We start from the raw sequence: 56639 nt of genomic DNA, 5'->3' as shown, positions 1-56639 counted from the left end.
CCGGCGCGGTGTACTCGGAGCAGACCCTGCTCGGCATGATCGAACTGGCCCGCCGGCACGGCCTGCTGATCTTCGCCGACGAGATCTACGACCGGATCGTCTATGACGGCGCCACCCACCACACGCTCGCGGCGCTCGCGCCGGACGTGCCGGTGGTCAGCATGGGCGGCCTGTCGAAGGTCTACCGGGCCGCCGGCTTCCGCTCCGGCTGGCTCGCCACCAGCGGATTCACCGGCACCGACACGGACTACGTGAACGGGCTGCAACTGCTGGCCAACCTCCGGGTCTGCCCGAACGTGCCGGCCCAGCACGCCATCCAGACCGCGCTCGGCGGCTACCAGAGCATCGACGAGCTGATCCGGCCCGGCGGGCGGCTGCTGGAACAGCGCGACCACGCCTGGCGCGAGCTCGTCGCGATCCCCGGCGTCGACTGCGTCAAGCCGGAGGGCGCGCTCTACCTCTTCGCCCGCCTCGACCCGGCCGTTCACAAGATCCACGACGACGAGAAGCTCGTGATCGACCTGCTGGAGCAGCAGCATCTGTTGATCTCGCACGGCACCGGCTTCAACATCGACACCCCCGACCACCTGCGCATGGTCTTCCTGGCCCCGACCGACGTCCTCGACGACGCGATCGGCCGCGTCCGCACCTTCCTGTCCACCTACCGGCAGTAGGAGGGAGCCGGCTACCAGCTCACGACCAGCCTGCTGAGGCCGTAGAAGACGTGCGACGGGCGGAACACCACCCCGTCCGGCTCGATCCGCAGGTCGGGGAAGCGACGCAGCAGCGCGGGCAGCCCGACCCGGAGTTCCATCCGGGCCAGCGGCGCGCCGATGCAGTGGTGCACGCCGTGACCGAACGCGAGATGCCCCACGGCGCCGCGCCCGATGTCCAGCTCGTCGGGGCGGTCGACGGCGGCCGGGTCCCGGTTCGCGGCCGGCAGCGACAGCAGCACCAGGTCACCGGCGGGGATACGCACGCCCCCGAACTCGGTGTCCGCGCGGACCAGCCGGGGCACCCCGGCCTGCACCACGCTCAGCCACCGCAGCAGCTCCTCCACGGCCGGCGTCACCGCCGCCGGGTCGTCGCGTACCCGGGCGAGTTGCGCCGGGTGGCACAACAGGGCCAGGGTGCCGAGGGCGAGCATGTTGGCGGTCGTCTCGTGGCCGGCGAGCAGCAGGAAGTTGGCCAGGCCGGCGAGTTCGGCGTGGGTGAGGTCGTGGCCGTGCTCGCGGATCAGCATGCCGATCATGTCGTCGCCGGGGGCGCGCCGGGCGCGCCGCACCAGATCCGACATGTAGTCACGCAGCCCGCGGCCCACCCGCAACCGCTCCCGGACCGGCACCGAGACGTCGATGAGGCGGTTCGTCTGCGCGTTGAAGTCGGCCCGGTCGGCGGCCGGCACGCCGAGCAGTTCGCAGATCACCAGGGAGGGCACCGGCAGGGCGTACCCGGCGACGAGATCCGCCGGTGACCCCCTGCCCGCCATCTCCGCCAGTTGCCGGTCGACGATGCGTCGCACCCGGGGCTCCAGGGCACGCATCCGCCGCAGGGTGAACTCCCCGGTCAGGGTCCGGCGGAGCCGGGTGTGCTCCGGCGGGTCCACGCCGAGCAGGTTGCCGAAGCGCAGCGGTGCGCGTTCGTCGTCGGTGAGGTCGTCCAACCCGGGCAGCGGCGGCATGGCCGACGGGTCGTTGCTGAACCGCGCCGAGTCGGCCAGCACCGTGCGCACGTCGTCGTGCCGGGTCAGCAACCAGGCGGTCAGGCCGAACGGGGTGGTGACCCGTTCGACGACCCCGGCGTCGCGGAGCCGGCCGAGGTCGGGTGCCGGGGTGAAGCCGGCGCGGCGCAGGTAGACGGGAACCTCCGGCGCGGCGGCGGTGCCGACGGTCATCAGCGGGTCCTCTGCAACACCGTGACCGCCATCTCCGCGAGGTGGCGTTTGGCCAGGTCGGTGGCGTCGCTGGCGGCGAGCACCGCCAGCGCGCGTTCCCCGCGCACCGATATCTGCTCCTCGACCCGGGCCACCGCGCCGACGTCGACGAGGATGGCCCGCACCCGGTCGAGTTCGTCGGCGGTGAGGTCGGTGCCGATCTTCGTCCGCAGGTAGTCCGCCGCCGCGGCGTCGCGGGCGTCGGCGAGGGTGAGGGCGGTGGCCAACAGCACCGTCCGCTTGCCCTCACGAAGGTCGTCACCTGACGGTTTGCCCGTCACCGTGGGATCGCCGAAGACCCCGAGGAGATCGTCGCGGAGCTGGAACGCGATGCCGATGTCGACGCCGTACGAGCCGTAGGCCGCGGAGAGTGCGGGATCGGCGTCCGCGATGGCCCCGCCGAACTGCAACGGTCGCTGCACCGTGTACGACGCCGTCTTGTACCGGTCGACCCGCAGCGCCGACTCGACGTCCTCGTCGTCGCCGGCCTGGGTGATCAGGTCGAGCAGTTGGCCGTACATCACCTCGGCGCGGGCCGCCGACCACACCGGCGCGACCCGGATCTGCGCGTCCGCCGGCAGCCCGGAGTCACCGACCAGCGCGTCGGCCCAGATCAGGGCCAGGTCCCCGACCACGATCGCGGTGCCCACGCCGAACGCGGCGGGGTCGCCGGAGAAGCGCCGGGCGCGGTGCCGCTCGGCGAACGCCACGTGCGCCGAGGGGTGGCCGCGACGCGTCAGGGAGGCGTCGATGATGTCGTCGTGGATCAGCCCGGCGGCGTGCAGCAGCTCGAACGCCGCGCCGGCCCGCAGCACCGCGTGTGCCCGTGGGCCACCCGGGTCGCCGCCGGCGCCCAGCCAGCCCAGCCAGACGAAGACCGGCCGGATCCGCTTGCCGCCGCGCAGCACGAAGCTCTCCAGTTCGGCGACGGTCGCCGCGAAGTCCGGACCGAACGCCTCGGCCTCGCCCCGGCGGCCGGCGAAGAAGTCGCCGAGGGCGGCGTCGATGGCGGCCACGTCCACGGCCCTGGTGGCCTGGGTGACGGTCATCCCCTGCTCCCCCGTTCCCCGTCGGACGCCCGGGAGGTGGGCGTCGTCATCGGGCGGGGTCCAGGGTCACCCGCAGGGATCGGGGGGCACGGGTGAGCATCCCCTCCTCGACGGGCACGAACCCGTCCCGGTAGCGGATCACGGGGAAGCGGCGCAGCACGGCGGGGATGCCGATCGCCGCCTCCGCGCGGGCCAGCATCGCCCCGACGCAGAAGTGCCGGCCGGCGCCGAACGAGAGGTGACTGCTTCCCGCGTTGAACGCCGTGTTCACGTCGATCTCGGTGCGGTGCAGGTCGAACCGCTCGGAGTCGACGAACTCGTCCTCGTCCCGGTTGGCCGCGCCGATCAGGCAGAACATCGTCGCCCCCGCAGGGACGTCGACCCCGGATATCTCGCGCGAGGTGAGCAGCCGACGCAGCAGGATGTGCGTGGGCGGGTTGAGGCGCAGGGACTCCGCGAAGGCCCGCAGCGCCAGCTCGGGGTCCGCCCGGACGTCGTCCATCTGGTCGGGGTGGTCCACCAGGTTCCGGAAGGTGGAGGCCAGGCCCCGTTCGGTGGTCTCGCCACCGGCGGCGAGCAGGAGGCTGCAGAAGTCCAGGATCTCGCGGTCGGTGAGCGTCGCGTCGTTGATGGTGGCCGTGCACATCGACGAGATCAGGTCGTCGCCCGGGGCCGCCCGCCGCTGGTCGATGACCTCCTGGAGATACTTGTCCAGCTCGCGCTTGGCCCGCAGTCCGGCCTCGGCGACGTCGGGGTCCTGGGTGTAGTTGCCGACGTAGTCCGCAGCCGCCCGGTACCACACCTGGAACATGGCGTAGTCCTGCCGGGGCAGGTCCATGATCCCCATGATCACCCGGATCGGGAGCAGGGCGCAGTAGTCCCGCACCAGGTCCGGGTCCGGCCGGGCGGCGAGTTCGTCGAGTAGCTCGTCGGCCGCCTCCGTGATGACCTCGCCGTACGAGGCCAGTGGCCGGCCCCGGAAAGACGGCGAGACCAGCCGGCGGTGCCGCCCGTGCTCGGCGCCGTCCATCTCCAGGATGCTGCGGCCCACGAGTTCCCGGACGGCGGCGTAGGTGGCGGTCGAGTAGTCCTCGTGGGTCAGGGCCTCCCGCACGTCGGCGGCGCGACTGATGATCCAGCCCAGCCTCGGGTCGTGGTGGATCGGGAAGTCGTTGCGCATCGTCCGGTAGATCGGGTACGGGTCCCTCGCGAACTCCGGTGACAGAAGATCGGGCGGAGCGGCGTTCACCATCGCGTCCATTCCTCCTTGCTGTGGCGGTCGGTGCCCCGGTCGGCTGGATTTCAGTTGTCGGCGTAGAACTGGCCGGCCCAGTGCCGGAACTTGCCGATCGGGCCGTCGCCCTTGACCAGTCGAGGGTGTTCCAGGTAGGTCTTCGTCGACCAGATCGGCACGTCGCGGGTCGCCTCGGGCGAGACGATGAGCAGCGCCGCACGCGTGAGCGCCCGGGACAGGGCCGCGGACGCCGGGCCGGTGACCGCCGGGCCCTGGCGGGTCCGCGCGGCGGAGATGCTGGTGGCGAAGCGGAACTCGATGCGCCACGGTGCTATCGGGGTGGCCATCGCCCACATCCGGGCGCGCAGGCCCAGCTGGGGGACCTCGGCGTTCACCAGGATGTAGCCGAGGCCCGAGACGCTGGTCTGGTACTCGACGCTCCTGGTGCCGATGACCGGGAACCGCTGCTTCCAGCGGTACCGGGCGTGGAAGTGCGGCCCCTCGAAGCTGATCGGTTCGGCGATCTCGATGCCGTAGAACTTGTGGAAGACCGAGAGGTGCCCGATGTCGACGGCGTTCTCCACGACGTCCTGTGGGTGTCCGGGCAGGACCTGGCACCGGATGGCGGTCAGCGGGAAGCCCTGCTGGTTGAGGTCCGGCGGTTCCCACGACGGCGGCAGCCCCTTCGGGGAGAACCAGACGAAGACCAGCCCTCCCCGCTCGCACACGGGCCACTGCGCCAGGCGGGCGGCGGGCGGCGTGTGGTCGGTGTAGCCGGTGCGGACGCACGCCCCGTCGGCACCGAACTCGAAGCCGTGGAAGCCGCAGACGAGCGCCTCCCCGGCCACCCGCCCGGCGGTCCCCAGATGGGCGCCCAGGTGCGGGCAGTAGGGGTCGGTGGCCCGCACGACGCCGCGTCGCGTGCGGTGGACGACGACGTCGCGGTCGGCGATCCGGCGGGTGACCACCGGGGTCCGGCGTAGCTGCGCGGCGGTGCCGACGCAGAACCAGCCCTCGGGATACGGCAGCGGCGCCCCGATCGCCTCGTCCGCCGGGGTCGGACCGCGCTTCACGTTACGGTCATCGATCATGGCACTTCGGGTCTCCTCGGGCCGTGGGCAGCCGTCGGTCCGCTGTCGCGCGACCGGTGGGCACGAAAACGCAGCAGGGTGCTGCCGCACCCGACGTCGGGGGGTGCCAGGTCGTCCAGGGTGGAGCACAGCCGGGCGCGCTGGGAGTCGCTCAGGCCGTGGAAGACCTCGGGGCCGTACCGCGACCACCACCGGCTGGGAGACATCCCGCCGTCCAGGGTCCGCTCGCGCCGCGAGGTCTGCGCCGAGGTGACGGTGAACCCCGTCTCGGCCAGGCCCGTCAGGTAGGTCTGCGGTGGTCGCAGCCGCCACCGGGTCGGCGTCGGCGGGCCGGGGATCCCCGCCTGCTCCCACGCCCGCAGCAGCAGTTCCCGAAGTTCCGCGAGGCTGCCCACGACCGGCACCTCGGCCACGAACCGCCCGCCCGGGGCGAGGGCCGCGGACACCGCGCCGAACACCCGGGTCGGCACCGCCATCCAGTGCAGGGCCGAGTTGCAGAACACCGCGTCGTACGGCGCGTCCGGCGTCAGCGCCTCGGCGTCGCCCAGGTCGAAACGGATGCCGGGATGCCGGCGGCGGGCCTCGGCGATCATCGACTCGGAGTTGTCGAGGCCGTGGACGGTCGCGCCACGGTCGGCGATCTGGGCGGTGACGGTCCCCGTCCCACACCCCAGGTCGAGGACGTGTTCCCCGGTGCGCGGGGCGAGGAGGTCGACGAGGCTCCCGCCGGAGCTGACGACGTGCCCGTACTCCGCGTCGTAGGTGCCGCCGCGCCAGTGGAAGGTCGCGGGCAGTTGATCCGCCGGTGTCACGGCTGGCCGGCCCTCTCCAGGAAGTTGGGTTGGTCCTCGCCGGTACGCAGGTGCTCGCTGCGGTACCGCTCGTTGCCGCGCGACCAGTCGATGTTTCCGCGGACCCAGGACTCCATCGCCGCGATGTAGCGCGACACCTGGTGGGCCTGCTCGGCGGTGTACCCGCCGGACGAGGCGAAGAACGCCACCGCCGACCTGCTGGCGGCGACGAAGTCGGCGCACCGTCCACGGAGCATGGCGGCCACCTCGTCGGCCGCCTCCCGCATGGACCCGCCGCGCGTCCGCTGGACCACCAGCACGATGTTGTTCACGTTGCCTTCGCGCTTCTCGGCCTCGACGGAGAAGACGTCGTTGGCCCACAGCACCAGGTCCGCCGTGTTGTCCAGCAGTTGCTGGATCCTCGGGTGGGCGTGGACGTCGTCGGTGAGTTCGATGCCCAGCCCGATCTCCGACAGGTCCATGCTCGGTCGCATGCCCCCGAACCGTCGCCGGGTCCGGATGTACGTCGGCAGGTCCGGGGCGATGCCGCGCCGTCGGTTGTGGGACTCCCAGTGGCATCCTTCGAGATAGTCGGTCAGGTGGCGGACGAAGCGTCGACGCCAGGTGAGCGAGCTGCGGGCGGTGAGCCGGTCCCAGATGTCACGGATGGCCAGCTCGATGGGGTTGCCCGACCGGGCCACGGCCCCGGGCGGGGTGAGCGGGAACCAGCTGACCGTCTCGTGGATCAGGGCGACGAAGCGCTCGTCGTCCTGGGCGTCGGGGATCCGCTCCAGGTAGTCGTCGAAGATCGCCCAGACCGCCATCCAGTCGGTGATGACGCACAGTTCCTCCAGCGGAGCGAACGGATAGGCGCGGGCGACCAGTTCCCCGAACCTGGTCCGGTCGTAATGGAACTTCGCTTCCTCCGACCGGAGCAGGCCGAACTCCCGCAGGTACTCGCGTACGTGCACCTCGGCCTCGTCCACGTGCGGGTTCTGCCGCTCGGGGAAGGGTACGGAAAGATCAGGAACGGTGAACGTCATGAACACGGCCTCCGGCGGGATCGGATTGCTGGCTGTGCCGGTTTCAACTCGTTGCTCCTGCCGGACATCGACCGGGCCCATCGCGCCCGATCGTCGGAATGAAGCACCCAGGCGGGATTCAGGAAATGGGGAGGGTGGGCCCGCACCGGCCCGATGAATACGCCCGACGCCGCAGCCCAGCCTAGGAGCGGCAGACGAAGGATGGCAAGACTGTTCTCAGCGGAAAGTCAACATCGGATCACTCAATGTCACCGGTCCAGCTCGGGTGCGACCGGCCCGAACCCGGATACCGCAGGTCGGGAAACCACCCCTTTGCCCTGGTCACGCACATACGGTGAACCACCTCCGCGAATCGCGTCCCAGCATGCGGGTGATCGCCGCGCGCCTGACCGCGTCGGCGGCGGCGACACCGACCCGCCCCCGGCGGGGGCACGCTGGAGGGTCGTCGCGCGCCGGCGGAAGCGTGTCGAATGCGCGACAAAGCCGGAAACGACACACCCGCCGCCGGGCTGGAATAGGGCGGTGCAGCCTCGGTCGAATATGTCCGGCCGCCGATACTCCGGGGCGACGAAAATGGATGCGGTCGGTTCGGTCACCTACCCGGCCACGGCCGGCACGAGATCCCGGCCCACGGGCGGAAAGCCCGCCGACCCAGCTCGCCGCACACGGACCGGCGACACCCGCGCTGGTCGACGGGCCTGCGCGCCGTTCCCGGACACGGCACCGGCGGCGCGGTCACCGATCACGCCCCCATGGGCGTGCCGACCACCGCTACCATCCTCTGTGGAAGATCGGGTTCGTCCGTAAAGTGATTTCCCTTGCCTCTTGCACGCTTATGCATAAAGAATGATGGTATGGCGGATAATGCGCAGCTTCGGCGGGAGCTCGGGCTGAGAGAAGCGGTCGCCCTCGGGGTCGGCGGCACCATCGGCGGCGGGATCTTCGTCCTGGTCGGCACCACCGTGGGTGAGGCCGGCCCGGCCGCGCCGCTCGCCTTCGTCCTCGCGTTCGCCGCCGCCGTGCTCATCGCGCTGCCCTACGCCGAACTGGCCAGCCGGTTCCCGCGCGCCGGCGGGGGCTACGCCTTCGTCCGGGCCGCCCTCGGCCCGCACCTGTCCTTCCTGATGGGCTGGGGGTTCTGGGGTTCCTACGTCTTCATGAGCGGCTTCATCACCCTCGGCTTCGGTGGCTACCTGCACAGCCTGACCGGCCTGCCGCAACCCATCGGCGCGCTGGTGGTGATCGCCGCGAGCACCGCCGTCAACGTCGCCGGCATGCGCCTGGCCGGGCTGGCCCAGAGCCTCGTGGTGGGACTGACCGCGGTCGCCCTGCTGGGTTTCGGCGCGGTCGGGCTCCCGCACGTCGACCTGGACCGGTTCACCCCGTTCGCCCCGCACGGCGTCGGCGGCGTGGTGACGGCGGCGTTGTTCGCCTTCCTCGCGTACGCGGGGTTCGACATGATCGCCGCGGCCGGTGAGGAGATCAAGGACCCGGAACGGACGCTGCCCAGGGCGATCCTGTTCACCCTGCTCGCCGTGCTCGGCGTGTACCTGCTGATCTCCGTCGTCTCGGTCGGGGTGGTCTCGGCCGGCACCCTGGGCCGCTCGGCCGCGCCCCTGGCCACCGCGGCCGAGGCGTTCGCGGGCCCGACCGGGCAGCGGCTGGTCGCCGTGGTGGCGGTCTTCACCACGGCGGCGACGAGCAACGCGGTGCTGGTGGTGATGTCCCGGATCGCCTTCGCGATGGCCCGCGACGGCCTGCTGCCCCGCCAGCTCAGCAAGGTCGGTGGCCGGACCGGCACCCCCTGGGCGGCCGTGCTGTTCAGCAGCGGGGTGCTCGCGGTGGTCGCCCTGGCCGTGTCGGTGCCGGTCGCCGCGGCGATCGGCGGCTTCCTCTACGTGGTGCACTTCATGCTGCCGCTGGTCGCGCTGGTGGTGCTGCGCCGCCGGACGCGCACCGTCCCCGGCTTCCGGACCCCGCTGGCCCCGGTGGTCATCCCGCTGGCCTTCCTCATCTGCGCGGTCTTCCTGGTCGCGAGCGGCCCCACCGGAATCCTCGGCGCGCTGGCCTGGCTGGCCGTCGGCTTCGCCGGATACCTGCTCGGCGGGCGGTCCCGCCGCCGCCGGTCCGCCCCGACCGTGCCGGCCGCCCCGACGCCCGCGGTCACCGCCGGCGGACCGGGCGGCGGTGGCACGGCGGGCTGACCGCACCCCAGGGCGTCCAGGGCCGTCACGAACCGTCCCCGCGCAGCTCCACCCGCTGGCCGACGCCGGCGGCCACCGCCCGCCGGTAGACCGCGAATCCGGTGACGACGTCCTGCGCCGCCAGGCCGAGCGACTTGAACAGGGTGATCTCCCCGGCGCTGGACCGGCCGGGGTGGTCCCCGCCGAGGACCTCACCGACCTCGGCCCGGACCGCCTCGATCCGGAAGTGACCCTCCCGCGCCGCGAGCAGCAGGTCACCGGCCTCGGCTCGGGCCGACTCGCGGCTGTCCACGAAGACCGCGCAGCGCCCCACCAGGTCACCGGCGAGTTCCCGGCGGTGGGCGAAGGAGGAGCCCACGGCGTTGATGTGCGTCCCGGCGGCCACCGGCGCGGCCGGCAGCACCGGTTCGGCGGCGGCGGTCACCGTGCAGATCACGTCGGCGTCGGCCACCGCCGCCGGCACGGTGCCGGCGACCGTCACGTCCAGGTCCAACTGGTCGCGGGCCCAGTCGGCGAGGGCGTGCGCCGACGCCGGGCGGTGGTTCCAGACCCGTACCTCCTTGACCGGGCGTACGACAGCGATCGCCCGCAGGTGGCTGCGGGCCTGCACCCCGGCACCGAGCACCGCCAGCACGGTGGCGTCGGGGCGGGCCAGGGCGTCGGTGGCCGCGGCGGACGCCGCCGCGGTACGGATCGCGGTCAGCGCGGCGGCGTCGATCAGCGCCGCCGGCAGCCCGGTGTCCGGGTCGAAGACCAGCACCAGACCCACGTGTACGGGCAGACCACGGTCGGCGTTGTCCGGTTTGATCAGCACGGTCTTCAGCCCGTACCCGGCGTGCGGCTGCGCCGTGCCGGGGTCGGGGGCGGCGACGTGCGCCGGCATCACCGCGAGCACCTCCCCGCCGGGGCTGCGCACCATGTGCCGCACGGGTTGCACCACCCGCCCGCCGCTGTACCGGCGGAACGTGTCCCGCATCAGGTCCACCGCGTCGGCCATCGGCAGCAGCCGACGCACCGTCCCGCCGTCGATCACGATCATCGGTTCGTTCCGCCCGTCGCCGTGGCCGCCGCCAGTTCCGTCGTCACCGCCGTCACCAGGTCCTCCGGCCGGTCCTGGAAGAAGAAGTGGCCGCCGTCGAAGAGCCGCAGGCCCCGGAAGTCGGCGCTGTGCTGCTTCCACTCGGCCAGCCCCTCGGGCGGGGTGACCCGGTCCTCGATCCCGCCGAAGGCCGCCACCGGGCACGGCAGCGGCCCGTCCGGCCGGTACCGGTAGGAGCGGCAGAGCTGGAAGTCGGCCCGCAGGATGGGCAGCGTCAACCGGAGCATCTGCGGATCGTCGAGCATCTCCGGCGGTACGCCGCCCAGGGTGCGCAGCGTGGCGCAGAAGTCCTCGTCGGAGTCCGCCGGGTCGGGCATGACCCCGGGTGCGGCGCCGGCCACCGGCCAGGAGGCCGCCGCGAACAGCGCCGGGGGCGGCAGCCCGGCACGCTGCCGCAGCCGGATCAGCAGGTAGCCGAGCATCGCGCCCATGCTGTGGCCGAAGATGGCGTACCCGCCCGGTGGTTCGGCGGCGAGCGGCCCGGCCAGTGCGTCCGCCAGCGCCTCGGCCCCCCGGTGGCAGTCGGTGAACGACGGTTCCCGGTGCCGCCCCTGCCGGCCCGGCAGGCGCACGGCGCGCAGCTCCACCCAGTCCGGCAGCAGGCCCGCCCAGCGGCGGAACATCGAGGCGCCGCCACCGGCGCAGGGCAGACAGTACAGCCGTACCGCCGCCGCCGGGCGGGGTTGGTAGGTCAGGTACCAGGTGGGGCCGGGCATGCCGGAAATCCCTTCCGCTCGGTACGGTCCGACGACGGGACGGTCAGCACAGCGAGTTGCCGATCATTTCCTTCATCACCTCGGTGGTGCCGCCGTAGATCGTCTGCACCCGGGTGTCGACGAACGCCCGCGCCACCGGGAACTCGGTGGTGAAGCCGTAACCGCCGTGCAGTTGCAGGCAGCGGTCCACCACCCGCTGGCACAGTTCGGTGTTCCACCACTTCGCCATGGCCGCCGACTCGGTGGTCAGCCGGCCGGCGGCGAACTCGGTGACGCACCGGTCGGTGAACGACCGCGCCACGGCCAGCGCGGTCGCCAGTTCGGCGAGCAGGAACCGGTTGTGCTGGTGCCGCCCGACGGACTGGCCGAAGACCTGCCGCTGCCGGGTGTAGCCCAGCGTCTCCTCGAACACCCGCTCGGCTGCGGCCAGCGCGGCCACCGCGATCCACATGCGTTCCTGACGCAGGTGGCGCAGCAGGTAGCCGGTGGCCCTGCCCTCCCGGCCGAGCAGGTTCGCCACCGGCACCGGCACGTCGTGGAAGTACAACTCCACGGTGTCCAGCGCCTTCATGCCGAGCTTGCCGATCCGGCGGCCCCGCTCGAAGCCCGGCATGTCCCGTTCCACCACCAGCATGCTGAGCCCGGCGTCGCCGGTGCGGGCCACGACCAGCAGCAGGTCGGCGAGGTGGCCGTTGGAGATGAACGTCTTCTGCCCGTTGAGCAGGTAGTGGTCACCCCGCCGGACGGCCGTGCTGCGGATGTTGCCCAGGTCGCTGCCGGCCTCCGGCTCGGTGATGGCGATCGCCCCGATCAGCTCGCCGGCGCAGAACCCGGGCAGCCAGCGCCGACGCTGCTCGGCCGAGGAGAGGGTCCGCAGGTACGGCCCGACGATCTCGTTGTGCAACGGCAGGGCGGGGGCGTGCACGCCGGCCCGCGCCAGTTCCTCGGAGAGCACCACGTGGAACCGGTAGTCGGGGTTGCCGCCGCCGCCGTACTCCGGGTCGACGTCGATGCCGAGCAGCCCGTGCCGGCCCGCGCGCAGCCACACCTCGCGGTCGGTCAGCCCGTCGGACTCCCAGCGCGGGTAGTTCGGCAGGATCTCCTTGTCGATGAAGGTACGGACCAGGTCGCGGTAGGCGCGGTGGTCGTCGTCGAAGATGTCCCGGGGCGGCGCCGAGGTGATCACGACGAGACCGCGGCGGCCGGTACGGTCCAGGCCGGCAGCAGGTCCCGCAGCCGGTTCATCATGGCCTGGCAGTACGCGGCGTTGTGGTCGATGCTGCGGTGCCGGGGGTACGGCATCTTGCGCCGTCCGACGTGGTCGACCCGCAGCCGTACCGGGTCGGCGTCGCCGGTGTCCAGCGCCAACCCGGCCGCCGCCCAGGCCGGCAGCTCCACGTCCAGGTGGTAGCGCCCCTGCCCGAGGATGCGCAGGTGCTCCAACGGCACCGAGGGTGCCACCACCGGCTCCCGGTAGACGTACGGACGGCCGACCAGGTCCAGCTCGAAGGCCGCCCGCAGGGTCGGCTCGTCGAGCCAGCCCTGCTCGCCGGCGAAGTCGGCGAGCAGCTCGTCCATCTCGGCGCGGTGTTCGTGCAGCACCAGGTGCAGCGCCTTGCCGATGTTGTTGATGTCGTAGTTGCCCAGCCCGGCCACCGACTCGGCGAAGAACGCGCAGACCGGGTTGTCGACGCGCCGCTGGTAGTAGGCGGCTGCGGCGGCGAGGAAGTCCCGGTAGCCGCACCGGCCGGTGCGGTCCAGCTCCCGGGCCAGGTGGAAGGCGACCCGGCCGTTGTAGAGGCTCACCACCGCGTAGTAGAACCAGGCGCCCTCACGGAACTCCTCCGGGGTCACCCACCGGGTGCCGACCACCACGTCGGCCTCGGCCACCTCGTCGTCCACCCGGACGGTGATGACGCCCAGCTCGTCGCGGCGCTGGTACATCGGGGTGTTGTGCAGCAGCAGCTGGGGGTACGTCACGATCGCGTCCGCGCCCGAGCGGCAGAGCCGGGCGATGCCGTCGCGGAAGGAGTCCAGCGTCTCCCCGGGCAACGGCCAGATCAGCTCGGTGTACGAGCTGATCCCCTTGTCGTGCAGCTTCTGCTGGAGTTCCACGTACGTGGACTCCTTGATGTTGGCCCGCTCCACGATCCGCAGCGTGTCCGGGCTGACGGTCTGCAACGAGACCGGCTGGCTGGCCAGCAGCCCGCCCTCGACCAGGATCTCGGTGATCTCGGTGACCCGGTCCGGCCGGTTCTTCGCCGCCTGCATCGAGATCATCAGCGGGTAGCCGTGCTCCTGCTTGCCCCGCACCAGGTGCCGGGTCAGCTCGACGTCGCGGGGCAGCGCGCCCCAGTTGGCGTCCGCGATGAAGATGCTCTCCACGCCGTTGCGGCTGACCCAGCTGAGGTCCCGCAGGACCCGGTCGAGGTCCCAGCGGTGCACCTTGTCGTTGGTGGCGGCGCCCCAGTAGCAGTAGGTGCACCGGAACGGGCAGCCCCGGTTCGTCTCCACCACCGCGAAGGTGTACTCGCCGCCGTCGAAGATCCCCGCGTCGTACGGCGAGGGGATCTCGTTGAGGTCGGTGAACCGGGGCGGCTTGTCGGTGGTGACCAGTTCGCCGTCCCGCCAGAAGCTGACCCCGGGCACGGCGTCGAAGTCGGGCCGGTCCCGCAGCAACTCCCGCAGGTAGGCGGCGAACGTCCGCTCCCCCTCCCCGTTGCAGACCAGCACGTTCTCCCGGTGCGGCGGCACGTACTCCGGGGCGTGGTTCATCACCTGGGGCCCACCGAGGATGTACTGCGCGTCGGGGCGTTCGGCCAGCAGCCGGTCGAGCAGGTCCCGCATCCGGCGCATGTTCCACAGGTAGCAGCTCAGCGCGTACACGTCGGCCCGCTGCGCCAGCAGGTCGGCGGCCAACTCGTCGAGGGGATCGGTGACCGGCCGGGCGTGGATGCGGAACGCGTAGCCGGCGGCGACCGTCGGGTCCTGCTGCGCGTACGCCTGCAGGTAGCCCGACGTCAGCGGCAGGCTGTTCGGGTAGAGCGGCAACTCCACCAGGGCCACCGTGCGTACCCCGGCCCGGGTCGGGACATCCGTCGTGGTCACACCGTTCGCGGTCACCGCGTCCTCCGGTCCGGTCCGCCGCGCTGCTGGAGCGCGTCCGCCAACTCGTGCAGGATCTCGTGTTCGAAAAGGTCCTCGGCCCCGAAGTGCAGGCCGCGTTCCCGGGCCCGCGCAGCGACCCGCATGGCCTGCAACGAGTCGCCACCCAGGTCGAAGAAGCTGTCCTCGCGGTCGACCGTGTCGATGTCGAGCGTCTCCCGCCACAGCTCGACCAGCAGCTGCTCCACCGGGCTGAGCCCGGCCGGGCCGGCCGGCGCGGTCCCGGGCGGGTCCGCCGCCGGGACGGGCAGCGGTCGCAGGCTCAGCTCCCCCCGGGCCACCTTGCCGTGCGGGGTCAGCGGGACGGCGTCGAGGCACCCGAACAGGTGCGGCACCATGAACGGCGGGAGGACCCGGCCGAGCTCCTCGCGGAGCCGGTCGGCCCGGGGCGGTCGCGTCGGATCGGCGGGTACGACGTACCCGATCAGCCGGTCGGCTGTGGCGTCCTGCGGCGAACCGGGCCGGACGACCACGGCGGCGTCGCGGACCTCGGGCAGCGCCCGCAGCGCCACCTCGATCTCACCCAGCTCGATCCGGAAGCCCCGCACCTTGACCTGGTCGTCGGCCCGCCCGACGAAGGCCAGGTCGCCGCCGGGCAGCCGGCGGACCAGGTCCCCGGTGGCGTACATCCGGCCCGGCGGCCCGGTGAACGGGTCGGGCCGGAACCGTTGCCCGGTCAGCTCCGGCCGACCGAGGTAGCCACGGGCCACGCCCGTGCCGCCCAGGTACAGCTCACCCACGGCACCGGCCGGCACGGGACGTTCCCGCTCGTCCAGCACGTACGCGCGGACGTTGGCCAGCGGACGGCCGATCGGCGGGGCGACGTCGTGCGGGTCGGCCGGGTCCATCTCCCCGCAGGTGGCGAGCATCGTGGTCTCGGTCGGGCCGTAGACGTTGTAGAGCCGGAACGGCAGCCCGGCCGGCGGGTAGCGGTGCAGCTTCTCGCCGCCGAGCAGCAGGTGCCGCAGCCGGGTCCGGTCGGCCGGCCAGGGGTAGGTGAACAGTTCCCGGGCCAGCACGGTGGTCAGGAAGCAGACCGTGATGCCCCGCTCCACCAGCCAGTCGCCGAACTCCGTCGGCGAGTCCAGCCGTCGGCGGTCCACCAGGTGCAGGGTGCCGCCGTTGGCGAGGCAGGGCCACACCTCCAGGCCCCAGCCGTCGAAGGAGGGCCGGGCCAGTTGCGGCATCCGGTCGCCGGGGCGGACCTCGAAGGTCTCCCGGTACCAGTCGACCAGGTTGGCCACCCCGTCGTGCGGCACCAGCACCGCCTTGGGCCGGCCGGTGGACCCGGAGGTGAAGGTGACGTAGCAGACGTCCTCGGCGGAGGCGACCGGTGGCGTCCCGGCCTCCGGGGTCGACGTGCCGGGATCGGCGGGCGGCGTCAGCAGCGTCTCGACGGTGACCACCCGGGTGGCCGGGGGGACGCCGTCGTCGGGTAGCGCCGCCCCGGGTCCGGTGACCAGCACCCGGCAGTCGGCGTCGGCCAGCATCGTGGCCAGCCGGGCGGTCGGTTCGTCCCGGTCCAGGCCGACGTACCCGCCGCCGGCGAGCAGCACCCCCAGCGCGCAGGTCACCAGTTCCGGCGACCGGTCCAGGAGCAGCCCCACCAGGTCGCCGCGCTCCACCCCGTACCCCCGCAGGGTGGCGGCGACCCGGGTGGCGGCGGCCAGCAACTCGGCGTAGCTCAGCCGGCGGTCACCGGCGACGACGGCCGGCTCGTCGGGCTGGCGGTCGGCCCACCGGCGGACCCGCTCGGCCACGGTGCTGCGGTCGGGACGGGACACCACGGTCCGGTTGGCGTCCTCGATGACCGCCAGCAGCTCGTCGGCGTCGAGGAGGGGCAGGTCGACCACCTGCCGGTCCGGCTCCACGGCAGCCTCCCGCAGGAGGGTGGCCAGGTGCCGGGCGAGTTGTCCGGCCGGCACCCGGGGCCACTGCGCGGGGACCAGCACGACCCGGGCCCCGACCGATCCACCCGGACCGGCGACGACCGCGACCGGTTCCGGGGCACCGGAGCCCGGCGGTCCCGCCGGGACCGGCCCGTCGGCCCCGGTGGAGCGTCTGGTCGACTCGATCGTCTTCACCAGCGCGCCGAACCGGTCCTGTGGGTCGACCGGGAACGTCACCGGGTGGGCCGACGTCGTGGCGGTGTCCGGTTCCCGCAGCGCCACCGTGACCCCGGTGCGGCGGGTGTACCGCATCAGCAGCGTGCCGACGGCCGCCACCAGCACGTCGGTCCCGCTGCCGCCGAGCCGTGCGGCCAGCGCCGCGATGTGCCGCTGCGGCTCGCCGTCCAGGTCCAGCGCTCTCGCCGGGGCGTCCACGTCGGCCGCTGCGCCCGTGTCGGCCGGGGTGTCCGTGTCCGCCGGGGCGTCCGGGTCGGCCATCGGCCCGGCAGGGGGTGGCGTCATGTCGTCTCCTCGTGTCCACAATGCGGGCAGCCTTGTGCCGGCTGTTCATGCAGATAGTGACGCGGCACCAGCAATTGCGGAGCGACCCAGCGGAATGCGGTGGGCGCACGCGCGCCGATATTGCGCGTCGAAACGTCCGAGCAATTGGAGATCGATACTTTCCCGGCCGCCGGAGGCTGCACGGATACCGCAGATGACGTTCCAGGCGATGGATCAGGCGACGATTATCCCAGGGTGATCGCCACGACTGTGGACGTCTGCCATGCCACTTACCACACGCCTGACGGCCTGACCGCATACGCGCAGGTCACCGCTCGGGAGGTTATCCCGCGGTCGCCGCCGACGATGGACCCTTATTGCCCCCCGTAACTGTGTCCCATCCTCGCTGCCTGCGCCGGTCGCGTCGTTGCGGTGGACGCACGTCTGACGTAACACCGGCCCTCACGGACCGTTTGGAATGTATAACAAAGCGCAGCGGGACCGCAAGCATCAACAGGGCGACAGGGAAAGCCTGGTCGAACGTCATACCAACCACCGGGACATATCTTGATCAATTGCCATTGATCAATCAATGCGATCTTCCTGAAACCCGCAATGAGCGGGGCAGACGCGGCTGATGACGGCCGCCGGACACGAAGCCGCCGATGGGGGTCGGCATTTCCGGGGCGGGCGCTCGACACGATCAAGGGCCGGGCGATCGCGGCCCGGCAGCGCCTACCCTGCATCCATGTCGATCACCGACTCCACCCTGGCCATCGATGGGGCGCAGGCCGGTGCCGCGATCGTCCGCTCTACCACGGTTCCGCGCTGACACGTTTCGACAAGGCCGGGGGCGATTTCGCCACCGCCGCCGACCTCGACGCCGAGCAGGCCATCATCGACGTCCTGCGTGCCGCGCGACCGGACGACGCCGTGCCGGGCGAGGAGAGCGGACGCACCGGCCCGGCGGACAACGGCCGCACCTGGCTCGTCGATCCCCTGTGCGGAACGCTGAACTTCGCCGTACGGAACATGCTGGTCGCGGTCAACGTGGCCCTGCGGGTGGGGACCGCCGTCACCGTGGCCGCCTCGGCGGACCCGTTCACCGGGGACGTGTTCTGGACCGACGGCGACGCCGCGTACCTGCGCAACGGCGGGGTGGACGAGCGACTCGTCCCGTCGGCGGAGTCCAGCCTGGTGGACGTCAATCTCGAGAGGTGGGACACCGCCGGGCCGGGCACCGACACCCTGGACTGCCGGGCGTCCGCGCACCGGACTTCCCGGCCCGCGAACCGACATCGACGGCACTCGAATGCGGACGTCGCGTGGTGGCCCCGGTGGTAGGCTCCGGCTCGGGTAGCTCACCATTTCACCCTGATCCCGGTAAGGAGAGTGGGATGCGCCGACAGTCCGGAGCACCAGACGGGACGGTCATGTCGGCTATCTACCCCAGGGTGGCATTCATCAATGGGCTCCCTCAATATCGGGATCGTCGCGCATGTTGACGCGGGAAAAACGAGCCTGACCGAACGGCTTCTTCATCACACCGGCGTCATCGACCAGGTCGGAAGCGTCGACGCCGGAAGCACCCAGACCGACTCCATGGAGATGGAGCGACGTCGTGGGATCACCATCCGGTCGGCGGTGGTGTCGTTCACCATCGACGGTCTCCAGGTCAATCTGATCGACACACCGGGGCACCCGGATTTCATCGCCGAGGTGGAACGGGCGTTGCGGGTGCTCGACGGGGCCGTTCTGGTGGTGTCGTCCGTCGAAGGGGTGCAGGCGCAGACCCGCATTCTCATGCGGACGCTGACCCGCCTGCGGATTCCCGTCCTCATCTTCGCCAACAAGATCGACCGCGGTGGTGCCCGCTACCACGAACTGCTGGACGACATCGGGCGGAAACTCACTCCCCGCCGGCTGGCGATGAGCACGGTGACCGGTTCCGGCACCGCGCAGGCGCGGTCGATACCCCTGCCGCTGTCCGAGGGGGAACGCGCCGCGTCGGTGGCCGACCTGCTGGCCGAAGTCAGCGACACCTTCCTCGAGTCGTACCTCAGTGACACCACGCAGCTCACCGACCGCGACTACCGCGCGGAGCTGGTGCGTCAGGTACGCCGGGCGCAGGTGGTACCGGTGTACTTCGGCTCGGCCGTGACCGGTGAGGGCGTGGACGACCTGCTCCGCGCCATCAGGGAACTCCTCCCGCCCTCGGCCGGCGACCCGTCGGCGCGGCTGCGGGCGAGCGTCTTCAAAATCGACTGGGCGCCCGGCGGGGAGAAGGTCGCCTACGCGCGGGTGCACTCCGGCCGGCTCGCCGCCCGGGAACCGGTCGACACCTACCGCCGCGCCCGCACCGGCGGGGTGGTCGAGGGAGTCGGCAAGGTGACGTCGGTACGGGTCTTCGCGCACGGCACCACCACCCGTGAGACGGCGGCCGGACCGGGCGACATCGCCACCGTGTACGGGCTGGCGCAGGTGCGGGTCGGCGACCAGCTCGGCTCACCCGACGGGCTCCCCAGCGGCGGCTTCTTCGCGCCACCCAGCCTGGAGACCGTCGTCCGGGCCGCCCGACCCGAACAGAACGCGCAGTTCTACCAGCACCTGCTCCGTCTGGCCGAGGAGGACCCGCTGATCAACGTGCGCCGCAACGAGACCGACCGGACCATCTCGGTGGCGCTCTACGGCGAGGTCCAACGCGAGGTCGTCAAGGGCCTGATGCTGGACCGGCACGGCATCGAGATGACCTTCGAGGAAACCACCACGGTGTACGTCGAGAAGGTCGAGGGCACCGGTCACGGATTGGAGGTGATCTGGCAGAACGAGTTCGCCGCCACCGTCGGCCTGCGGATCGAACCGGGCGCCCCCGGCACCGGGGTGCGGTACCGGATCGCCGTCGAACCCGGTGGACTGCCCGCCGCCTTCCACAAGGCGATCGAGGAGACCGTCCGCCGCACGTTGCGGCAGGGACTGTTCGGCTGGGAGGTCGTCGACTGCGTCGTCACGCTGACCGACACCGCGTACTCCAGCCCGATCACCTCCGCCGGGGACTTCCGCAGGCTCACCCCACTGGTGCTGATGGCCGCCCTACGCACGGCGGGGACCACGGTCCACGAGCCGGTGAACCGGTTCGAGCTGGAAGTACCCGACGACACCGTCCACGCGGTCACCTCCCGGCTCGTCGCCGCCCGCGCGGTCGTCGACCGGTGCGACACCCACGGACCGGTCAGCCACCTGCAGGGCACGATCCCCGCGAGCAACGTCCACGACATCGAACGGCAGCTACCGGGCCTGTCCCACGGGGAAGGTGTCTTCGTCTCCACCCTCACCGGCCACCGCCGCACCACCGGCACCCCACCCGTCCGACCACGCACCGACGGCAACCCCCTGAACCGCAGGGAATACCTGACCCACGTACTCGGACGGGGGTGACAGACGCGCGGACGCCGCGCCGACCCACGTGAGGCGACCGGTCGTGGGCGAGGATGGACCCATGACCGACGAGTTGACCGTAGGGGTGCTGGGCGCGGGCATCATGGGCGCCGCCATGGCCCGCAATCTCGTCCGGGCGGGACACGTCGTCCGCGTGTGGAACCGGTCCCCGGACAAGGCGGCGGCCACCGGTGCGACCGTGGCGGACACCCCGGCCGACGCCGTACGCGACGCCGACGTGATCATCACGATGCTGTACGACGGGGCGACCGTCCGCGACGTGATCGGGCGGGCCGCACCGGGGCTGAGGCCGGGCGCGGCCTGGTTGCAGACGACCACGGTGGGCCTGGCCGACACGGCCGGGCTCGCCGAGGTCGCCGCCGAGCACCGGGTGGCGTTCTACGACGCGCCGGTGCTCGGCACCCGGCAGCCCGCCGAGGCCGGCCAATTGACCGTGCTCGCCGCCGGGCCGCAGACCGGCCGGGAGAGGCTCACCGCGGTGTTCGACGCGATCGCGGCCCGGGTGGTGTGGCTGGGTGAGGACGGCGCGCGGGGCGACGGCACGCGGTTGAAGCTGGTGGCGAACAGTTGGGTCCTGACGGTGACGCACGGCGCGGTCGAGACGCTGGCGTTGGCCGGGGCGCTCGGCGTCGACCCGGACCGCTTCTTCGCGGTGATCGAGGGCGGCCCGCTGGACATGGGCTACCTGCACGCCAAGACCGACCTGGTGCGGCAGGGCCGGCTGTCGCCGGCGAGCTTCGCGGTGGAGACCGCCGAGAAGGACGCCCGGCTGATCGTCGCGGCCGGCGAGGACCACGGGGTACGCCTCGACGTCCTGGCCGCCGGTGCGGAGCGGTTCCGGCGCGCGGCCGCGCAGGGTCACGGCGACGAGGACATGGCGGCGTCCTATCACGCCAGCTTCGTCCCGTGACGCTGTTCCGACGGCCGACTACCGGTGGTGGCGGGTGAGGCGTCGCATGGCGGCGTGAGCGGGAGGACCCCAGGACGGTTTGCCGCCGCGACGGTGGTGGACACCGGCATCGCCGATCAGGATGCCACCGAGGGCGCGTGCCATGGCCCACCCCCGGGCACGACGGACGGTGGCGGTGTCGGGTGCCGGCTGGTAGGCCCCGAGGAAGTGGTCGATGCCGTGGTCGGGTAGCAGGAGCCATCCGGCGGCGAGGTCGTAGGCGGGATCGCCCGTGCCGAGGTCGCCGAAGTCGATCACGCCGCAGAGGGTGCCGTCGGTGGTGAGGACGTTGGCCGGGTGCAGGTCGGCATGCAGCCAGCGCAACGGGCCTGCCCAGGCAGGTGCGGTGACGGCGTCGTGCCAGACGGCGTGCACGGCGTCCGGGTCGGGGATCAGGCCCCGTCCGGTGGCGTCGGTGAGCGCTGCGGTGAATCCCTCGGTGTGGTCGGTCAACGGGCCGCCCCGACTGCCGCCGGTCGGAGCGCCGGTGGGGGCAGGCTGGTGCAGTGCGGTGAGGAAGGTGGCCAGGGAGTGCGCCGCGTCGGTGGCCCGGGTGACGGGGTGCCGGTCGGCGGGGACACCCGGCACCCAGGTGGTGACGAGCCAGAACCGGGGGAAGCGGTCGGACGGTGTGCCGATGCGCTGCGGTACCGGGACCGGCAGCGGAAGGTGCGGGGCCAGGGTGGGCAGCCAGGTGAACTCCTTGCGCAGCAGCGCGTCCGCGCAGTCGGTCGCCCAGGGGAGCCGGACAGCCAGCTCGTCGCCGAGCCGCCACATCTGGTTGTCCCACCCGCGTGCGCCCAGCCGGACGGGAAGACCGGCGAGGTCGGGGTGTTGGTCCCGAACCAGCTCCTGGACCAGTTCCGCGGTGATCTCCTCTTCCCGGTGGGTCATGCGGAACAACGGTAGTCCCGCAGAGGCGTCTCGCGGGCCTTCGTCACCGGCCGGTCGCGACGACGACGGCCGGGAACTCGCGGCCTGGTTCCCGCGACGGGAGCACGCGTGTTGCGCGTCAGTCGCAGTGGTGATTGTGGACAGTGCCTGGATCGGGCATGCTGACACCGCGGTCGGACCGTTCGGCTCATCGGGGTGCAGAGAGAGTGCCCGGACCGCGCCGGGCGGGCGGGGATGTGCCTGCTGTAGGCAACCGCACGTCACACCATCCGCGTCTCCCGATTTCTGCCGCGAGTCTGCTGTTTCCACATGCACGGAGGAGTGTCGGTGAATCACTTTCGTAGAGCTTTTCTCGCCGTGCTGTGCGGAGCCGTGCTGGTGGTCGGTCCGCAGACCCCCGCATCGGCGATCGCCGGCGGCACCACCACGTCGTCACTGCACGGGCAGGTGCAGATCTGGAACAACGGAGGGGCCGACTTCCGCTGTACCGGCTCGCTCATCCATGTGCGCTACGTGCTCACCGCGGCACACTGCCTCCACAGCAGCCGCCTCGTGGTCAAGGCGGGCGACAAGCGTCTCGGCAGCGGTCAGCGCATCATCGTCGACGGCACGGCGGCGGCGCCGAAGGGCTACGACATGGCGGTCCTGCATCTGGCGTCGAACGTCACCCAGAGCAATCTCGTCGTTCCCTACAGCCGAGACACGGCTCTGCTCAAGACCGGGGTCACCGTAGCCATCCGCGGCTGGGGGCAGACCGAGACGAACGGGCCACCGGCGTCGACCCTGCGGGTGTGCAACCTGCGGGTCGAGCGATCCATCGGGTCGGAGCTGGAGTTGGAGGGACTCAACGGGGTCCCCCTGGACGGCGACTCCGGGGCGGCGGTCTGGCAGAACAACCGCGTCCAGGCCGTGTTCACCCACTCCGACGACGCGCTGGGTGGACTGTCCGTCCCCACCGGTTTCCTGGCCGGCTGGATCAAGAGCGTCAGCGGGGTCGACGGAATCGACTGAACCCGGTCTGATCGCCCGGCGACCGGGACGGGTCGTCGTCAGGCGGCGTTGACGCTGGAGAGGACGGCGTCCCAGGCCAGTTCGGCGGCGACCGTGCCCAGCCGCAGCGACGGGGCGGGCATCGTCACCTCGTCGGTGGTCAGGGCGAACAGGGTGTCACCGTCGGCGATGGTGTGGAACGGCTGGATGGCCCGGTGCATGGAGCTGTGCACCTGGGTGGCGAACTGGGCGAGTTCGGTGTCGGTCATCCGGACGTTGGTGACCACGGCGGTCAGGGTGGTGTTCCCGCCGGTGGGCGCGGGGTCCGGGGTGGCCGCCGCGACCAACTCGGCGTAGTCCTCGGCCGGGTGGCGACGCCGGCCGGTCGCCGGGTCGAGGTTGCCCCGCACGATCCCGCCGTCGCGGTCGACGATCACCCCCATGGCGTTGACCACGGTCAGCACCAGCAGCCGGGCCGCGCCGACGCGGGCGAAGGCGGCACCCTGCCCGCCCCACTCGGCGCGGGCATTGTCGACCTTGCCGACAGTTGCGCCGACACCCGCGCCGACCCGCCCGACGGCCACCCGGTCGGCGCGTACCGCGCGCAGCCCGTCGGCACCGAGCCCGGCGTCGGGGTAGATGGCGTTGTCCCGGGGCGCGAAGTCGTAGACGACGGCCCCGGACACCACCGGCAGGCTGCCGAAGTCGGTGGCGTAGCCGGTGCGGCGGAGCAGTTCGTCGTAGACACCTGACGCCGCGGCGAGTCCGAAGCTCGACCCGCCGGCGAAGCACAACGCGTGGTGGTACGGGAAGCCGCCGCTGACCCCGACGGCCCCGCCCCGCTTGTCGACGGCGGTACGCGCGCCGCCAGGGATGCTGAGCACGGTGACGCCGGTCGGGCCGTCGGGGTACTCGGCGGTGCCGATCGCCACGCCGGGCAGGTCGAAGTCGACCCATCCGTCGCCCGCCGCACCGAGCACCGCGGGTCGCCGCCGGTGGTCGTTGCCGACGGGTGACGTCGTACGCGGCGGGGCCGGATGGTGCTCGGACATGAGGATCACCGTCTTCCGTGGGGGGTGTGGTGGTGGCGTGTCCCGACCGACGCCCGGTTACCTAGACTGGGCTGATGGCCCGTCCCGTCACGCTGCACGATGTCGCGCGCCGGGCGGGTGTCGGCAAGTCCACCGTTTCCAATGTGCTGTCGTGTTCCGGCAGGGTCTCCGAGGCGACCCGGGAGCGGGTCCGCGCGGCGATGGAGGAACTGGGTTACGTCCCCAACCGGGCGGCCCGGCAGTTGCGGGGCGGGCGCACCGGCGTCATCGGGGTCTACGTTCCGGGCGTGCCGTCCACGTCGGAGTTCTACATGCGGTTCGTCTTCGGCGTCATGGAACGTGCCGCCGCCCGCGACCGGGACGTCTCGATCCTGACCGCCTCGGAACGCCGGTCGCCCCGCGCGCTCGACGGGGTGATCGTGGCCGATCCGCACCGGGACGACGCGTTCGTGCCGGTCCTGATGCAGGGTGGCATGCCGGTCGTGTGTTTCGAACGGCCCCCGGTCGGGATGCACGCGGACGTCGTGCTCTGGGCGGACCACCACCGGGCGCTCACCGGGCTGCTGGACCGGATGGCCGGGGCCGGGGCCCGGCGTCCCGCCCTCGTGGTGCCACCGCAGACGGGTGACTGGGCGGCCCAGTTGGCGGCGGCGCACCGGGACTGGTGCGCCCGGCACGGCGTCGCCCCCGTGGTGGCGCACCATCCGTGGGTGCCGTCGCCGGCGGAGGTGTCCCGGGCGGTCGAGCAGGTGCTCGCCGCGCCGGGGGTGGACGCCCTGGTGTGCGCCTCGGTGGACACCGCGCCGACGGCCGTGCAGGTGCTGCACCGGCTCGGCCGTCGGGTCGGGCGGGACGTCCTGCTGGCCAGCGCCACCGAGTCGAGCGCGCTGCGGCTGGGCCAACCGCCGGTCACCGCGCTCGACCTGTCGCCGTTGGACGCCGGCCGTCGCTGCGCCGACCTGCTCGACGACGTGACCGGTGGCGGCCCGGGTGGGGTCTACGAGCATCCGGTCCACCTGTGGTGGCGGGAGTCGACCCGGGGGCCGGTCACCGGGTCATCCGTTCCAGCGCCTCCTCCATCCGGTCGCCCGCTTCCACCGGGTTGAGTCCGGCCGCGAGGCCGTCCTGGTAGACCTGGTCGAGGACGGGGCGGAAGCGGGCGTAGCGGCGTTCCCACTCGGCGGCGTCGGTGCGCCAGTAGCCCACGCAGACGGCGCGGTCGCGGGGCAGCCGGTGCACGGTGCGCAGCACGGACCGGGCCGTTCGGCACTCCCCGGCCTCGCCCGCGACCCACACGTAGCCGGGGCCGTCGGGCAGCGTGGTCTCCCGCAGCCGGTCGACGAGGCTGCCCGGGCCGTGGCCGTTGCCGACCCCGACCCGTACGTCGACGTGCACGGTGGGGTCGTCGCCGGCCGCAGCGAGCAGGTCCCGGGCGTCGGCCAGGTCCGGCAGGTCCACCAGCACCCGGACCGGGAGGCCGGGGGTGCGTTCCGCGACGGCACGGGTCGCGGCGGGCAGCCCGGACAGGTCGGCGGCGAGCACCAGCCAGCGGGTGTCCGCGGGGGGACGGAACCAGGCGCGGCACCGCCACAGCAGGAGACCGGCGCCGGTCTCGGCCTGCCGCGCCCAGGACGTGGCGGGGCCGTGATCGTGCAGGGCGAAGTCGATGGTCAGCCGCGCCCCGGCGGGGTCGACGGCGCGGACGGAGTAGTTGCGGCCGAGGGGCGGGTGCTGCTCGTCGTGGTAGCCCCACACCTCGCCGCGCAGGGTCATCGGCGGCGGGGCCGCCTCGCCGGGGCGGGGGAAGTAGAGCGTCACCGACTCGTCCGGTGCGCCCAGGCAGGGGAAGTGGGCGAGGTCGGGGCCGCCGAGGACGATCCGTTGCAGGTGCGGGGTCAGCCGCCGTACCTCGTGCACGGTGGCGGTCCAGAAGCCGGGTCGGGTGAGTGTGTCGGTCATGGCGCGCTGTACTCCGAACGGGTGGCCGGGTCGCCGTCGACCGCGAGGGCGAGCGCGGGGACGATCTTGTCCAGGACGTAGGGCAGGCTCAGCACGGAGGCGAACGCCAGCGCGCCGTTGGCCTCGGTGCCGAGGAAGACGTCCCGGCCTTGGGTGCGGACGTCCAGCCGGATGTAGAGCGGGTCGCCGAGCAGGGTGGTCACGCCCGGGTCGGTGGCCGCCTCGGACCAGACGGCGACGTCCACGTCCACCAGGTCGAACCGTTCGCGGCTGATGGTGGCGGACTGGTTGGCGTTCGCGGTGAGGGTGGTGACCTCGGGTGCCATGGTCAGCCCGAGGTCGAGCAGGACCTTCGAGGCGGTGGTCTCGGGGCTGAACAGGTAGTACTGGCCCTCGTAGGTGGAGGCGAACACGGTGCGTGCGCCCTTGAGGCGGGGATGGGCGCCGGCGACCGAGGCGATCCGCTGTTCCAGGTCGGTGACGAGTTTCTCGGCCTCGGCGCTGCGGCCGGTGATCTGTCCGGCGGCCCGGCTCATCTGCTGCCAGGTCACCGCCCAACTGCCGTCGCCGGCGGGCTGGGCGACGGTGGGGGCGATCTTGGTGAGCAGGTCGTACTCCTGCCGGGACATGCCGGAGGAGAGCCCGACGATGACGTCGGGGCGCAGCGCGGCGATCTGTTCGTAGTCGAGTTCGGCGCGGGCCAGCACCTCCGGCCTGGCCGTGCCGAGCCGCTCCCGGGCCCACGGCCAGGTCGCGTTCGGCATGTTGCCGTACCAGTCGCGGATCGCCACCGGCACCTCGCCGAGGGCGAGGAAGTAGTCCTGCTCCTTGAGGCCCACCACCACGATCCGTTCGGGCTTGGCGGTGAGGGTGGTCGCGCCGAAGGCGTGGGTGAGGGTGGTGGGGAACGCGGCGTCGGACGATCCGGACGCGGGCTCGGCGGGGCTCGCCCCGTCGGCGGCGCAACCGCCGGCCACCAGCACGGCGAGTATCAGTGCGGCGGCGGTCAGGACAGTGCTCAGCCGGCGTGGGCGGGAGTGTGACATGGCATTCGATCCTCAGGAGGGGCAGCGAGAACGACGTTCCCAGTGGCTTAGGGTAGGTTTACCTTAGCCAGTGATGGAACGTTCCACCATGAAGTGAGTCACAGTGTCGGTCGCCACCCCCGCCGGCTTACGCCGCCCCCGCCTGCTCGCCGCCGGGCTGCTCGCCTGCGCGCTCGCCCTGCTGGCCGCGATCGCCGCCAGCCTCGCCGTCGGCGCGCTGCCCCTGACGACCGGCACCGTGCTACGGGAACTCCTCGCCCACGGCGACAGCGAGGCGGGCCTGATCGTCTGGGAGGTCCGGCTGCCCCGTACGGCGATCGCGATCTGCGTCGGAGCGGCCCTGGCCCTGGCCGGCACCCTGATGCAGGCACTCACCCGCAACCCCCTCGCCGACCCCGGGCTGCTGGGCGTCAACGCCGGAGCCGCCGCCGCCGTGGTCGCCGGCATCCTCGCCGGGGTCACCGGCCAGCGCGGACACCTGCTGCTCGCCCTGCTCGGCGCGGGCCTCGCCGCCAGCCTGGTCACCGCCATCGGCGGCACCCGGGGCCCGGGCCGGGCCGAGGACGGCCGGCTGGTCCTGGCCGGCGCAGCCGTCGGCGCCTGCCTGACCGGGGCCGTCGCCGGCGTCACCCTGATCGACCAGACCGCATTCGACAGGTACCGCTTCTGGGCCGTCGGCAGCCTCGCCGACCAGCCGCCGTCCGCCCTGCTCACGGCAGCACCGGCGCTGCTCGCCGGCCTGCTCGTCACCGTCGGCGTGATCCGGCCGCTGGACGTGCTGCGCTTCGGCGACGAGGGCGGCACCGCGCTGGGCGTCAGCCCCGGCCGCACCCGGCTGCTCGCGCTGGTCGCCACCACCCTGCTCTGCGGCGGCGCGACCGCCGTGGCCGGCCCCATCGGCTTCCTCGGGCTCGCCGTCCCCCATGCCGCCCGGGCGATCTGCGGCCCCCGGCTCGGGTGGATCGTCGCCTACGCCTGCCTGCTCGGCCCGATCCTGCTGATCACCGCCGACGTGATCGGCCGGCTCCTGGCCCGCCCCGGCGAGATCGAGGTCGCGATCGTCATGGGCGCGATCGGCGCGCCCGTGTTCATCGCCCTGGTCCGCGCCCGGAGGATTCCCCGCCCATGACCACCGCCCCGACCAACGCTCCCGGTCGCCGTACCCGCCGTCGGCACACCCGCCGCGCCACCCTGGCCTGCCTCGTCGCGCTGGCCCTCGGCACCGGGCTGGCCGTCGTCGCCCTGGCCAGTGGCCGGTACGCCACCCCGCTGCACGACCTGTGGCCGGTGCTCACCGGGGGCGGCGATGCCGGCCTGCGGTTCGTCCTGTTCGAGCTGCGGCTCCCCCGGATCGGCACCGCGCTCGCCGTCGGGGCGGCCCTCGGCGCGGCCGGCGCCCTCTTCCAGAGCGCCAGCCGCAACCCCCTCGGCAGCCCCGACATCGTCGGCTTCACCGTCGGCGCCGCCACCGGCGCGCTCGTCGTCCTGCTGGTGCTCCACGACACCCGACTCACCCCTGCCGTGGGCGCGGTGCTCGGCGGTGCCGCCGTCGCCGGGGCGGCCCTGCTGCTCGGCGGGACCGGGCAGCGCCTCATCCTCGTCGGGATCGGCCTGTCCGCCCTGCTCACCTCCGTCAACGCGTACCTGCTGACCCGCGCCGAGGTGACCGACGCGCAGAACGCCGCCGTCTGGCTCGTCGGCAGCCTCAACGGCAGCGGTCCGCACCTGCCACTGCTGCTCGGCGCGCTCGCGGTGCTGCTGCCGCCCGCCGTCCTGACGGCCCGGGGGCTGCGGCTCATCGAGAACGGCGGGGACAAGGCACTCAGCCTCGGCGTCCCCGTACGCCGGCAACGGCTCACCGCGACGGCCCTGGCGGTCGCGCTGACCGCCGTCGGGGTCGCCGGCGCCGGGCCGGTCGGCTTCGTCGCCCTGGCCGCCCCCCACCTGGCCCGCCGGCTCACCCGCGTCGCCGCTCCCCTGGTGACCACGAGCGCGGTGTTCGGCGCCGTGCTGCTGCTCGCCGCCGACCAGCTCGCCCAACGACTCGTCCCCGGGCAGCAACTGCCCGTCGGCGCGGTCACCGGCGTCGTCGGCGGCGGCTACCTGGCTCTCGTCCTGGCCTGGACCTGGCGAGGCAGGCCCGGGTGAGCCGCCGCCCGTCCCGCACCGCACCGCCACCCCGGAGGCAACCATGACCGCCCCGCCCACGATCGAACTGGACTCGGTCACCGTCGGCTACGACCGCCGGACCGTCTGCCGGGACGTCTCCCTGCGGATCGCCGAGGGAAGCTTCACCGTCTTCATCGGACCCAACGGCTGCGGCAAGTCGACCCTGCTGCGCACCATCGCCCGGGTGTTGCGGCCGGGCGGGGGCCGGGTGGCCGTCCTCGGCCGCGACGTGCGCGGCTACAGCCGGCGGCAGTACGCCCGCACCGTGGGGCTGCTCCCCCAGGGCATCGAGGCACCGGCCGGGATGACCGTCACCGATCTGGTGCTGCGCGGGCGGCACCCGCACCGGTCGGCGCTGAGCCGCTGGACGTCGCAGGACGACCGGGCGGTCACCGCGGCGCTGGCCGCCACCGGGACCACCGACCTCGGCGACCGGGTGCTGACGGAACTCTCCGGAGGCCAACGGCAACGCGCCTGGCTGGCCATGCTGCTGGCGCAGGACACCCCGATCCTGCTGCTCGACGAACCGACCACCTACCTCGACATCGCCCACCAGTACGAGGTCCTCGACCTGCTCGCCGACCTGCACGCCGGTGGCCGGACCGTGGTGGCCGTCCTGCACGACCTCAACCAGGCGGCCCGCTACGCCACCGACCTGGTGGTGCTGCGCCACGGCCAGGTCACCACGACCGGTCACCCGTCGGCGGTGCTCACCCCGGACCTCGTCGCCGACGTGTTCGGGTTGCGCTGCCGGATCGTGCCCGATCCGGTGACGGGCACGCCTGCGGTGTTCCCCGAGTCGTCCCGCCCCCACCCGAGCAGCCCCGTGGTGGCGCCCGGTGGATGAGCGGACCACCCCCGCCGAGGGCGGGCCGCCGATGCGGCAGCCCGCCCGGTCGGCGGCGGAAGCCCCGGCCCTGGACATCGCTACCTACCAGTCATGACCGACGGGGGCTTCACCGCCGTGCGGCGCTAGCGCGGGCCCCGCCGGGGTCGGGGAACGATCTTCTCGGCGTCGACCACGGTGAACGAGGCGTACGGGTGGACGCCGCCGCTGACGACCGCCTCGGCCTGCCGGTCGCCCAGGAGCACCCAACGGAAGAACGCGGTGACGTATCCGGCGCTGACCTGGCGCTGTTCGGTCTCGGTCAGTTTGCGGGTCACGTGCGACCACTCGATCGGCGGTTCGGGGGTGCCGCTGTCCGGGTCCCAGTCCGGGGACGTCGGGGTGCCACACCAGCCCGGTGCCGGACCGAAGCCCTGGTCGTCGATGGCGCCGACCTGCCCGCTCCCGGGGGACCACTGGGTGTTGAGGAAGTTGTGGTTCGCGCCACGGACATGCCAGGTGTAGACCGGCTCACGCGTGTGACCGGTCGCCAGCTTCGCATAGTCGAGACCCTGCTCGCTGTCGCAGCCGCCGACCCAGACCGCGAGTGGTGCCGAGGTCACCCGGTAGAGCTTGGCATCCGGGGAACCGGGGTTGGTGGCGGTGCCCGAGCCGGCGGCGGCGAGGGCGAGGACGCCGGCCACGCGTACGCCTGCCGGAAGGTCGACGCGGTGGACGTCCGCGGCGTGCCAGGCCACCGCACGGCCGCCGCGTGAGTGGCCGAGTGTCCCCGTACGCGAGAAGTCGATCCTGCCTTTGACGTCCGGGGTCGGGCCGTTGAAGTGGCCGGCCAGGGCGCCACGGCCCGTGCGGGCCAGTTCGGTCCAGAGCGCGAGATGCTTGTTGATGAGCTTCGCGCGGGCGTTGTCGGCCTCGGTGCCGATCTGACCGGCGTTGATCCCGTTGGCGCTGATCGAGACGACGACCATTCCTTGGGCGGCGAGCTGCCGGGCGAGGTAGTCGTAGCCTCGGTAGCTGGGCAGTGCTGCGACACCGGGCGCGCAGGGCCACTGCCAGAGCCGGTGGATGGCGTCCAACCAGCGCGGGTCGTCGTAGTAGTCGGCTGGCGACTCCTTCTCGATACGAGCCGCCTCGGCGTCGGCAGCCCGGTCGGCGCAGGTGGACCAGTAGCCGTGCGAGAGCACCACCAGCGGAAACGGCCCGTTGCCGGCGGCCGGGTAGTGCACGTTGCCGGTCAGCTCGATCGGTGCCAGGGTCGACGAGTCCGGGCCGTCGGTGTGGAAACCGGCGACGGTGAACGCGCGGTCGCCGAGGGTGTAGTCGAGCGACCTGACCGGATAGGTGCGGTCCTTCGCCTGGGCGGGTGACGTGGGCACGAGGCCGGCGGCGACCAGGGCCACTGCGGCCAGGCCCTTCAGCAATGACAACCTTTTCTCCTTCACGGGGACCGGGGCTGGTACGTGCCACATCCTGGCGAACCCTTGTCAGGAACCTGTGGTGATCCGGTAGTGGTCCCGTTCTCTACCTGTTTCGATGTTCTGACGCCTCCTAGACTCGCCGCCGTGAACGCGAACGTGCTCGTCGCCGAGGACGACCCCAAACAGGCCGAACTGCTCCGGCGGTATCTGGAGCACGAGGGCCACCGGGTGTCGGTGGTCCACGACGGCCGGGCCGCGCTGGACGAGATCCGCCACCGCCCGCCGGACCTGCTGGTGCTGGACGTCATGATGCCGCGCGTCGACGGCCTCGACGTGTGCCGCATCCTGCGTCGGGACTCCGAGGTGCCGGTGCTGATGGTCACCGCCCGCAGCACCGAGGACGACCTTCTGCTGGGCCTGGACCTGGGCGCCGACGACTACCTGACGAAGCCGTACAGCCCGCGGGAACTGGCGGCGCGGGTGCGCACCCTGCTCCGCCGGACCCGGTCCGCGGCTGCGCGGCCCGTCGCGCCGCCCCTGCGGGTGGGCGACCTTCTCCTTGATCCGGTACGCCACGAGGTCACCGTCGCGGGCACCCCGGTGGTGTGCACCCCGGGCGAGTTCGCCCTGTTGAGCACGTTCGCTGCGGAGCCGGGTAGAGCGTTCAGCCGCGACCAACTGCTCCGCCGGCTGCACGGGCTCGACTCGTACGTCACCGCCCGCACGGTCGACGTGCACGTGATGAACCTGCGCCGGAAGATCGAGACGAATCCGCGACGCCCGGCACGGCTACTCACCGTGTACGGAATCGGATACAAACTCGCCGATGGCTGAGTGGTGCGGACGCGGCAGCCTCCTGGTCCGGCTGCTCGCCCTCAGCGTGGTCATCTCCGTACTCTCGATCTCGGCGACCGCCTGGCTCGCCGTACGCGACACGACCCGGGCCCTGCAACAGGAGCGCGGCCGGGCGCTCGCCGACGACGCGCGGATCTACGACGCCCTGCTCGGGCACGCCGCGACGCACCACGACTGGACGGGCGTGTCGCCACTGGTGCGGTCCCTCGCGGCGGACACCGAGCGACGGATCGTCCTGACCGACCGCAACCGCACCCCGCTCGCCGCGTCCGGTGCGGGAGCCCTGCCGCAACGGGCCTCCGCCACCGTCGACCCGCTCGACGTCGACACCGATCTGGCGGGCACGGCGGGAGCCGGCGGCATCGACGCGCGGGCCACCGGCCCGTACCAGCTACCGGACGCCGAACGGACCGCGCTACGCCGATTGGCGGTGAGGGCACTGGACTGTCTGCACGGTCCGGTCGACCTGGCCCCGCTGACCGCGGCGGAAGGGTTGTTTCCGGTCCGTACCGATGCGGAGATCGTCGTCGCCCCCAGCGGCCGGCCCCGCATCGCGTCCCGAGGCGCCACCGTCACCGGCGACGCGCGGTGCGCCGGGGAGTTCGACGCGTTGGCTGAGCCGACCACCACCGAGCGACGAGCGCTGGACCAGCTCGACGACCTGGTCAACACCTGCCTGGGCCGCCAGCGGATACCGGCGGTGCGGACCGACCTCGACGGACAGTGGACCCCGGCCGGGTCCGGCCCGATCACCACCGAACGACGCGACGACGTCGACGGTTGTGTCGCCGCGGCCCGACGCACCCAGATCGCCGACCACGTCGCGCCACCCGTGTTGCTGTTCGTCACCGACCCGGGTACCCCGGTGCCGGTCGGCGCCTTCGACCTCACCCCGGCCAACCGGTTGCGGATCTTCGGGGTGGCCGGGGTGGTGCTGCTCGTCGCGGTCGGCGTCACGGTGCTGGTGGGGGTACGCCTGGTCCGACCACTACACGCGTTGACCGCCGCGGCTGGGCGGATGCGCAACGGCGACACCACGGCACGGGTCCGGGTCGCCGGACGCGATGAGATCGCCCGGCTCGGCAACGCGTTCAACGAGATGGCCGAACAGCGGTGCCGGGTCGAGCAACTGCGCCGCGACATGGTCGGCGACATCGCCCACGAGATGCGTACGCCGGTGACGAACATCCGCGGCTGGTTGGAGGCAGCCGAGGACGGGGTGGTCGAACTCGATGTGGACCTGGTCAGCTCGCTGCTGGACGAGGCGCTGCTACTCCAGCACGTCATCGACGACCTTCAGGATCTCGCCGCAGCCGACGCGGGCGAGCTGACACTGCACCGGCGACAGGTCGAGGTGCCCAAACTGCTGCGCGAGGTCGCGGACGCCTTCGCTCCCGCCGCCGAGTCCGCCGGGGTCGCGCTGGTCGTCGATGCCGCACCCGGCACGGTCGACGCCGATCCGATCCGGCTCCGGCAGGCCATCGGCAACCTGGTCACCAACGCGATCCGGCACACCCCCGCCGACGGCCAGGTCACGCTCTCCGCCCGGCACCAGGCAGCGTACGCCGAGATCGTCGTGGCCGACACCGGGCCGGGGATTCCGGAGGAACAGCGTGACCTCGTCTTCGAACGGTTCTGGCGGGCCGAGAAGTCCCGCAACCGGCGAACGGGCGGCAGCGGTCTCGGGCTCGCCATCGTCCGCAAAATCGCCGAGTCACACGGCGGCACCGCAGGGGTCGCCGGCGCCGCCGGGACGGGAGCGGTGTTCACCCTTCGCCTTCCGGCCGCATCCGGGCAGGCCGACCCGCCGCACGGACCTGCCCCGCTCCCCGACCGACCCTGACCCCGCACCGCCGTGGGACTACCCCGGCCGGCGTCCCCATGCCGAGATGAGTGGCGCGAGGGTGAGGTCGAGCTCGCCGGCCCCGACGGCGGCCAGGTGCGCGTCGATCTCGGCGTCGGTGGCCAACCCCGCGGCGAGCAACTCGGCGCGGACCATCCGCACCGTCGCCGCCTCCAACCGGTCGCAGGCCACCCCGCCGACCGGGAAGCAGCCGGACGCGCCGACACCGACCAGACCGGCCGCCCGCAACGCCCCCGGCAGCGTACGGCCGAAGCGCAGGTCCGCGCCCCGGCGGGTCAACAACTCCCGGACCGCCCGGCGTAGCCGGTTGGCGCGCCGCTGTGCCGGGCCGACCTCGTCGAGGCAGGCCAGCGGCTGCAACTCGGTGTCGGCGTCCTCGACGAGAAGCCAGCCGCCGGGCCGCAACGCCGCCACCATCGTCGCCAACGCCCGGGCACGGTCGGGCACGTGGACGAGCACGAGCCGGGCGTGCACCAGGTCGAAGGTCCCCGGCTGCGGCGGCGGATCCGCGCCGATGTCGTGCCGGACCACCTCGTACCCACCTCGCGGGCCCAACCAGGCGGGATCGATGTCCGTGGCCAGCACGTGACCGGAGGGGCCGACGGCCGCCGCCAGCGCCTGCGGGATGCCGGGGCCACCGGCGCCGACCTCCCAGCAGCGCCAGCCCGCCCGTATTCCGAGCCGGTCGACGTGCCCCATGGTGACACCGTCGAACAGCTCAGCCAACCAGGTGAACCGCTCGCCAGCCTCCACCCGCGCGTTGTCGAGCAGATAGCGGCGATCCGGAGCAGACCCGCCGGGACGCGGTGATGGGAAGCCGGACTCCCCGCCCGCCGGGTCCACCCGCCCACCCACGGTCGGCTGCGGCCCGGACCCGGGGCCGGTGAGGGGCTTCGGTGAACTCACACCCCCATCCTCACGACCGACCGCCTCCGGTGCCAGTACGACGCCGGATGAAACCAGACACGGGACGAGCGGTCTCGTCGGACCGTGCACGACGAGTCGGCGGCTCGCGACCGGCGGCTGGCCCGGTCACGGGGACCCGTCAGTGGTTCACCGCACCTGGTACGCGCCGCCGCACGCCTCGGCGAGGGTCGACCCGAACAGCGCCGCCGGCGTGTACGCGCCCGGCTTCCCCTGACCGTCCAGCAGCCGCCGGACCACCTCGGCGGGCACCGTCGCCGTCCAGGACTGGGCCTCGCCGACCCGCAGCCAGCCCTCGCGGATGCTGCCGTCCGGCCATTCCACGACGGCGTGGCCCCAGGAGTGCTCGCGGGGCTTCGGGCGGGCCCTGGTCGGTACCGTGGCGAGCCGTCGCCGCAGGAGGGCGCGCACCGGGCCGATCGCGAGCAGGGCGGTCGCCACGGGCAGCACCGCGCGCATCACCGGGGAGGACGGGGCCTCGCTCGATGCGGCGAGCACGTCCGCTGCGCCGCTGGCCCGCTGGGCGGCCATCAGCTCGCCGAGCGGCATGCCGGCGGTGGTCACCGTGGACCCGTCGGGAAGGACCAGTTTCATCGGGTCGCCGGCGAGCGGGGCGGGGGTGAGTCGTCCGTCGCGGTACCGGCGGCCCTGGAACCGCCCACCGCCCTCGACTCCGGGGATGCCCTCCACGATCGTCGCGGCCAGGGCGTCGCCGACCACGCCGTCCTCGGTGGCCAACGAGGGCACCATGTCGACCCGGACCCGCCGGGGTGTCGGCCGCCCCTGGCAGAGCTTCACCACGACGCTCTCGGTGGCGGTCACGCCGAACCCGGCTCCCGTGACGGCCGTGCGCCCCGCTGCCGTCAACTCGCCGTGCCGGCCGAGGACCGCCGACACCGAGGCCAGATCGTTGGCGAGGTCGAGGTAGTGGCCGGTCGGGAGGCACGCGTCCAGCAGGGGCAGGGCCGTCTCGATGAACGGTCCGACGGTGTTGACCACCACGGCCGGCCGTTCCCGGCGGATCGCGGCCACGGTCTCGCGGACCGAACCGGCCACCATCGTCGGCAGCCCGCCGGCGGCGGCCTTGAGCCGTTCGGCGTCCCGGCCGACCAGCACCGGCTCGATGTTCCGTCGGCGCAGTTCGGCCGCGATAGCGCGCCCGCTGCGGCCGGTGCCGCCGAGGATCCACACGTCGGTCATGGCACAGCTCCGCCCTGGTGCGGCATCCGCCCCAGTGACGACACGCCGTGTCATCACCATACCGGCGACGACACGCGATGTCATCACGGCTACACTCGGATCATGGCAAGGTGGCGACCGGATGCCCGCGAGCGGCTGCGGCAGGCGGCGCTCGAACTCTTCGCCGAGCAGGGCTTCGCCGCGACCACGGTGCCGGCGATCACCGCGCGGGCCGGCCTGACGACGCGCACGTTCTTCCGGCACTTCGCCGACAAGCGCGAGGTGCTCTTCGCGGACGAGGCCGAGATCGGCGCCTTCGCCAAGCAGATCATGGCCACGGCGCCCGCCGACGAACCGCTGGCGTTCATCGTCGCGGGCCTGCGCACGCTCGCCGAGACGTACTTCGAAGGCCGCAAGGACGACCTGCGGCAGCGGCGCGCCATCGTGGCGTCCGACCCGGGGCTGCGCGAACGCGACCAGCACAAGCGCGCGATGCTGGCCCAGGTGATGCGGGACGGCTTCCGCGCCGGCGGCCTCGACCCGCTGCGGGCCGACCTGCTCGCCGAGACGGCGGGAACCCTGATGTACGTGTCCGTCGCCGCATGGCTCGACACCGACGACGGTCGCCGGCTCGCCGACATCATCGACACCGCACTAGCGACCTTGCGGACCGAGATGGAAGGGCTGCCCACCTCGAACGGTCAGGTCGCCCCGGAAGGGTGAGTCCGGCACGAGCGGGTCCGACCCTGTCCGGATGCCGCCCGTCGGGTCCGGGCGTCGCCGCGACCGTACGTCAGGCCGCAGCGACGCCGACGTCCACGGCTATCCCTTGACGGTGACCTGGTGCTCCGCACAGGCAGCGATCAACCTGGGGACTGCGGCGGCGAGGTTGACCTGCCGCAACTTCACCGTCTCCGGCGCATCGCGCGGATCCTGCGCCCGTTGCGCCCGCTGCACCGTGCCCACCGCGAAGACCCCCGCGGACCGCAGATCCTCGTGCGCGGAACGCTGGAACAACTCCCCCACCCGCCGCACCTCGTCATCAGGGGTGACCTCGCCCTGCGCGGCCCGCACCACGAACCCGGCCGACCGGCAGGCCGTCACCCCCGGATCCTCATCCTCCCGGTCAGCGAGCTGCCGGTACGCCACCGCACCACCGCCACCCAGGGCGAGCACCACGAGGGCCACCACCGACGGGATGACCCACCGACGTCGTCGCCGTGGCACCTCGACGGCGGACCCGGCCCCGGAGTGGTCGTCAGTCACCCGAACGTCCTTTCTCGACTGTCCCAGCACAGGGGCGGAAAACTACCACCTCGACTCGCCCCACTCCCCGACCGAGCCGAGTCGGCGCGGTAGCCGCCGCGCTCGGCGCGGTAGCCGGCGGTGACCGACGTCCGGTCGGATTGCGGCCGTCGACCGCCCACGGGACCGTCTGCGGATTAACCACCTGCGCAGTCGTCGGTGCCGGTGGTCGAGGGGGTTCAGGCGGTCCACGGGGTGGTAGGGGCTGGCGTGATGCCGTAGTCGGCGAGCCAGCCGAGCAGGTCCTCGCGGTGGGCATGGACGAGTGAGCCACCGGTGAACCGGAGGTCGTCGGTGACCTCGGCGACGATCTGCGGGGGTGGGAGGAACGAGCGTGCCGCCGCGTCGGAGGTGAACTCGGCCTCCGCCAGGATCAGACCGTGCAGGGGCGGATCGAAGATGTCGATGCCCAGCGGCGGGACGCTCAGACGGGTCTTGGACAGCGTCGCGGCGGGCAGGCGGGCGAGCAGTTCGTACTCGGCCGGGGACAGGTAGACGTTCGTGATGAGTCCCTGGATGTGGCCCGGCCGCGCGGCGGGCACCTTCTGGGTGAGCTTGCACTCGCGGGATCCGTCGGCGGGGCTTTCGGCACGCCTGAGGCGCAGCCGGGTGCCTGTCAGGTACCGGTCGGTGATGCGACGGCTGGCGGTGACCGATGCCGGCAGCGGCGGTCCGGCCAGCAGGAACCGCCGCTCCCGCTCGATGCGCGCGTACCTCCCCTCGCGGACCGGCTCGGCTGTCATCGGGCCCCATTCCAGCACCGTGCGGTGATCATGGCGAGCATGAGGGTCCGGCAGGCGCGGAGTAGCTGCGGCCGGAGCACGAGCCGGTCCGGCGCACGCGTGGGTGACGCGTACACCGGACGTGGGACGGCTCTACTGCCAGGGGCCGCTGCGGCAGATGAACTGGGTGGTGCCGCTGTACTGGGTGGTGCCGCCGTCGACGTAGCTGTAGCTGGCCCGCACGGGGTGGCCGAGGTTGCTGGCCGGGCAGGCGGCGAAGAGGGTCGACCCGGCGGTCGTGAAGGTGCCGACACTGCCGGAGTACCAGGTGATGCTCCAGGTCGTCGTGCCGGTGCTGCTGCCGTCGCAGTAGAACTGCGAAGCGCCGGACTCGCAGAAGGGCGCCGGTGCGGCGGCGAGGGCCGGCGTGGCCCCGGCGGCCACGAGGCCCAGGGCGGCAAGCGCGGATGTAGCCAGGGCCGTGACGGTGGTACGCATGGAACTCCTCCCAACGTAGCCGGGTAACGACTGAGCGCGACGTCAGCCTAACTGTTGCATCGACGTACCCGAATTAGCTGTTCGGTCGGTCAGGCACCCGTCGTAGCCAGCGGTCGTGGTGCACCGCCTCGGCGAGGGGCCGGCGTCGCCGCCACCCGCGCCGTTCCAGGTCGGGCACGGCCGCCAGGTGGGTGACCGGCCCGACGCAGAGCCAGGCCACCGGCCGGATGCCGGCCGGCACGCCCAGCAGTTCGGCGAGGAACGACTCCCGGTAGAAGGACACCCACCCGACGCCCAGCCCCTCGGCGGTGGCGGCGAGCCAGAGGTTCTGGATGGCCAGGCAGACGGAGTAGAGGCCCGCGTCGGCGATGGCGTGCCGCCCGAGCACCGCCGGGCCCCCGCGCCGCGGGTCGTACGTGACGACGACCGACAGCGTCGACTCCAGCACCCCGTCGATCTTGATGCGCGCGAACCGGTCGGCCGCGGCACCGTCCAGGGTGGCGGCGAACGTCGCCCGCTCGGCCTGCACGTGCCGGTGGAACCGGCGGCGGACGGCAGGGTCCCGGACCAGGACGAAATCCCACGGCTGCGAGTAGCCGACGCTGGGCGCGGCGTGCGCGGCGTCGAGAATCCGGTGCAGGGTGCCGGCCGGCACCGGCTCCCCGGTGAACTCGGCCCGGACGTCCCGGCGGCGGTGGATGGCGTCGTAGAGTTCCACAGGCAGGCTCCCGCTGCGCTCGGCCCACCCCGGACGGGTGGGCGGTCGACGCGAGGCCGGTCTTCGGACTCCCGGATCAACGCCGACCCGTCCGCCTTCCCAGCCGTACGGCCAGTGGCTGCGCTCCTCGCGCCTGGACGGTCGCTCCCCGGTCACCGCGGCGGGCCCGTGCCGGATTCACACCGGCTTCCCGATTCTCCCCGCACCACGCGGGGCACCTCGCACGTTCGTGCCGCCGCCGATGCTACCGGTGGATCACGTACCTCGTGCCCGAGGTGGTCGCCGGATACGGCCCGGCAGCCGGGTGACGGTGGGCCGCTGACGCCGGCCTCGGCGTTCACCGGCTGGCGGTCGTCCGGCGACGGTTCCCGGTCGGGTAGTGCCTGCGCAGGTCGGAGGTCGTCATCCGGTCGAGCGTCCGGTCGGGGAGGATACGGGAGGCCCGGATGAGGAAGGCAGCCGTCGCGCCGATGGTGTAGCGGGTGCGGGGCCTGCGGTCGGTCACCGCCGCGGCGATCCGTTTCGCGGCGACGGTGGAGGTCACCCCGGCCCTGGTGAACGCCGCCACGTGGGAGGGTATCGCCTGCATCAGGGCGCCGTAGCGTTCGTTCTGCTCGGGGGTCATCGTGTCGTCGAGGCGACCGAGGGCGGCGAGGCCGACGCGGGACATCTCGGTCTGGACGCCGCCCGGCTCGACCACCACCACCTGCACGCCGTGGGGGGCCAGTTCGTTGCGCAACGCGTCGCTCATCGCCTCCATCGCGAACTTGCTGGCGGCGTACGGCCCGTAGCCGGCCATGGAGATCCTGCCGTTGAGGGAGCTGATGTTGACGACGCGTCCCCTGCCGCGCAGCAGGGCGGGAAGCAGGGCCTGGGTGACGGCGACGTGGCCGAAGAGGTTCACCTCGAAGATGCGCCGCCATTCGTGCAGCGGCATCACCTCGACCGGGCCGGCGCCGGGGACGCCGGCGTTGTTGACCAGCGCCCGCAGCGGCAGCGGGTCCCGCCCGACCCGGGCGGCGAGCGCGGCGACGTGGTCGGGGTCGGTGATGTCGAGGATCACCGGCTCGATGCGGTCGGCCCGCAGGGCCGTGGCGTCGCTGTCGCGTCGTACGCCGGCGAGGACGTGGAAGCCGCGGCGGGCCAGTTCCCGCGCGGTGGCCGCACCCATGCCGGTCGAGGCGCCGGTCACGACCACGAGTTCCCGAGTTTCAGTTGACGTTGTCATCTCTCTAGTCTGCGCCATTGAGATGACAACGTCAACCGAAGGAAGTGACCTGGTCGTCACCAGCGGACTAGCATCGTCCGCGTGACCAGCCGCGCCGAATCAGCCGCCGCCACCCGCCGCGCGCTGCTCGAATCGGCCGCTGAGCTGCTCGATTCCGGTGGCCTCGACGCGGTGACGCTGCGCGCGGTGGGAGCACGCGCGGGAGTGACCCGCGGAGCGCCCTACCGGCACTTCCCCGACAAGGAGAGCCTGCTGATCGCCGTCGGGACCCGGGCGTGGGACACGCTCGGCGACCGCATGCAGGCCCTCCGCGCCGACCCGGGCCTGTCCGCCGCCGAGAAGATCCGCGGCGGTCTCCTCGCGCTCATCGACGTCGGCCGCGTTCAGCCACACCTCTACCAGCTCATGTTCAGCAACCCGCCCGGCGATCCCACCGCACTCGCCCGGGCCGCCCAGCGGAGCCAGACCGAGTTCCTGGCCGTCGTCGCCGAACTGGTGGGCGAGCAGGACGCCCGCCGGTACGCGGCCCTGCTCATCAGCAGCGCGAACGGGATCGCCGGTCTGGAGGCCAGTGGCCAGCTGGCCGACCCGAAGTGGGGAGGCGTCTGCGCCGAAGACCTCACCGACACCCTCGTCGACATGGTCGCCGCCACGAGCCGGCACACCTGACCGGCGGGCGGCGGACTCGACGGCCCGGGACACCGGCTGCACGATCGCGTCGGCGTGGCCGGGAAGCGTCGGCAGGGCGGGCCAGACGAGCAGGTGAGTGGTCAGTGCCGGGCCAGCCGGCACCAGCAGCGCCGGCCCGGCCAGGGGCAGCCGGCGTCGGCGCCGCGGGTGGAGGGCAACCGGTCAGGGCTGGAGGTTCTCCAGGTCGGCGAGCAGCTTCGGGTGGGTCGGCGTCCAGCCGAGGGTCGCCCGGGTGTGTGCGCTCGACGACGGCTGGTCGGCGGCGAAGATCTCGCCGAGTGGGCCGAACGTCTCCTCGGGCACCTGCCGCACCGGCAGGCCGAGTCGCCGCCCGATGACCTCGGCGATGTCCCGCACCGCGTCGCCCTCGTCGTCCACCGCGTGCCAGGCGGTGCCTGCCGGTGCGTTCTCCAGGGCGAGCCGGAACAGCACGGCAGCGTCGACCGCGTGCACGGCCGGCCAGCGCTGGGTGCCGTCGCCCGGGTAGCCGGAGACGCCGGACTGCCGGGCAATCTGGGTGAGCAGCCCGGCGAAGCCGCCCTCGCCGTGGTTGTGCACCGTGCGGGGCAGCCGGACCGACGAGCTGCGGACACCCCGAGCAGCCAACGCCAAGATCGAATTTACGGTACGCCCGCGGCCCCCGACCGGGCCCTCGAGCGGCAGCGGGTCGCCCTCGGTCGAGAGCCGGCCGGCCACCCAGGGCGTGCCGGAAACCGTCACGAGCGGACGGTCACTGCCGATCAGCTCCTCGCCCAGAGCGATGAGCGCCGCGGTTTCCTCGGCGACCGCCGCGGCCACCGACTCGGGACTGCTGAAGTCATTGCCGAAGGCGAGGTGGATCACGCCGTCGGAGCGGGCCGCGCCGGCTCGCACGACGTCGAGGTCGGCCAGGCCGCCCCGGATCGTCTCGGCGCCGGCCGCCTCAGCGGCCTTGGTTGAGGTGTCGGAGCGGGTGAGCGCGAGCACCCGGTGCCCGTGTTCGAGCAGCTCGGCGACGACCATGATGGACGACATGGCACGTTGGGAACCGGGAGCACGCGAGCGGCTGATCGTCGCCGCCGTCGACCTGTTCGCCGAGCAGGGCTACGACGCCACCACGGTCGCGCAGATCGCCGAGCGGGCCGGCGTCACCAAGAGCACGTTCTTCCGGCACTTCCCCGACAAGCGCGAGCTGCTGGCGGCCGGGCAGGAGACGCTCAGCCGGCTGCTCGCCGAGGGCATCACCGAGGCGCCGGCCGGGGCCACCCCGCTCGAGGCGGTCGCGGCCGGCCTGCAGCGGGCGTCCGACGCGATGGGCCCGCTCAACCGCGAGATCGGACCCCGACTCAAGGCAGCCGTCGCGGCGAGCACCGAGCTACAGGAGCGCGACGCCCTCAAGAGCGTGAGCATGGCCGCCGCGATGACCGCCGCCCTGACCGCCCGCGGTGTCCCCGACGCGGCCGCCGCGCTGGCCGGGGAGCTGGGCTTGCTCGCGTTCAAGCGGGGCTACGCCGAGTGGGCCGACACCGACGCCGACCACGGGCTGGCCCGCTACACGCTGGCCGCCCTGAGCGAGCTGCGAGCGGCGACCGCGACACTCGGCTGAGCCGGCGCGCGGATCTCGGGCCGGTCGCCGGCTCTGCGCGTCAGGCCCTGCGGCGAGAACGCGGACTGGATCCGGCCACCCAGCCCGGGTGGATGACCCGCTCCGGATGCCCGGCTTCGCCGGCACGCCGTAACCCGACGACCCGCCCAACCTGCGGTTGCGCCGCCGCCGGGCGCAACCCTTTCCTACCGACCAGGTAGGGTTCCAGGTCCCTGGGTGGGCATCCTTGGAGGCGGACGGTGAGTGGAACACCTGCGTCGAAGCAGTCGGCAGCACTGCGAAAGCTCGGCTTCCTGACCATCGGCCTGTTCGACGAGGCCGACCCCCGCACCGGCCACGAGGCGACACTCCGGCTCATCGAGTTGGGCGAGCAACTCGGCTTCGACAGCACCTGGGTACGCCACCGCCACCTCCAGTACGGCATATCCTCACCGATCGCCGTCCTGGCGGCGGCCTCACAGCGGACCCGGCACATCGAGCTCGGCACCGCGGTCATCCCGCTCGGCTGGGAGAACCCGCTGCGGCTGGCCGAGGACCTGGCCACGGTCGACATCCTCTCCGGCGAGCGCCTGAACCCCGGGGTGAGCGTCGGCCCACCGATGCACTACGACCGGGTCCGCCGGTCGCTCTACCCGGACACCGCCGACGCGGAGGACTTCAGCTACACCCGGGTACGACGGCTGCTCGACCTCGTTCGCGGTGAGCCGGCCAGCGACGTCGAGGGCTTCGAGGGTTTCGAACAGTTCTCCCGCCGGGTGCAACCGCACTCCCCCGGCCTGGCCGCCCGGATGTGGTACGGCGCGGGCAGCCTCCACTCCGCCCGCTGGGCCGGCGAGCAGGGCATGAACCTGCTCACCAGCAGCGTGGTCAAGGCCGAGGAGTCCACCGACTTCACCGAGATCCAGCTCTCGCACATCCGGACGTTCCGCGCCCACCACCCGGACGGCGAACGGGCTCGTGTCTCGCAGGGACTCGTCGTCATCCCCACCGACACCGCCACCCCGACCCAACGTGCCCGCTACGAGGAGTACGCCCGGCAACGCACGCCCCGAACGGCGTCACCCCAGGGTCCGGCCCGGATGATGTTCGCCCCCGATCTCGTCGGCCCGTCGGAGCTGATCGCCGAACGACTGCTCGACGATGTCGCGTTCCGCGAGGTCGACGAGGTTGCGTTCGCCCTGCCCTTCACCTTCACGCCGGCCGACTACGCGCAGATCCTCACCGACATGGCGACCCGGCTCGGCCCCGCGCTCGGGTGGCACCCCAGCCGCTGACGGGCGGGCCGGCCAGATTGAGCAGGGAGCCCACTGTCCGGCCTGCGTTGCAGGTCTCATTCTCCCCGCGCGGCTCACGGAACAGGGTGGACCGCCTCCGGTGAGCCGTGATCTGTGGTCGTGAGCGACACCGACTCGATCCATGTTCGGCCGGCCACGGCCCGGATCGGTCACGGCTCGATGGTGTACTCACAGACCGCCGCCGGGAAACCGCCCGCGCCGAAGCGCAGTTCGACGACGTGCCCGTGGTCGGTCTCGGTGACCGCTGGGATGATCGACTGACCGGCCCGGGCCGGTCGCAGGTACCAGCACCGGCTGGTGTCGGTCCGGCCGGGCGGCACCCCCGCGTCGGCCAGCGCGTTCTCGCCGCGCTCCAGGTAGCACGCGAAGAAGACGTGGTCGTTGAGATCCGTCTCGCGGTCGCTGAACGTGAAGCCGGCCGTCTCGGTTCCGCCGCTGCGTGGTCGTCGCGGCAGCTCCGGCAGGAGGGGCGGTTCGCCGCCGAAGCCCGGGGGTGGCTCGGTGCGCGGTGTGGGTCGTGCCCCGACCCCGGTGTCCAACCAGGTCCACCGGCTGGTCCACACCGCCACCACGGTGCCGTCGACGGCGCGGAGGGTCAGCTCGTCGTGCCCGCCGTACCAGCCACGCCGATCGGTGCCGAGGGTGACGGCCAGTTCGGCGTCGAGCGGCGTTCCGGGAAGCACCCGCACCGGCGGGGTGTACGCCTGCACGTACCGCACCACGGCGCGGACCTGGTGCCGTTCGAAGTAGGACCAGCGGTCGAGGCCGGCCATCTCCTGCCACCAGCCGGCTGAGACCTCGTCGAGGAGTTGCACCAGGTGGGTCGGTTTCAGGGTGCCGCGCTGGGTGATGGCCGGATAACGCGCCTCGGTGCCCGCCCGGTACAGCCTGGGCCCGACGGTCACGGCAGCTGTCCCTGGGCCTGCGCTCGCGCCGGCCGCCGCGGTTTGATGGTGGTGCTCACCGTGGGCGGACGGGTCCGACCCCCGCAGTGGTGTACCGCCATCGGACCCTCCGCCCGGCAGGCGCAGGGCAACACCCGGTTGAGGCTGGACCCGATGCAGAACTCCTCGAAGGCGGTCCGGTCGCCGGGGAGCAGCCGGGCCAGTAGTGCCATCACCGGGTCCACCGCCTTGATCCGGCCGTCGTCGTCGCGCACCTCCAGCCAGGCGTGGTCGAGGTCCATCATCCCGATCAGCCAACCCCGTCGGGCGTACGCCTCGTACCCCATGGCCTGGCACTCCCGTTCGAGATACAGGCTGGCGGAGACGCAGTTGACCACCCCGTTGGCGAGCGTGTCGTCCGGGTCGACCTGCCAACTGGACGGCAGCATCTGGAAACGCGGCCCGCCGTGCCGGATGCCGGCGAACAGCCGGGCCAACCGGGGGGAGACGATCCGGTCCGCCCGACCTGCGGTGACCAGGTCCAGTTCGACGGCGACGAGGTCGGGTGCGGCCGGGAGCCGCACCTCGTCGTCGGTGACGGTCACGGGTCCGGCGGCGCTGGTCCAGCCGGACGCCGCGCCACCGCCGCGCTCCGGAACCGGTCGGTGCAGCAGCCAGCCGGGGTCCGTGCCGCATCCGCCGTCCGGGCACCTCAGCGTCGCGGTCATCCGCCAGGGCCTCGGTTCCGTCCAGGTGGCGGCGGGCTTCAGGGAGAACCGGAACGCGAACTCCCAGCCGATCTCCGGGAGGCTGTTCCCGCTTCCCGAGTAGAGCCCCAGATTGATGAGGTCGTAGTGGCAGAATCGCCGCTCGTCGCCCTCGCCGGTGACCGGCAGCCCGGCCTCGACCAGCAACTCCAGTGTCTCGGCGGGACAACGCAGCAGTCCCAGCGCGCCGGCCCGGTCGACGGTGACCTCGCGGTGGGCCGGCGGGACGAGGGTGACCCGGCGCAGCGCGGCGAGCCACCGGTCGGTCTCCGCCGCGGTGACCGCGCTCACGGCAGCCACGCTCCGGGCTCGGTGGAGTCGTAGAGCACCTCGCCGGAGAGGGAGCCGTCCATGGCGGCCCGGAACATGGGCCGCCGTCGCGGTTTGCCGCTGGTGGTACGCGCCACTGTGGACGCGGGCACGCTGAGCACCCGGATGCGTACGCCGGGGCCGCCCTCCCGGCCGAGTATCCGCGCCACCTCCGCGGCCCACGGACCTGGCCGCTGCCGGATCAGCGCGTGCAGTTCCGGCGTGCGGCCGGCGGAGCCGGCCAGTACCACGACCCGTTCCGGGGAGAGGCCGTCGACGCCGGCGAGGCGGGCCTCCAGGTCCTCCGCGTAGAGGTTGCGTCCGCGTACCTTGAGGCTGTCGCCGGCCCGGCCGAGGACGAACAGTTGGCCGTCGTGGAGGAAGCCGTGGTCGCCGGTGCGCAGCCGGCCCCCGGCGAAGGCGGCGTCAGGTCCGTCGGGCCCGTGGTATCCGGCGGCCACCGACCGGCCGGTCAGTGCGATCTCCCCGACGACGTCGGGCGGCAGCGGTCCGCCCTCGTCGTCGACGACGGTCACCGCGACGCCGTCCCGGGCGTCGCCGCAGCCGATCAACCAGTCGTCGTCGGCCGACGGGTCCGTCCCGACCTCCTCGACGGCGATCACCTCGACCGGCTCGCCGGGGCGCAACTGTCCGGCGACCCGGAGCGCCACCGGTGGTGGCGCCAGGCGCAGGCCGGTCGCCGCGAGGGTGTTCTCGGCCAGCCCGTACGCGGGGAGGAAGGCCCGGGTGCGGAACCCGTGCGGGCCGAGCAGCGCCGCGAACGACTCCAGGGTGCGTCGGCTGACCCGTTCGGCGCCGACGATCGCGGCCCGCCAGTCGCTGAAGTCCATCCCGGCCAGCTCGTCGGGGTCGATCCGCCGGGCGGCGTAGGCGTAGCCGAAGGTGGGTGCGGCGGTCAGCGTCGCCCCCTGCTCGCCGAAGCAGGACAGCCAGCGTCGGGGCGAGCGGATGAACTGGTCCGGTCGCATGGCGAGGATGTCGCTCTGGTTGAGCACCGGAGCGAGGGTGCAGCCGATCAGCCCCATGTCGTGGTAGGTCGGCAGCCAGGTGGCGGTCACGTCGGCGGCGCCCATGTCGAGCCAGCGGCGGATCGCGGTGATGTTGGCCAGGAGGTTGTCGGCGCGGATCGCCACCGCCCGGGGGTGGCCGGACGATCCGGAGGTGAACTGGACCAGCGCCACCTCGTCCCCGGCCGGTGGCTGCGGATCGTCGGCGGCAGGCGTGACGGGACGGCCCGGCCGCCCGTCGCCCGACTGGTCCGCGCCCGGGGCGGTCAGCACGGTCACCGCCAGCCCGGCGGCGGCTGCGGCGCTGCGGGCGGTTCCGGCCAGCTGCGGGTCGACGACCATGGTGCGGGTGCCGGCGACCCGCATCAGGTGGGTCAGCTGCTTCGGGTACGCCCCGCCCGCGCCGAGCCCGGACGGTGGTGGCATCGGGTTGACCACCCCGCCGGCTGCCAGCACTCCGAAGAAGCCGGCCAGGAACGTCTCCGGTGCCGCCAGCAGGAGCGAGACCACCTCACCCCGGCGCAGTCCCGTGGCGCGCAGCAGTCCGGCCACGTTCCCGGCGGCGACGGCGAGCGAGGGAAAGTCGTGCCGGGTCCAACCGGCGTCGTCGGTGGCCACCCGTAGCCCGTGGCCGGTGCGCGGCTCGGTGAGCCAGCCGGTCAGGCTCATGGTGTCATCGTCCGGCTGCCTGGCTGACCAGCGTCACCACGTCGGCGACCGTGGTGACGTCCATCGCCTCGTCGTCGGAGATCGGTGGCAGGTCGAAGCGCCGCTCCAACGCGACCGCCAGTTCGATGAGCGCGAGCGAGTCGAAGTGCAGATCGTCGACGAGTCGTTGGCCGTCGGTGACGTCCCCGGCCGGGTGGGGTGCCATGCTGGCCACCAGTTGGCGGACCATCACCTCGATGGGCTCTGCCATCAGGCTCTCTCCTTCCTTCTCAGCTCAGGCTCCGGATCGGGTGTGGCACGCCGTGACGGTTCTCGTAGTCGACGACGGCCCGTTCCTCGGCGGTCCGCCACACCTCGGTGACCTGCGCGTCGACGTCGTCGAGGCCGGTGGCGCGCACCCGGCGCAGCAGCGCGTCCCGGGCGGTGTCCCACTGGTCACGCAGTTGCCGGCCGCGGGCCCGGACCACCATCGGCAGCGCCGACGGGTTGCGCCGCTCCGGTCCGACCAGCACGTGCACCACGTACGGGACGGCGTCGAGGACCTGGTCGCCGACGATCTGACGGCGGCCGTTGTCCACCGCGTGGCGCATCGCCCAGACGCCGAAGCCGACGTGCCGGGACTCGTCGCGGATCACGTTGCGGAGTCCCTGGGCCAGCACGGGTAGCTGCCCGCAGCGGCGGACCGCTTCGGCCACCGAGCGGAGCACGACCAACGCGAGCGCCCCCTCGGCCACCACGTGGTAGGTGGTCACTGCGGCGTACCAGGCGTCGAGGTCGTCCGGGTCGCGTCGCACCCGTTCGGTCTGTTCCAGCAGGTACGCGTCGAACAGTTCCACTGTGGCGTCGGAGGCGTCCGCCCGGCACCGTCGCGCGTACGCGTGGGGTGGCTCGGTGGATCCCTCCACCGCCTGGAGGTAGCCGAGGAAGAAGATGCTGTGGCGGCTCTCGTCCACGAGCTGGCTGGAGAGGTAGAACTGGGCGGCCTGGGTGGGGGCCGCGTACACCAGGGGGGTCAGCAGGCGGGCGACGGCGACCTCGCCGACGGCGAGTTCGACGAGGGCGGCCCTGAGTTCCTGGTGGAGGAAGGGTCGCAGCGCCTGCCATGCCGGTCGGTCGGCGGTCATCGGCAGGTCCTGGGTGGCCCAGTTCTGCCGCTCCCAGCGCAGGTACAGGCTCTCGGGAGTGGTCTCCCGGTCGTCGATGAGCTGTTCGTCGAGGACGGCCGTCACCGTGGGACTCCTTTCCCCGTGGCTGCCCTGCGTCACGGGGCCGCACCGGGGGCAGCGGGAAGTTGGATCGACCGGAGAAACGGCGTCGGCCAGCGGTTCGGGTGACATTGACCACGGTATTTGCCTGTTGCGGGCTCCTCCCCCGTTTGCCGCACACCCGCAAGTGGTGCGATCACCTAGAGAATCGGCGAGCGGATGCCGGGTGTCAAGGCAGGGTTTCGGGCAGGGCGGTGCGCGTGCCAGAGGTCTCGTCACTGCCCTGTGCACCGACGCCGACCGGGTCACAAGCCGCTGGTGGGCTGCCCGGACCGCGCGCCGGACCACCCGATCCACGCACCCGGCGAGGTGGGCGACCGTGCTGGGCCCGGTTTACCTGACGCTGGGTGGAGAACTGCGCTGGACAGCGGGTCTGGTGACCTTTAGCCGTGAATTTCGGTGTCCCTTCGCGCAATGGACGTGTGGTAGAAAGGCAGGAATTTGTCGCCGGCTGCACTGACTACGAGGTTTCGGAAGGGAACCCCGACATGGGGATACGGGCCGTGGCACGTGGAAGCCTCGTCGATCTGGTCCGCGACCAGGCCGACCGTGATGCGTCGAGCGTGGCGGTGGTCGACGAGGGCGGGGTGCTGACCTACGGCGACCTGGAGCGGGAGAGCAGCCGCCTCGCCCACGTCCTGGCGTCCCGTGGGCTCCGGCCGGGCGACCGGGTCGTCCTCCTGCTCCCCCGGTCCGCTGCGGCGATCTGCGCCATCTTCGCGGTCCTGAAATGCCGTGGCGTCTACGTTCCGCTGGACACCGCCAGTCCGCCGGCCCGGCTGCGGCCCCGGATCGCCGCGGCCGAGCCACGGTTCCTGATCGGGGACGCCACCACTCACCGCCTGCTCCGGCAGTGCTGGGACGGCCCGTCGGCCGTGACGGTCTGGCTCACCGACCCGCCACCGGACGCCCTTCGACCGCAGGACGTCGTGGCGGCTGAGGTCTGCGCCGCACCGGCCACGCCACCGGCCACCGAACCGGCCCCCACCGACCTCGCGTACCTGCTCTTCACCTCGGGTTCGACAGGAACGCCGAAGGGAGTGCCGATCACCCACCAGAGCGTGCTGAGTCTGGCGTCCTGGGCGCGGGAGCACTTCGGACTGACCAGCATGGACCGGCTCTCCTGCCACTCGGCGCTGTCGTTCGACTTCTCCGTGCTCGACATCTACTCGGCGGTGACGGCCGGCGCGTCGCTGCACATGGTCCCGGCGCACTACAACCTCGTACCTGATCTGCTGGCGCGGTTCATCCGTGAGTCGCGGCTGACCCAGTGGTCGTCCGTGCCGTCGGTCCTCATGGCGATGGCCAACCGTGGTGTGGTGCGGGACATGCCGGAGCTCCGCCGGTTGGTCTGGTGCGGGGACGTCTTTCCGGTCGACGGTCTGCGCCACTGGATGGCGAACCTGCCGCACGTCCGGTTCACCAACCTCTACGGGCCCACCGAGACCACCGTCGCGAGCAGCTACCACGACGTCGGGTCGATGCCGGCGCCGGGTGCCGGGGTGCCGATCGGCACCGCGCTGCCCGGCGAGCGCCTGGGGGTGTTCGACGAACACCGGCGGCCGGTGCCGGCCGGCGTGGTCGGTGACCTCCACATCGCCGGGGTCGGACTCAGCCCGGGGTACTGGCGGAGCCCGGCGGAGACGGCGGCGGTGTTCGGCACCGTCGAGGGTGACGACGCCACCCGCTGGTACCGCACCGGGGACCGGGCCAACATCGACGAGCAGGGTCTCGCCCACTTCCACGGTCGCGGTGACCGGCAGATCAAGTCCCGCGGCTACCGGGTCGAACTGGACGAGATCACCCGGGTGGCGCGGGGGCTGCCGGAGTTCGCCGACGTGGCGGTCGTGGCGGTGGACTCCCCCGAGGCCGCCGGACGCGAGATCGGCCTCGCCTACGTGGCGGCCGGCGACCGTCCGCCGGACCACGCGACGGTACGGTCCGAGCTGGCCCGGACGTTGCCCCCGTACATGTTGCCGACGCGATGGCTCGCGGTGGACGCGATCGACACGAACAGCAACGGCAAGATCGACTATCCGGCGCTGACCCGACGGTTCCTCGACCGTGCCGATGCGGCCCCGCCCAGGACGGAGACCTAGATGTCAGCCACCACCTGGCCGGCGCCGTTCGAGGCGATCCTGCGCCGTTACCTGGCGGCGGTCTCCACGGACGAGGACGTCCCGGCGGAGCCGCTCGTCGACCTGGGCCTGGACTCGTTGCGGGCGACGGCGCTCCTGACGGAGTTGGAGAAGGAGTTCGGTGTCGACTTCGGCGACGAGGTGCTCGACCCAGCGTTGTTCTCCAGTGCCGGCCACATGTGGACCGTGGTCCAGGGTCTGATGGGCGATTCCTCCTCGCGCGCCCCGCAGTGATCCGGTCGCGGTAGCCGGCTCCGGTGCGGTCGGCCCCGTCCGGTCGCGCGCCGGACCGCCGGGCGGTCCTTCACCGCGCCGCGCTCGTCCCTCGTCAGCGCGGCCGACCCTCGATGATCGAGAGCCGGCCTCCCCTCGGGCCGCCCCGGTCGGTGACGATCAGACAGGGGCGATCGCGAGGTCGGTGACCTGGCCGTCCGTGATGCCGAACTCGAACGAGAAGGACAGCGGGCCGCCGGGGAAGTCGCCGTCCCCGGAGGCCACCAGCCGCTCGTCCGCGAACGAGGTCGGGGTGAGCACGATCCTGGGGGTGATCAGGTGTCCCTGGATCCACTCGCGGATCTCGGTCCCGCCGGTCCAGGTCTTCCCGTCGTCGCGCACGGTGGCCCCGTCGCCGAAGACCGCGGCCAGCGCGTTCGCGTCGTGCGAGTTGGTGGCGGCGATGAAGTTCTCGACGACGGTGGGCAGCGTGATGTCATTCATTTCCACTCTCCGGTTCTAGGGTGCGAGGGCGCGCCGACAGCGCTGTGGCGACAGGCTCAGAAGTCCGCGCTGCGGGAGAGCTTCTCGTTCGCGCGCAGCTCCGCGAGTGCGTTCTCGTGCATCGCGACGACGGCGTCGTAGCCGGAGTTGCCGAGCACGATCCGGTGCGGTGCAACGGGTGCGTTCATCGCGCTGATCACGGCCTGCACGCCACGAACAGGGTCACCCGCCTGCTTGCCGTCGGCGTCCACGAACGCCGCCTTGACCGCCTCGACCATCGGCACGTAGGCGTCGACGGTCTCGGTGACGGGCTCGTGCTGGAAGTAGGAGAAGGCACTGGTACGGAAGGCTCCCGGCGCTACGGCGAGCACCCGCACCCCGAACGGCTCGACCTCCTGGCGCAGCGTCGCGGTGAGGCCTTCGATCGCGAACTTCGCCGCCGCGTAGTAACCGAACCCCTGTGCGCCGACGAGGCCGGCCACCGACGACATGTTGACGATCCAGCCGTCGCCGCGGGCCCGCATACCCGGCAGGACCGCGCGGATCACCTCGACGACGGCGAACAGGTTGAGGTCGAACGTGCGGCGGATCGTCTCGTCGGGAGCCCCCTCGATCGAGCCGTACCAGCCACGGCCCGCGCTGTTGACGAGCACGTCGATGCCGCCGAACCGTTCCTCTGCCGCCGCGACCGCCGTCCGCACCTGGTCGGAGTCGGTGACGTCGAGCTGGAGAACCAGCACCCGGTCACCGTGCGGTTCGGCCCACTCCCGCAGCTCAGCAGGCCGACGTGCGGTCAACGCCACCTGGTCCCCCTGTGCCAGTGCAGCCTCGGCGTAGACCAGACCGAACCCTCCGGGCGTCCCACCGGTGATGAACCAGGTCCGCATGGACTTCTCCTCTCGCTATAGAACGCAATGTAGCGCTATATGGGCTACCATAGCAAGCGTGACCAACGCACGGGATCGTCTCCTGCTCGCCGCGGCGGAGATGCTGGAGAGCGGCGCCACGGTGTCCACGAGGGCGGTGTGTGACCGCGCCGGGGTGCAGGCCCCGACGCTCTACCACCACTTCGGCAGCAAGCAGGGCCTGATCGACGCCGTGGCCAACCACGGTTTCACCCAGTACACGGCGGTCGAGAACTCGGGCGACCCGCTGGACGACCTCCGCACGGGCTGGGACCGGCACGTGCAGTTCGGGTTGGCGCACCCGTCGTTCTACGGGTTGCTCTACGGGCGCGCCGAGCCGGGAAGAGCCTGCGCCGTCACCGCTCCCGCGCACGCCGCGTTGCGTGAACGGTTCACCGCCGCAGCCACCCGGGGCATGCTCAAGGTGCCGGCGGACGACGCCGCCGAACAGGTCTTCGCCGCCAACGTCGGCATCACGCTCACCCTGATCAGCCAGACGGAGCCGGACCTCGGGCTGTCCGGACGCGTCCGTGAGGCGGCGCTGGCCGGAGTCCTGCACACACCCTCCGCCGACGCCCCCGCGACCCGCGCGAGCGCCGCGTTGACGTTGCGGGCACTGGTCGACGACGACCCGGGCGACCTCACCCCCGGCGAACGCGGACTGCTCGACGAACTGCTGGAGCGCCTGGCCCGCTGACGTGCCGCTGGCCTCGTGTCACGGGCTGTCCGGCGTGTGGGACCGTCCAACGCCGCCCCCGGCGGGTCGGCGCGGCGGGGACGTGCCTCAGCGCAGCGGCTGGGCGCCGATGACGGACAGCATCTGGAGTTTCTCGTAGCTTTCGCTGCCGGGAACGGCGGTGTAGACCATCAGCGAGTGGGCCCGGTCCGGGTCGACCAACCGCTGGCAGTTCAACTCCAGCGCGCCGACCTCGGGGTGGACGAAGTGCTTGACCTCGTGCGGGCGTACCCCGATCTCGTGGTCGTCCCACACCCGCCGGAACTCCTCGCTGGCGGCCAGCAGCAGCCCGGCCAGGTACGCCGCCCGCGACTCCGGGCCCCGGAGGGTGACCAGCTGACGCAGCCCGGAGACGTACATGCGGGTCAGGAAGGCGTGCTCGGTGGGCGCGTAGAAGCGACGGACGGCAGGGTCGGTGAACCACCGGTAGCCCGCGCTGCGGGCCGGCCCGGTGTAGCGGGTGGTGTCCCCGGTGAGCGCGACGCCCATGGCGGACTGCCGCAGGGTCTCGCCGAGTTCGGTGACGATCTCGGCGGGGGTGTCGTCCAGCCGGTCCAGCACCCGCAGCAGACCGGGACTGATGTGGTCGTTGGAGGCACCCCTGGGGGGCGGTTGGTGGCCGGCGAGGCGGAACAGGTGGTCGCGCTCGTCGATCGACATGTGCAGGCCCTGGGCGATCGAGGCGAGCATCCGCTGCGACGGTTGCGGGCCGCGTTCCCGCTCCAGCCGGGAGTAGTAGTCGGTCGACATGTGGCACAACCCGGCGACCTCCTCACGGCGTAGCCCGTTCGTCCGGCGGCGCTGCCCACGGGGCAGTCCGACGTCCTCCGGTTGCAGTGCCTCACGCCGGTTACGGAGGAACTCCGCCAGCCCACTGCGATCGATCACGACGCCTCCCTCCGGTACCGCCTTGTTTCTACCGGCCACGGCAGGGACGTAGCCACGCCCCGCCGATCCCCCCTTCCCGGCCGCGGGCCCGCCGAGGGTGGGATCGGTAGGCCGTGGTTACCGCCCCGCATCCGACCGATGATCGATGGCGTAACCCGATGACCGGACCACCGACAGCGAAAGCAGAGCCGATGCCACGTACACCTGTCGACATCAGCGTCCCCGACCTGACCGGAAAGCTGGCCGTGATCACCGGCGCGAGCGACGGGATGGGCCTGGGCATGGCCGCCCGGCTGGCCGGAGCCGGCGCAGAGGTGATCCTGCCCGTCCGCAACCCGGGCAAGGGCGAGGCCGCGATCGCCACCATCCGGCGGGCCCACCCGGACGCGAAGGTCTCGCTACGCCGCCTGGACCTGTCCTCGCTGGAGTCGGTCGCCACGCTGGGCGAGACCCTGGGTGCGGAGGGCCGCCCGATCCACCTCCTGATCAACAACGCCGGTGTGATGCAGCCGCCGACCCGGCAGACCACGGCCGACGGGTACGAGGTGCAGTTCGGCACCAACCACCTCGGCCACTTCGCCCTGGTCGCCCGGCTCCTCCCCCTGCTGAGCGCCGGCCGGGCCCGGGTCACCTCCCAGGTCAGCGTCGCCGCCCGCAGTGGTCGCATCAACTGGGACGACCTCAACTGGGAACGCTCGTACCACGGCATGCGCGCCTACCGCCAGTCGAAGATCGCGTTCGGGCTGTTCGGTCTGGAGCTGGACCGGCGTAGCAGGGCCCACCGGTGGGGCATCACCAGCAACCTCTCCCATCCCGGGGTGGCCCCCACCAGCCTCCTGGCCGCCCGCCCCGAACTCGGCCGCAGCCGGGACACTCCCGCCGTCCGCCTGATCCGGGCCATGTCCGCCCGCGGCATCCTGGTCGGCACCGTCCAGACCGCGGCCCTGTCCGCGCTGATGGCCGCGACCGACCCCGACGCCCGTCCCGCCGTCCTCTACGGACCCGGCGGGCCCGGCAACCTCGGCGGCCCACCCGCCGAGCAGCGGATGTACCCGACACTGCGCGACACCGGGGAGGCCCAGCGCGTCTGGCAGGTCTCCGAACGGCTGACCGGCGTCGCGTTCGTCGCGGCCTGACACCGGCCGGAACCGGAACGCCGCCCGTCGTCCGGCGGCCGGTTCTGGTTCTGGTTCTGGTTCTGGTTCTGGACGACCATGGGTCGGTTCCGTGGGTCGGCCGTCGTTGCCGTGGCCGCGCCGGCCTTCCGATACCCGGTGCACGAGCGCTGCGCTCTCTCGCGCAGTTCACCCTGATGAGCCGGATGCGGGCCGACCTCCAGGTGGTGTTCCCCACGACGCCGAGCTGGAGGAATTCGGCTACACCCGGGGCTGCATCACCGACGTCCACTATCGCGGCGGCGGGGCGAGCAGCAGCTGCGGTACTGGTTCGACGTGGCCGGGGCCAGCCGCCGGCTGGACATCCCCGACGCCCACTGCGGACCCGCTGGCTTCGGCCGGGGAGGGCGAAGCCACACCATCAGTTTCGACACCGCACCCGCCCCCGCGGCGGTCTGCCCCCAACACCCCCGGCTACCGGTCGGCGAGTTCGATGGAGAGCACAGGGCGGGTTGTTCGTCACCACACATCCGCCAGCCGCCGCACATAGCGCCCATGCAAAATGGCCGACCACGTGCCGCAGGCACCACACCGTGCCCACACCGTCTGTGTCGCTGCGTTGATCCTGACTTAGCTGCCATCCGGATCTGCCGCCGACCGCGTGCCACGGGCGGTGACTACTCCCGAGGCCACCCGGCGTCCGGACGTAGCCGAGATGGCGGAGGCGTTCGAATGGTGAGTTACCGCAGTGCTGCGGCGAGGTCGGCGGCGTTGTCGAACGCGGGTGCTGCCCTTTCGGATTCGTCTTCCGTGAGCGTGACGGACTTGGCGCGGGTCAGCATCTCGGCCGCAGTCTTTGG

51 protein-coding genes, 2 pseudogenes and 1 riboswitch (1 of these 54 running past the window's edge) are annotated in these 56639 nt (G+C 72.5%); of the genes and pseudogenes, 20 read left to right on the top strand and 33 right to left on the bottom strand.

Annotated elements, in window-relative coordinates; translation table 11 throughout:
- Window positions 1-674: the 3' portion of a pyridoxal phosphate-dependent aminotransferase gene (locus H1A17_RS05445; RefSeq protein ID WP_145919273.1), read on the top strand. Its footprint begins 532 nt before the window's first position; the window shows 674 of its 1206 coding nt (coding positions 533-1206); its start codon lies beyond the left edge, outside the window; its stop codon occupies window positions 672-674.
- An 11-nt stretch (window positions 675-685) separates the two neighbouring features.
- On the opposite strand, the gene H1A17_RS05440 is transcribed toward H1A17_RS05445, so the two are convergent.
- The 6 genes from H1A17_RS05440 to H1A17_RS05415 are packed head-to-tail and all read right to left on the bottom strand — an operon-like array spanning window position 686 to window position 7222.
- Window positions 686-1894 (bottom strand): cytochrome P450, encoded by a 1209-nt coding sequence (locus H1A17_RS05440; protein ID WP_194821229.1) that lies wholly within the window; start codon window positions 1892-1894, stop codon window positions 686-688.
- The gene (locus H1A17_RS05435) at window positions 1894-2982 is read right to left on the bottom strand and encodes a polyprenyl synthetase family protein (RefSeq protein ID WP_194821228.1); all 1089 of its coding nucleotides are present in this window, start codon (window positions 2980-2982) and stop codon (window positions 1894-1896) included. The genes H1A17_RS05440 and H1A17_RS05435 overlap by 1 nt, the downstream gene beginning before the upstream one ends.
- Before the next feature lie 46 nt (window positions 2983-3028).
- A complete protein-coding gene (locus H1A17_RS05430) occupies window positions 3029-4243 on the bottom strand; it encodes a cytochrome P450 (RefSeq protein ID WP_194821227.1) in 1215 nt (404 codons plus the stop codon).
- A gap of 41 nt (window positions 4244-4284) precedes the next feature.
- Window positions 4285-5307, bottom strand: coding sequence for a Rieske 2Fe-2S domain-containing protein (locus H1A17_RS05425; RefSeq protein ID WP_145919269.1), 1023 nt, complete (start codon window positions 5305-5307; stop codon window positions 4285-4287).
- Window positions 5304-6119, bottom strand: a complete 816-nt coding sequence (locus H1A17_RS05420; protein ID WP_194821226.1) for a trans-aconitate 2-methyltransferase — start codon at window positions 6117-6119, stop codon at window positions 5304-5306. Before H1A17_RS05420 ends, H1A17_RS05425 begins: the two co-directional genes overlap by 4 nt.
- The gene (locus tag H1A17_RS05415; protein ID WP_194821225.1) at window positions 6116-7222 is read right to left on the bottom strand and encodes a hypothetical protein; all 1107 of its coding nucleotides are present in this window, start codon (window positions 7220-7222) and stop codon (window positions 6116-6118) included. Before H1A17_RS05415 ends, H1A17_RS05420 begins: the two co-directional genes overlap by 4 nt.
- 773 nt (window positions 7223-7995) lie before the next feature.
- Between H1A17_RS05415 and H1A17_RS05410 the strand changes: the two genes are divergently transcribed.
- On the top strand, window positions 7996-9345 hold the full coding sequence (locus H1A17_RS05410; protein WP_145919268.1) for an APC family permease: 1350 nt from the start codon (window positions 7996-7998) through the stop codon (window positions 9343-9345).
- A 25-nt stretch (window positions 9346-9370) separates the two neighbouring features.
- Here H1A17_RS05410 and H1A17_RS05405 read toward each other — a convergent pair whose 3' ends face one another.
- Genes H1A17_RS05405 through H1A17_RS05385 form a run of 5 tightly spaced genes read right to left on the bottom strand, consistent with a single transcriptional unit; the run spans window position 9371 to window position 16736 of the window.
- Entirely contained in the window at window positions 9371-10384 is a 1014-nt protein-coding gene (locus tag H1A17_RS05405; protein ID WP_194821224.1) for an ornithine cyclodeaminase family protein, read from the bottom strand.
- Complete coding sequence (locus tag H1A17_RS05400; RefSeq protein WP_145919266.1) at window positions 10381-11160, bottom strand: thioesterase II family protein; 780 nt, start codon at window positions 11158-11160, stop codon at window positions 10381-10383. Before H1A17_RS05400 ends, H1A17_RS05405 begins: the two co-directional genes overlap by 4 nt.
- 43 nt (window positions 11161-11203) lie before the next feature.
- Window positions 11204-12346 carry an acyl-CoA dehydrogenase family protein gene (locus H1A17_RS05395; RefSeq protein ID WP_194821223.1) on the bottom strand — a complete coding sequence of 381 codons (1143 nt, stop codon included), beginning with the start codon at window positions 12344-12346 and terminating at the stop codon, window positions 11204-11206.
- A complete protein-coding gene (locus H1A17_RS05390) occupies window positions 12343-14283 on the bottom strand; it encodes a B12-binding domain-containing radical SAM protein (RefSeq protein WP_194821222.1) in 1941 nt (646 codons plus the stop codon). The genes H1A17_RS05395 and H1A17_RS05390 overlap by 4 nt, the downstream gene beginning before the upstream one ends.
- On the bottom strand, window positions 14280-16736 hold the full coding sequence (locus tag H1A17_RS05385) for an amino acid adenylation domain-containing protein (protein WP_194821221.1): 2457 nt from the start codon (window positions 16734-16736) through the stop codon (window positions 14280-14282). The genes H1A17_RS05390 and H1A17_RS05385 overlap by 4 nt, the downstream gene beginning before the upstream one ends.
- Before the next feature lie 727 nt (window positions 16737-17463).
- On the opposite strand from H1A17_RS05385, the pseudogene H1A17_RS05380 reads away from it, so the two are divergent.
- From H1A17_RS05380 to H1A17_RS05370, 3 genes and pseudogenes are all read left to right on the top strand, one after another.
- Window positions 17464-17930, top strand: a pseudogene (locus H1A17_RS05380) (inositol monophosphatase family protein); the annotation flags it as partial.
- A gap of 252 nt (window positions 17931-18182) precedes the next feature.
- Window positions 18183-20150 carry a translation factor GTPase family protein gene (locus H1A17_RS05375; protein ID WP_194821220.1) on the top strand — a complete coding sequence of 656 codons (1968 nt, stop codon included), beginning with the start codon at window positions 18183-18185 and terminating at the stop codon, window positions 20148-20150.
- Between the two features lie 61 nt (window positions 20151-20211).
- Window positions 20212-21081 (top strand): NAD(P)-dependent oxidoreductase, encoded by an 870-nt coding sequence (locus H1A17_RS05370; protein WP_145919262.1) that lies wholly within the window; start codon window positions 20212-20214, stop codon window positions 21079-21081.
- Between the two features lie 18 nt (window positions 21082-21099).
- Here the strand turns inward: H1A17_RS05370 and H1A17_RS05365 are convergent, their stop codons facing one another.
- Window positions 21100-22014 carry an aminoglycoside phosphotransferase family protein gene (locus H1A17_RS05365; RefSeq protein ID WP_145919261.1) on the bottom strand — a complete coding sequence of 305 codons (915 nt, stop codon included), beginning with the start codon at window positions 22012-22014 and terminating at the stop codon, window positions 21100-21102.
- A 327-nt stretch (window positions 22015-22341) separates the two neighbouring features.
- Here H1A17_RS05365 and H1A17_RS05360 point away from each other — a divergent pair, with 327 nt between their 5' ends.
- The gene (locus H1A17_RS05360; protein WP_168222449.1) at window positions 22342-23025 is read left to right on the top strand and encodes a trypsin-like serine protease; all 684 of its coding nucleotides are present in this window, start codon (window positions 22342-22344) and stop codon (window positions 23023-23025) included.
- A gap of 38 nt (window positions 23026-23063) precedes the next feature.
- Here H1A17_RS05360 and H1A17_RS05355 read toward each other — a convergent pair whose 3' ends face one another.
- Window positions 23064-24056 (bottom strand): P1 family peptidase, encoded by a 993-nt coding sequence (locus tag H1A17_RS05355; protein ID WP_145919259.1) that lies wholly within the window; start codon window positions 24054-24056, stop codon window positions 23064-23066.
- A gap of 74 nt (window positions 24057-24130) precedes the next feature.
- Between H1A17_RS05355 and H1A17_RS35280 the strand changes: the two genes are divergently transcribed.
- On the top strand, window positions 24131-25162 hold the full coding sequence (locus H1A17_RS35280) for a LacI family DNA-binding transcriptional regulator (protein ID WP_145919258.1): 1032 nt from the start codon (window positions 24131-24133) through the stop codon (window positions 25160-25162).
- Here the strand turns inward: H1A17_RS35280 and H1A17_RS05345 are convergent.
- Together H1A17_RS05345 and H1A17_RS05340 are read right to left on the bottom strand one after the other, a co-directional pair.
- A complete protein-coding gene (locus H1A17_RS05345) occupies window positions 25104-26015 on the bottom strand; it encodes a siderophore-interacting protein (protein ID WP_145919257.1) in 912 nt (303 codons plus the stop codon). The two genes, H1A17_RS35280 and H1A17_RS05345, sit on opposite strands and share 59 nt — an antisense overlap.
- Complete coding sequence (locus H1A17_RS05340) at window positions 26012-27061, bottom strand: iron-siderophore ABC transporter substrate-binding protein (RefSeq protein WP_194821219.1); 1050 nt, start codon at window positions 27059-27061, stop codon at window positions 26012-26014. Before H1A17_RS05340 ends, H1A17_RS05345 begins: the two co-directional genes overlap by 4 nt.
- A 103-nt stretch (window positions 27062-27164) precedes the next feature.
- Here H1A17_RS05340 and H1A17_RS05335 point away from each other — a divergent pair, with 103 nt between their 5' ends.
- The 3 genes from H1A17_RS05335 to H1A17_RS05325 are packed head-to-tail and all read left to right on the top strand — an operon-like array spanning window position 27165 to window position 30077.
- Window positions 27165-28190, top strand: a complete 1026-nt coding sequence (locus H1A17_RS05335) for an iron ABC transporter permease (protein WP_194821218.1) — start codon at window positions 27165-27167, stop codon at window positions 28188-28190.
- Complete coding sequence (locus H1A17_RS05330; protein WP_145919254.1) at window positions 28187-29209, top strand: iron chelate uptake ABC transporter family permease subunit; 1023 nt, start codon at window positions 28187-28189, stop codon at window positions 29207-29209. The genes H1A17_RS05335 and H1A17_RS05330 overlap by 4 nt, the downstream gene beginning before the upstream one ends.
- Before the next feature lie 43 nt (window positions 29210-29252).
- Window positions 29253-30077, top strand: coding sequence for an ABC transporter ATP-binding protein (locus tag H1A17_RS05325; RefSeq protein WP_145919253.1), 825 nt, complete (start codon window positions 29253-29255; stop codon window positions 30075-30077).
- Between the two features lie 125 nt (window positions 30078-30202).
- Here the strand turns inward: H1A17_RS05325 and H1A17_RS05320 are convergent, their stop codons facing one another.
- Window positions 30203-31504, bottom strand: coding sequence for an alpha/beta hydrolase (locus H1A17_RS05320; RefSeq protein ID WP_194821217.1), 1302 nt, complete (start codon window positions 31502-31504; stop codon window positions 30203-30205).
- 135 nt (window positions 31505-31639) lie between these two features.
- Between H1A17_RS05320 and H1A17_RS05315 the strand changes: the two genes are divergently transcribed.
- Together H1A17_RS05315 and H1A17_RS05310 are read left to right on the top strand one after the other, a co-directional pair.
- Window positions 31640-32329 carry a response regulator transcription factor gene (locus H1A17_RS05315; protein WP_145919251.1) on the top strand — a complete coding sequence of 230 codons (690 nt, stop codon included), beginning with the start codon at window positions 31640-31642 and terminating at the stop codon, window positions 32327-32329.
- A complete protein-coding gene (locus tag H1A17_RS05310; protein WP_194821216.1) occupies window positions 32322-34193 on the top strand; it encodes a cell wall metabolism sensor histidine kinase WalK in 1872 nt (623 codons plus the stop codon). The genes H1A17_RS05315 and H1A17_RS05310 overlap by 8 nt, the downstream gene beginning before the upstream one ends.
- A gap of 18 nt (window positions 34194-34211) precedes the next feature.
- Here the strand turns inward: H1A17_RS05310 and H1A17_RS05305 are convergent, their stop codons facing one another.
- Window positions 34212-35120 carry a methyltransferase gene (locus tag H1A17_RS05305; RefSeq protein WP_194821215.1) on the bottom strand — a complete coding sequence of 303 codons (909 nt, stop codon included), beginning with the start codon at window positions 35118-35120 and terminating at the stop codon, window positions 34212-34214.
- 147 nt (window positions 35121-35267) lie between these two features.
- On the bottom strand, window positions 35268-36338 hold the full coding sequence (locus tag H1A17_RS05300; protein WP_194821214.1) for a hypothetical protein: 1071 nt from the start codon (window positions 36336-36338) through the stop codon (window positions 35268-35270).
- A gap of 102 nt (window positions 36339-36440) precedes the next feature.
- Here H1A17_RS05300 and H1A17_RS05295 point away from each other — a divergent pair, with 102 nt between their 5' ends.
- Window positions 36441-37040, top strand: a complete 600-nt coding sequence (locus H1A17_RS05295; protein ID WP_194821213.1) for a TetR/AcrR family transcriptional regulator — start codon at window positions 36441-36443, stop codon at window positions 37038-37040.
- A gap of 99 nt (window positions 37041-37139) precedes the next feature.
- On the opposite strand, the gene H1A17_RS05290 is transcribed toward H1A17_RS05295, so the two are convergent.
- The 5 genes from H1A17_RS05290 to H1A17_RS05270 form a co-directional block, all read right to left on the bottom strand.
- Window positions 37140-37583 carry a hypothetical protein gene (locus H1A17_RS05290; RefSeq protein ID WP_194821212.1) on the bottom strand — a complete coding sequence of 148 codons (444 nt, stop codon included), beginning with the start codon at window positions 37581-37583 and terminating at the stop codon, window positions 37140-37142.
- Between the two features lie 218 nt (window positions 37584-37801).
- Window positions 37802-38365 carry a hypothetical protein gene (locus H1A17_RS05285; protein WP_194821211.1) on the bottom strand — a complete coding sequence of 188 codons (564 nt, stop codon included), beginning with the start codon at window positions 38363-38365 and terminating at the stop codon, window positions 37802-37804.
- A 132-nt stretch (window positions 38366-38497) separates the two neighbouring features.
- Window positions 38498-38842, bottom strand: coding sequence for a hypothetical protein (locus tag H1A17_RS05280; protein WP_194821210.1), 345 nt, complete (start codon window positions 38840-38842; stop codon window positions 38498-38500).
- Between the two features lie 73 nt (window positions 38843-38915).
- Window positions 38916-39560: a 5,6-dimethylbenzimidazole synthase gene (bluB, locus tag H1A17_RS05275; protein ID WP_194821209.1), complete on the bottom strand. Its 645-nt coding sequence runs from the start codon at window positions 39558-39560 to the stop codon at window positions 38916-38918.
- A gap of 36 nt (window positions 39561-39596) precedes the next feature.
- A riboswitch (cobalamin riboswitch) is annotated at window positions 39597-39797 on the bottom strand.
- 100 nt (window positions 39798-39897) lie between these two features.
- Entirely contained in the window at window positions 39898-40788 is an 891-nt protein-coding gene (locus tag H1A17_RS05270) for an SDR family oxidoreductase (RefSeq protein WP_168222448.1), read from the bottom strand.
- An 81-nt stretch (window positions 40789-40869) separates the two neighbouring features.
- Here H1A17_RS05270 and H1A17_RS05265 point away from each other — a divergent pair, with 81 nt between their 5' ends.
- Window positions 40870-41457, top strand: a complete 588-nt coding sequence (locus H1A17_RS05265; RefSeq protein WP_145919243.1) for a TetR/AcrR family transcriptional regulator — start codon at window positions 40870-40872, stop codon at window positions 41455-41457.
- A gap of 183 nt (window positions 41458-41640) precedes the next feature.
- Here the strand turns inward: H1A17_RS05265 and H1A17_RS05260 are convergent, their stop codons facing one another.
- Window positions 41641-42492 (bottom strand): NAD-dependent epimerase/dehydratase family protein, encoded by an 852-nt coding sequence (locus H1A17_RS05260; protein WP_194821208.1) that lies wholly within the window; start codon window positions 42490-42492, stop codon window positions 41641-41643.
- On the opposite strand from H1A17_RS05260, the gene H1A17_RS05255 reads away from it, so the two are divergent.
- Both H1A17_RS05255 and H1A17_RS05250 read left to right on the top strand, forming a co-directional pair.
- Complete coding sequence (locus tag H1A17_RS05255) at window positions 42491-43063, top strand: TetR/AcrR family transcriptional regulator (protein ID WP_145919241.1); 573 nt, start codon at window positions 42491-42493, stop codon at window positions 43061-43063. The genes H1A17_RS05260 and H1A17_RS05255 overlap by 2 nt on opposite strands.
- 239 nt (window positions 43064-43302) lie before the next feature.
- The gene (locus tag H1A17_RS05250) at window positions 43303-44337 is read left to right on the top strand and encodes an LLM class flavin-dependent oxidoreductase (protein ID WP_309236703.1); all 1035 of its coding nucleotides are present in this window, start codon (window positions 43303-43305) and stop codon (window positions 44335-44337) included.
- Window positions 44338-44507: 170 nt separating this feature from the next.
- Here H1A17_RS05250 and H1A17_RS05245 read toward each other — a convergent pair whose 3' ends face one another.
- The 5 genes from H1A17_RS05245 to H1A17_RS05225 are packed head-to-tail and all read right to left on the bottom strand — an operon-like array spanning window position 44508 to window position 49244.
- Complete coding sequence (locus H1A17_RS05245; protein WP_145919240.1) at window positions 44508-45263, bottom strand: hypothetical protein; 756 nt, start codon at window positions 45261-45263, stop codon at window positions 44508-44510.
- Complete coding sequence (locus H1A17_RS05240) at window positions 45260-46300, bottom strand: hypothetical protein (RefSeq protein WP_145919239.1); 1041 nt, start codon at window positions 46298-46300, stop codon at window positions 45260-45262. The genes H1A17_RS05245 and H1A17_RS05240 overlap by 4 nt, the downstream gene beginning before the upstream one ends.
- Complete coding sequence (locus H1A17_RS05235; RefSeq protein WP_145919238.1) at window positions 46297-48015, bottom strand: AMP-binding protein; 1719 nt, start codon at window positions 48013-48015, stop codon at window positions 46297-46299. Before H1A17_RS05235 ends, H1A17_RS05240 begins: the two co-directional genes overlap by 4 nt.
- 4 nt (window positions 48016-48019) lie before the next feature.
- Complete coding sequence (locus tag H1A17_RS05230) at window positions 48020-48265, bottom strand: acyl carrier protein (RefSeq protein WP_145919237.1); 246 nt, start codon at window positions 48263-48265, stop codon at window positions 48020-48022.
- Window positions 48266-48284: 19 nt separating this feature from the next.
- Window positions 48285-49244, bottom strand: coding sequence for a hypothetical protein (locus tag H1A17_RS05225; RefSeq protein WP_194821207.1), 960 nt, complete (start codon window positions 49242-49244; stop codon window positions 48285-48287).
- A gap of 539 nt (window positions 49245-49783) precedes the next feature.
- Here H1A17_RS05225 and H1A17_RS05220 point away from each other — a divergent pair.
- On the top strand, window positions 49784-51379 hold the full coding sequence (locus H1A17_RS05220) for an amino acid adenylation domain-containing protein (RefSeq protein ID WP_168222447.1): 1596 nt from the start codon (window positions 49784-49786) through the stop codon (window positions 51377-51379).
- Complete coding sequence (locus H1A17_RS05215; protein ID WP_145919234.1) at window positions 51380-51652, top strand: acyl carrier protein; 273 nt, start codon at window positions 51380-51382, stop codon at window positions 51650-51652.
- A 159-nt stretch (window positions 51653-51811) separates the two neighbouring features.
- On the opposite strand, the gene H1A17_RS05210 is transcribed toward H1A17_RS05215, so the two are convergent.
- A complete protein-coding gene (locus tag H1A17_RS05210; protein ID WP_194821206.1) occupies window positions 51812-52135 on the bottom strand; it encodes a nuclear transport factor 2 family protein in 324 nt (107 codons plus the stop codon).
- Window positions 52136-52191: 56 nt separating this feature from the next.
- Window positions 52192-53022: an SDR family NAD(P)-dependent oxidoreductase gene (locus tag H1A17_RS05205; RefSeq protein ID WP_145919232.1), complete on the bottom strand. Its 831-nt coding sequence runs from the start codon at window positions 53020-53022 to the stop codon at window positions 52192-52194.
- Window positions 53023-53080: 58 nt separating this feature from the next.
- Between H1A17_RS05205 and H1A17_RS05200 the strand changes: the two genes are divergently transcribed.
- Complete coding sequence (locus H1A17_RS05200) at window positions 53081-53737, top strand: TetR/AcrR family transcriptional regulator (protein ID WP_205789435.1); 657 nt, start codon at window positions 53081-53083, stop codon at window positions 53735-53737.
- Window positions 53738-53824: 87 nt separating this feature from the next.
- Here the strand turns inward: H1A17_RS05200 and H1A17_RS05195 are convergent, their stop codons facing one another.
- Window positions 53825-54664: a helix-turn-helix transcriptional regulator gene (locus H1A17_RS05195; protein WP_145919230.1), complete on the bottom strand. Its 840-nt coding sequence runs from the start codon at window positions 54662-54664 to the stop codon at window positions 53825-53827.
- A 191-nt stretch (window positions 54665-54855) separates the two neighbouring features.
- Between H1A17_RS05195 and H1A17_RS05190 the strand changes: the two genes are divergently transcribed.
- The gene (locus H1A17_RS05190; RefSeq protein WP_194821205.1) at window positions 54856-55800 is read left to right on the top strand and encodes an SDR family oxidoreductase; all 945 of its coding nucleotides are present in this window, start codon (window positions 54856-54858) and stop codon (window positions 55798-55800) included.
- Between the two features lie 719 nt (window positions 55801-56519).
- On the opposite strand, the pseudogene H1A17_RS35495 reads toward H1A17_RS05190, so the two are convergent.
- Window positions 56520-56639: pseudogene (locus H1A17_RS35495) on the bottom strand (VOC family protein); the annotation flags it as partial.

This window comes from Micromonospora sp. S-DT3-3-22 (genome assembly GCF_015354745.1).
Taxonomy (GTDB): Bacteria; Actinomycetota; Actinomycetes; order Mycobacteriales; family Micromonosporaceae; genus Micromonospora; species Micromonospora wenchangensis.
This window is presented reverse-complemented; position numbering and strand designations above follow the sequence as displayed.

Bases quoted from the DNA above. Each gene is read 5' to 3' on its own strand.
- H1A17_RS05295 (WP_194821213.1), top strand. From the start codon at position 36,441: ATGGCAAGGTGGCGACCGGATGCCCGCGAGCGGCTGCGGCAGGCGGCG.
- H1A17_RS05235 (WP_145919238.1), bottom strand. From the start codon at position 48,015: ATGAGCCTGACCGGCTGGCTCACCGAGCCGCGCACCGGCCACGGGCTA.
- H1A17_RS05310 (WP_194821216.1), top strand. From the start codon at position 32,322: ATGGCTGAGTGGTGCGGACGCGGCAGCCTCCTGGTCCGGCTGCTCGCC.
- H1A17_RS05370 (WP_145919262.1), top strand. From the start codon at position 20,212: ATGACCGACGAGTTGACCGTAGGGGTGCTGGGCGCGGGCATCATGGGC.
- H1A17_RS05255 (WP_145919241.1), top strand. From the start codon at position 42,491: ATGGCACGTTGGGAACCGGGAGCACGCGAGCGGCTGATCGTCGCCGCC.
- H1A17_RS05425 (WP_145919269.1), bottom strand. From the start codon at position 5,307: ATGATCGATGACCGTAACGTGAAGCGCGGTCCGACCCCGGCGGACGAG.
- H1A17_RS05365 (WP_145919261.1), bottom strand. From the start codon at position 22,014: ATGACCCACCGGGAAGAGGAGATCACCGCGGAACTGGTCCAGGAGCTG.
- H1A17_RS05340 (WP_194821219.1), bottom strand. From the start codon at position 27,061: ATGTCACACTCCCGCCCACGCCGGCTGAGCACTGTCCTGACCGCCGCC.
- H1A17_RS05280 (WP_194821210.1), bottom strand. From the start codon at position 38,842: ATGCGTACCACCGTCACGGCCCTGGCTACATCCGCGCTTGCCGCCCTG.
- H1A17_RS05205 (WP_145919232.1), bottom strand. From the start codon at position 53,022: ATGCGGACCTGGTTCATCACCGGTGGGACGCCCGGAGGGTTCGGTCTG.
- H1A17_RS05410 (WP_145919268.1), top strand. From the start codon at position 7,996: ATGGCGGATAATGCGCAGCTTCGGCGGGAGCTCGGGCTGAGAGAAGCG.
- H1A17_RS05435 (WP_194821228.1), bottom strand. From the start codon at position 2,982: ATGACCGTCACCCAGGCCACCAGGGCCGTGGACGTGGCCGCCATCGAC.
- H1A17_RS05190 (WP_194821205.1), top strand. From the start codon at position 54,856: ATGCCACGTACACCTGTCGACATCAGCGTCCCCGACCTGACCGGAAAG.
- H1A17_RS35280 (WP_145919258.1), top strand. From the start codon at position 24,131: ATGGCCCGTCCCGTCACGCTGCACGATGTCGCGCGCCGGGCGGGTGTC.
- H1A17_RS05300 (WP_194821214.1), bottom strand. From the start codon at position 36,338: ATGACCGACGTGTGGATCCTCGGCGGCACCGGCCGCAGCGGGCGCGCT.
- H1A17_RS05375 (WP_194821220.1), top strand. From the start codon at position 18,183: ATGGGCTCCCTCAATATCGGGATCGTCGCGCATGTTGACGCGGGAAAA.
- H1A17_RS05385 (WP_194821221.1), bottom strand. From the start codon at position 16,736: ATGACGCCACCCCCTGCCGGGCCGATGGCCGACCCGGACGCCCCGGCG.
- H1A17_RS05230 (WP_145919237.1), bottom strand. From the start codon at position 48,265: ATGGCAGAGCCCATCGAGGTGATGGTCCGCCAACTGGTGGCCAGCATG.
- H1A17_RS05260 (WP_194821208.1), bottom strand. From the start codon at position 42,492: ATGTCGTCCATCATGGTCGTCGCCGAGCTGCTCGAACACGGGCACCGG.
- H1A17_RS05325 (WP_145919253.1), top strand. From the start codon at position 29,253: ATGACCGCCCCGCCCACGATCGAACTGGACTCGGTCACCGTCGGCTAC.
- H1A17_RS05405 (WP_194821224.1), bottom strand. From the start codon at position 10,384: ATGATCGTGATCGACGGCGGGACGGTGCGTCGGCTGCTGCCGATGGCC.
- H1A17_RS05400 (WP_145919266.1), bottom strand. From the start codon at position 11,160: ATGCCCGGCCCCACCTGGTACCTGACCTACCAACCCCGCCCGGCGGCG.
- H1A17_RS05270 (WP_168222448.1), bottom strand. From the start codon at position 40,788: ATGACAACGTCAACTGAAACTCGGGAACTCGTGGTCGTGACCGGCGCC.
- H1A17_RS05285 (WP_194821211.1), bottom strand. From the start codon at position 38,365: ATGACAGCCGAGCCGGTCCGCGAGGGGAGGTACGCGCGCATCGAGCGG.
- H1A17_RS05345 (WP_145919257.1), bottom strand. From the start codon at position 26,015: ATGACCGACACACTCACCCGACCCGGCTTCTGGACCGCCACCGTGCAC.
- H1A17_RS05355 (WP_145919259.1), bottom strand. From the start codon at position 24,056: ATGTCCGAGCACCATCCGGCCCCGCCGCGTACGACGTCACCCGTCGGC.
- H1A17_RS05430 (WP_194821227.1), bottom strand. From the start codon at position 4,243: ATGGACGCGATGGTGAACGCCGCTCCGCCCGATCTTCTGTCACCGGAG.
- H1A17_RS05415 (WP_194821225.1), bottom strand. From the start codon at position 7,222: ATGGGCCCGGTCGATGTCCGGCAGGAGCAACGAGTTGAAACCGGCACA.
- H1A17_RS05330 (WP_145919254.1), top strand. From the start codon at position 28,187: ATGACCACCGCCCCGACCAACGCTCCCGGTCGCCGTACCCGCCGTCGG.
- H1A17_RS05440 (WP_194821229.1), bottom strand. From the start codon at position 1,894: ATGACCGTCGGCACCGCCGCCGCGCCGGAGGTTCCCGTCTACCTGCGC.
- H1A17_RS05215 (WP_145919234.1), top strand. From the start codon at position 51,380: ATGTCAGCCACCACCTGGCCGGCGCCGTTCGAGGCGATCCTGCGCCGT.
- H1A17_RS05210 (WP_194821206.1), bottom strand. From the start codon at position 52,135: ATGAATGACATCACGCTGCCCACCGTCGTCGAGAACTTCATCGCCGCC.